This is a genomic window from Pseudomonas sp. PL-6, from assembly GCF_054110165.1.
Window position 1 is genome coordinate 3193656 of the sequence record NZ_CM134189.1, and the last position, 56179, is coordinate 3249834.

Sequence of the window (56179 nt, forward strand, 5' to 3'; positions counted from 1 at the left end):
GACTGAGGAAGGTGGTGGCGTTGCCCGGCCCGCCGCCGGTGAGCACGAAGGGCTCGGTGTAGATCATGAAGCTGTCCATGAAGCGCAGCATCACCGCGATCAGCAGCACGCTTTTCAGCTTGGGCAGCTGGATATGGCGGAACACCGCCCAGTTCGACGCGCGGTCGATGCGCGCCGCCTGGTAGTAGACGTCGGGAATGGCGCGCAGCCCCGAGTAGCACAGCAGCGCCACCAGCGAGGTCCAGTGCCAGACGTCCATGATCAGCACCGTCACCCAGGCGTCCATGGTGTTGGAGGCATAGTTGTAGCTGATGCCCAGCTTGTTCAACACCCAGCCCATCAGGCCGATGTCGGCGCGGCCGAAGATCTGCCAGATGGTGCCCACCACGTTCCACGGGATCAGCAACGGAATGGCCATCAGGATCAGACACAGCGAGGCCCAGCGCCCGCGCGTCGGCATGCACAGGGCGATGGCGATGCCCAAGGGAATCTGGATCAGCAGCACGCAGGCGGAGAAGATGAACTGGCGCAGCAGCGAGTCGTGCAGGCGCGGGTCCTGCAGCACCTGGCGATACCAGTCGACGCCGACGAAATAGCGGGTGGACGGATCGAAGATGTCCTGCACCGAGTAATTGACCACCGTCATCATCGGCACGATGGCGCTGAACGACACCAGCAGGAACACCGGCAGCACCAGCCACCAGGCCTTGTTGTTCTGCACCCTCATGGCGCCACCTCCACCAGGTAGTCGTCGGCGTAGAGCATCAGCCACTGCGCCGGGAAGCTCAGGTACACCTGCTCGCGCGGCACCGGCTGATCCTCCTGCAGGCGCGCCTTGAGCACCTGGCCGTCGAGGTCGAAGGTGAGGATCTTGTAGGTGCCGAGGTCCTCGACGTGCAGCACCCGGCCGCACAGCGCGTCTTCGTAGGCGCCATCCCATACGTGGACGAACTCGGGGCGGATGCCCACCTGCAGGCGCTTGCCCTCCAGTTCGGCCAGGCGTCGATTGAGCCCCTCGGTCAGCGGCAGCACGGTATTGGCGAAGCGCACCCCGCCCTCGCAGCGCTGCACCTCGATCAGGTTCATGCCCGGACTGCCGATGAAGTAGCCGACGAAGGTGTGCCCGGGGCGCTCGAACAACTCGCGCGGCGTGCCGAACTGAACGATCTGTCCGCCGTACATCACCGCGATCTTGTCGGCGAAGGTGGAGGCCTCCAGCTGATCGTGGGTGACGTAGACCATGGTGATATTGAACTGCTCGTGGATCTGCTTGAGCTTGCGCCGCAGCTTCCACTTCAGGTGCGGGTCGATCACCGTCAGGGGCTCGTCGAAGAGGATCGCCGACACGTCGTCGCGCACCAGGCCACGGCCCATGGAGACCTTCTGCTTCTCGTCGGCGGTGAGGTTGCGCGCCTTCCTGTGCAGCAGCGGATGCAGTTCCAGCACCTCGGCGATCTCGTGCACCTTGCTCATCACCCGCGCTTCGTCCAGGCCCTGGTTGCGCAGCGGGAAGGCCAGGTTGTCGAACACCGTCATGGTGTCGTAGACCACCGGGAACTGAAAAACCTGGGCGATGTTGCGCTGCTGCGGCGACAGCGCGTTGACCGCCTTGCCGTCGAACTGCACCTCGCCCTGAGACGGGCTGAGCAGGCCGGAGATGATATTGAGCAGGGTCGACTTGCCGCAGCCCGACGGCCCCAGCAATGCATAGGCGCCGCCCTGCTGCCAGACGTGGTTCATCTCGCGAATTGCATAGTCTTCAGGCGCTTTCGGCACGCCGCTGTAGCTGTGCGCGAGGTTGTGCAGACGAATCTCGGCCATCAGGCGGCCCTCCCCTGACGACGGCTGGGCGCCTGCACCAGTTGCCCGTCGGCGGCGAAGACGAACAGCTTGTGGGTGGGGATATAGATGAGGATCGGCGCATCCACCGCGTACTCGTGCACCCCGGGTAGGTGCAACACCAGCACGAACTGCTCATTGCGCACGTGGAGGAAGGTTTCCGAGCCGCTGATCTCGGCCAGCTCGACGGTCACGGCCAGTTCCAGATCATCGTCGTTGGACGGCACCAGGCCGATATGGCTGGGCCTGACGCCGAAGCGGTACTCGCCCTCGGCGATGCCGCGCAGATCGGGGTTGAGCGGAAAGTGCACGCAATCGGCGAAGCTCACCTCGGTGCCACTGATGCGCCCAGGCATCAGGTTGATCGCAGGTTCCGAGAACAGCTCGGCGGCCAGCACCTGCTGCGGGCGGTGGTAGACCTCGGCGGTCCTGCCACTCTGCACCACCCGTCCTTCGTGCAGGATGGTGGTGGTGCCACCCAGGGCCAGCGCCTCGTTGGGCTCGGTGGTGGCGTAGATGGCGATGGTGTGGCGCGCCTGGAACAGCTCGCGCATTTCCTGACGCAGCTCCTCGCGCAGCTTGTAGTCGAGGTTGACCAGGGGCTCGTCGAACAGGATCAGGGACGCGTCCTTGACCAGCGCCCGCGCCATGGCCGTGCGCTGCTGCTGGCCGCCGGACAGCTCCAGCGGGTAGCGCGCCAGCAGCTTGTCGATGCGCAGCATGCGCGCGGTGGCCTCGACCTTCTCGACGATCTGCTCCTTGGCCACCCCGGCCTGGCGCAGCGGCGAGGCGATGTTCTCGAACACCGTCAGGGTCGGGTAGTTGATGAACTGCTGATAGACCATCGACACGTTGCGCTGGCGCACCGGCACACCGGTGACATCGGCGCCGTTCATCAGCACGCGGCCGCTGCTGGGGCGGTCCAGCCCGGCCATCAGCCGCATCAGGCTGGTCTTGCCGGCCAGGGTGCGGCCGAGCAGGACGTTGAAGGAGCCGGGTTCGAAACTCAGGCAGGCATCGTCGATATGCACCTGGCCGTCGACGATACGGGTGACGTGTTCGAGCTTGAGCGACATGGCCTGTCCTTTTTCTTGTGCTGCCATTCGGTTTCGAACACCTACAGCGACAAGCGTGCCAGACCGCCAAAAATCAGGGTATCTATCTGTTCCAGAAGAGAAATAAGCGCAGGTTCAGGTTGCTGGGCGATGTTCGACTGAACACTTTTGAACAGTCGAATGTGAACAACTGAACAATTCGTTCGTTGACTTTGAACAGGCTTGAACGAAACTGGACCGATCGCGGCGCAGATCGCGAACCAACAAGAAGAGATCGCACCATGACAGAAGCTGCCCGCGCACCGGCGCATGACGCCATCATCCAGGAGTCCTGGTCGCGCTGCCGTGACTACGGTCTGACCCACCAGAGCACGCCGCGCTTCGACCCGCCGCCCCCCGGCGAACTCTCGGCCCTGCTGGAAAGCCGCCAGGCCTTGGTGCAGACCACCCACCAGGAGGTGCTGCCCTACTACGGCACCATCCTCGCCAACTCCAACTGCCTGATCATGCTGGCCGACGAGCAGGGCCGGCTGCTGCAGTCCTGGGGCGACCGGCGCTTCATCGAGCCGCGCCAGGCCGCCGGCTTCGTCGCCGGCGCCAGCTGGCTGGAGCGCTACACCGGCACCAATGCCATCGGCACCGCACTCGGTTGCGGCCAGGCCGTGCATATCCAGCACGACGAGCATTTCCTCAAGGCCAATCGCTTCATGACCGGTTCGGCCTCGCCGATCTTCGACGAACAGCGGCGCATGATCGCCGTGCTCGACGTCTCCAGCGACAGCTACCTGCCGCCGGCGCATACCCTCGGCATGGTCAAGATGATGAGTCAGTCGGTGGAGAACCGCCTGATCCTCAAGCTGTTCGCCGACCAGTACCACCTGCTCAGCTTCAACACCAGCCTGGACAACCTCGACAGCCCCTGGGCCGGCCTGGTGGTGTTCGACGAACAGGGCCATGTGGTCTCGGCCAACCGCCGCGCCGATAACCTGCTCGGCCAACCGCTGGCCTACGGCGCCATCGAGCAGCTGTTCGACGTGCCCCTGCAGCAACTGCTCAACCAGCCGGACGGCCAGCCATTCGGCCTGCGCACCAGCGGCCAGTTGCGTTTCCATGCGCGGATTCGACGCCCGGCGCAGCCGGCACCGATCCAGGCCCGCGATTTCCGCCCGCAGATCGCGCCGCGCCCCAGCGGCGAACCCGAGCTGCATGCGCTGAGCCTGGGCGATGCGCGGATGGACAAGGCCATTCGCCAGGCCGAACGCCTGCTGGAGAAGGACATCCCGATCCTGGTGCAGGGTGAAACCGGCGCCGGCAAGGAGGTCTTCGTCAAGGCCCTGCACCGTGCCAGCTCACGCGCCAGCCACCCCTTCATCGCGGTCAACTGCGCGGCCATTCCGGCGGAACTGGTGGAATCGGAGCTGTTCGGCTACGAAAAGGGTGCCTTCACCGGCGCCAGCCAGAAGGGCCATGTCGGCCTGATCCGCAAGGCGCACAAGGGCACCCTGTTTCTCGACGAGATCGGCGACATGCCGCTGCGGGTGCAGGCCCGTTTGCTGCGCGTGCTGCAGGAGCGCTGCGTGCAGCCGCTGGGCAGCAGCGAACAGCATCCGGTGGACGTGCAGCTGATTTCCGCGACCAACCGCCCGCTGCGCCAGGACGTCGACAGCGGTCAGTTCCGCGCCGATCTGTACTACCGTATCAGCGGGCTGAACCTGGAACTGCCGCCGCTGCGCGAACGCAGCGACAAGCAGGCGCTGTTCCAGCGGCTGTGGGAGCAGCACCGCGAACCCAAGCAATGGGCCGGACTCAGCCGCGAGGTGCTGGAACTGTTCCAGCGTCATCCCTGGCCGGGCAACCTGCGTCAGCTCAGCAGCGTGCTGCGCGTGGCGCTGGCCATGGCCGACGACCAGCCCATCCGTGCCGAGCACCTGCCGGACGACTTCTTCCTCGATCTGCCGGCGAGCGCACCCGGTGCGGCGCAGGCATCGTCGGTCGAGCCCAGCGATCTGGCCAGCCAGTACCGCGCCTGCGGCGGCAACGTCTCGGGCCTGGCGCGGCGCCTGGGCGTCAGCCGCAATACCCTGTACAAGCGCCTGCGCGAGCAAGGCGTGCGCGTCTAGCGCGGGAGGTTGCATGCCACACGAAGCCTTCTGTCGCGAGGCCGGCAACGGCCCGGCGGTGGTCTGCCTGCACGCCAACGCCAGCAGTTCCAGCCAGTGGCAAGCGCTGATGGAGCGCCTGGCGCCCGACTACCGAGTCCTCGCGCCCGACGCCTACGGCGCCGGCAAGAGTCCGGACTGGCCGTCGGATCGGCAGATCAGCCTGGGCGACGAAGTCGAGCTGATCGAACCGCTGCTGGCGAAGGCCGGCGCACCGCTGGCGCTGGTCGGTCACTCCTACGGCGCGGCGGTGGCCCTGCTCGCCGCCCTCAGGCACCCCGAGCGGATCGCCGCGTTGGTGCTTTACGAACCGACGTTGTTCGCCCTGATCGATGCCCGGCAACCGCCGCCCAATGCCGCCGACGGCATTCGCGCGACAGTGGCGCAATCGGCGGCCGCTCTGGATGCGGGCGATCCCGCGGCGGCCGCCGAACACTTTATCGACTACTGGATGGGGCCCGGCAGCTGGCGGCAGATGCCCGAGCGGCGTCAGGCCCCCATCACCGCCTCGGTGCGCAACGTGCGCCGCTGGGCTTATGCGCTGCTCAGCGAGCCCACAGCGCTGGCGGCCTTCACCACGCTGCGCGTGCCGGTGCTCTACCTGCTCGGCGAGCGCTCGACCGCCGCCGCGCACGCGGTGGCCGAGCTGTTGCTGGCCAGCCTGCCCCGGGTCGAGCGGCTTGAATTCGCCGGTCTCGGCCATATGGGCCCCGTCACGCACCCGCAGCCGGTCAACGAGGCGATTGCAGCCTTTCTCGCCCTGCATCACCCTGTACGCTGACCTCACTGGCTAGCATTGGCGACGCCGCCGCATCGCCAGCGTCGCGCTAGCGAGCGCGCACAACATGCCAATTCACCTCATATAAACTCAATAACTAACTGATTTTAATGAAATTAAAAATCCTAGAATCTACTTTAAGTCGCCTGCGTGCAGCGTTCCTGCTGGGCTTGCTGCTCGGCGCCGGCGACACTCTGGCCGGCAGCACGGCGAAGCAGCAGATCGAAACGGCGGTGAACGCCATCATTGAACCGCTGATGGCCGAGCACGCCATTGCCGGCATGGCGGTCGCCCTGAGCGTCGAGGGCCGGCGCTACACCTTCAACTACGGCCTGGCCTCGAGGGAAACGGGGCAAGCCGTCGACGACGCCACCCTGTTCGAGATCGGCTCGGTCAGCAAGTTGCTCAGCGCCACCCTGGGCGCCTACGCCGCGGCCAGCGGCAAACTCGACCTGCACGACAGCGCCAGCCAGCACCTGAGCGAGCTGCGCGGCGGCCCCTTCGAGCAGATCAGCCTGCTCGACCTGGCCACCTACAGCGCCGGCGGCCTGCCCCTGCAGTTTCCCGAACAGGTGCTGGATCGCGCGTCGATGCTGGCCTATTACCGCAGCTGGCAACCGAGCTATGCCGCCGGCACCCAGCGCCTCTACTCCAACCCGAGCATCGGCCTATTCGCCCACCTGGCCGCCGCCAGCCTGGGCGAGCCTTTTGCCGAATCGATGGAACGGCGGCTGTTTCCGGCCTTCGCCCTGACGCAAAGTTATATCCAGGTACCGCCCTCGCACCTGCCCGCCTACGCCCAGGGCTACGACAAGGCGGATCAGCCGGTGCGGGTCAACCCCGGCATGCTGGACGCCGAGGCCTATGGGGTAAAAGCCAGCGCGGCGGATCTGCTGCGTTTCGTCGAGGCCAACCTGCACCCCGAGGCGCTACCCGAGCCCTGGCCGCGCGCCGTGGCGATGACCCAGGCTGGGTATTACCGGGTCGGCGACATGAGCCAGGGCCTGGGCTGGGAGCGCTACGCCTACCCCATCGACCTGGCGCGCCTGCAGGCCGGCAACTCCGCGGACATGGCGCTGCAGCCACAGGCCATCGAGCGCTTCGACGCGCCCATACCCGCCACAGGCGACCTGCTGCTGAACAAGACCGGCTCGACCAACGGCTTCGGCGCCTATGTCCTGCTGCTGCCGGCACGGGACATCGGCCTGGTGCTGCTGGCCAACCGCAACTACCCCAACACCGAGCGGGTGCGGGTGGCCCTGCAGATACTCGACGCGCTACCGCGCTGAATGACACTGCAGCCCGGATGCAATCCGGGCAGGCGCCGACTGCAGGCTGGCGCGGTCACGGCGCTTGGCAAATGAAACCCGCCAGCGCCGGGCGCCGCAGCTGCCTCATCAGCCCGGACGCGGTCAGCGGCGAGCCCTCGCCGAGCGGCAGCCCGGCCGCCGCCAGCGCCTCGGCGACCCAGGTGTTGCAGGTATTGAGCAGCGAGTAGCGGCCGTTGGCCCGGTAGAAGCGACTGTGCCTGTACAGGCCGGGGCCGAGCGCTTGCGGCCGACCTTCGGCATCCAGGGCGAAGCCGGCCTGCAGGTAGTCCAGCAGGCGCTGGTAGCCCGCCTCGTCCAGCGCCAGGGTCATCTGCCCGCCAGTCGGCCGCGCGGCCAGCTGCACCAGGTGCAGCACGCTGTCGCCCGACCAGAACAGCGCCTGCACGCCCTGAGCGAAACCGGCATCCGGGTTGCGGTAGAAGCCCTCGTCGCCCCAACCCAGCTCGATAAAACCCGTGCCAGGGAAGTCCTCGGCCAGGCCCGGCAGGCGCTGCAGCAGGTCGGCTGCCGGCAGCAGCAGGCCGGCGTGCAGGCCGTGGTCGACCACCTGCACCGCCCTGCGCGGGGCGCAATCCGGCGGCGCCTGAGGAGGCTCGGGCGCGCTGGCGCAGCCGAGCAGCAGCACGACAAACAGCAACGGGATGCGCATAGGCGGTCGACTCGCAGCCGGGGTCAGGCTCAACCATAAGCCAGATCCCACCCATCCGTGCACGCGGGCCGCGCTAACCGAAGCGCGGCACCCGCTCATCCTCCTCCAGCTGCTGCAACAGCGCCGCACGGGTCGCATCGCGCAGGCGAATCGCCTCCAGCCAGCTGTTCTGCTGCGCCCTCAGCGGCGCACAGAACTCGACCCGCAGCGAACTCCGACGAGGCAGCCAGTGACCGTCGCGCAGCCACTCGCGCGTACCGCCGATGGCCAGCGGCAGCAGCTCGGCGCCGCTGCGTGCGGCCAGAACGAAGGCGCCCATGCGCAACGGCCGCAACCCCGGCTCGGGGCCGAAGGTGCCCTCGGGGAAGATCACCAGCGACTCGCCTGCCGCCAGCGCCGTCAGCAGTGCCTCGGCATCGGCGGCGCCACCGCGCGGGTCGACGCGCTCGACGAAGTGGGCGCCGAGCCGGCGCAGGAAACGCCCGGCGATGCGCTGCTCGGCCAGCTCGCGCTTGGCGACGAAGGCGAACTGCGGCGGCAGCACGGCGCAGAGCAGCAGACCGTCCAGGTAGCTGGCATGGTTGGCGGCCAGCACCTGTACCGAAGCGGTGGACAGCCGCTGCAGCCCGCCGACCGCCGGCGACACGCCGGACAGCGCGAGGTACAGGCGCGCCCCGGCCCGCGCCCACAGACGACACCAGCGCCGCCGCGGCAGCAGGGCCACGCCGAGCCAGGTCGGCGCCGCCAGCAACGCGAACAGCAGCCAGCAGTACAGGCCATAGAGCCACGCGCCGGCATCACGCCAGCTGCGCCGCAGCTGCCCGCGCAGGCCCTGGCCGACCAGCCGCAGCAGCTGCCGCCAGACCGCCAGGCGCGGCCGGCCTATGTCGCCACGCTCGAAGGCCTCGCGGCAGGCGGCGCGGCGGATCTTGCCGCTGGAGGTCTTCAGCACGCTGTGCGGCGGCGCCAGGACGATGTCGTCCGGCGGCACGCCGGCCAGCTCGAGCACCACGCGGCTGACCTCCTGCTGCAGTTGCCGACGCCGCCCGGCCTCCTGCTCCAGGGTTTCCGCCAGCACCACCAGGCGCTCCGTGCCACTGGCCGGATCCTGGCTGCCGAACACCGCGACGCAGCCCTTGCGCAGCCCCGCCAGGTTACCCACCGCGGTTTCCAGGTCGTAGGGGTAGATATTGCGCCCGGCGCGGATGATCAGGTCCTTGGCGCGCCCGGTCAGGTAGACCTCGCCGCCGGCCATGTAGGCCAGGTCGAGCGAGTCCATCCAGCCGTCGCGCAGGACCCGGCGGGTTTCCTCCGGGTTGCGCAAGTAACCGGCGCTGGTGGACGGGCCGCTGAACTGCAGGTGCCCTTCGCGGCGCTCGGGCAGCTCGACGCCGCGCTCGTCGACGATGCGGATGCGGTGCCCCGGCAACGGCCGGCCGCAGGCGACGAAATGCAGCACCGCGTCATCCTGCGCGCCCGCCGGTCGCGCCTCGCCGCGGCGCTGGAACGCCTCGCGCTGCACCCGGTCGACCAGCAGCCCGCGGCCCAGGGGCGGAAAGGCCACGCCCAGGGTCGCCTCGGCCAGGCCGTAGACCGGGGTCTGCGCGGCCGGGGCCAGGCCGTAGCGGGCAAAACGCTCGGCGAAGCGCCGCAGGGTGTCCGGGTTGACCGGCTCGGCGCCGTTGCAGGCCAGGCGCCAGCAGCTCAGGTCGAGGCCCTCCAGCTCCGCCTCGGGCAACTTGCTCAGGCACAGTTCGTAGGCGAAGTTGGGCGCCGCCGACAGCGTGCCGCGCAAGCGATGGATGGTCCACAGCCAGCGCGCCGGGCGGGCGAGGAAGGCCAGCGGCGACATCAGCGCCAGGCGCACGCCGTGGTACAGGCTGCCCAGCCAGGCGCCGATCAGGCCCATGTCGTGGTACATCGGCAGCCAGCTGACGAACACATCCTGCGGCCCCACCTGCAGGGCCTGACCCATGGCCCGCAGGTTGGCCAGCAGGTTGGCGTGGCTGACCATCACCCCCTTGGGCTGGCCGGTGCTGCCCGAGGTGTACTGCAAGAAGGCGAGGTCCTGCGCGCCCCTGGCCGGCGTGACGCAGCCGCCGCCCTCGCCGGCCAGTTCGGCGACGCTGGCGATACGCCGCAGGCTCGGCACCTGCGGGCGCAGCAGGCGGGCCAGCAGGCGCGCCTCGCTCACCGTGATCAGCAGCCGCGCCTCGGCGTTGGTGAGGATGCCGACCTGGCGGCGCAGGTGCTCCTCGATCTGCGACAGGCGCAGGGGCGGATAGATGGGCACGGGCACCCCGCCGGCCAGCAGGATGCCGAAGAAGGCGTAGAGAAAGTCGCGCCCGGTGGGCAGCATCAGCGCCACCGCCTGTCCCGGCCGCAGGCCGCCGAGCTGCAGGCCGGCGGCCACCGCCTGGGCGCCGCGGTGCAGAGCGCCGTAGCTGATGTCCTCTTGCTCGTCGCCCTCGCCAAGCAGGTGCACGTGGGTGCGTTGCGGGTGGCGGCGCGCGTGCCACTCCAGCACCTGCATCAGGGTCTGCGCCGTCGCCGGCACCTGGGCGGTGTCCGCCTCGGTGTCGGGCGCGACGACGGGCGACGCGGCGGCCGCCGGCGCAGTGCGCCCCTGCAGCGCCCGCAGCAGGTCGGCGGGGGTCTCGGCACTGGCGAACAGGCTATCCGGCAGGCGCACGCCGAATTCCTGCTCGATGCGCGCCCACAACTCGGCGCGGGCCAGGCTGTCCAGGCCCAGATCGCGATCCAGCACGCTGTCCAGGCCCGGTTGCAGCGCAGTCGCGGCCTGCGGGCGCAATTCGCTGACGGTGCGCCGCACGATCTCCAGCAGGCGCTCCACATCCCTGTCGCAACCCGGCGCGGCCTTGGTTGACGGTGGCGGACGAGACATCGGCGACCCTCACAGGTTGTGTAGGTCAGTGGCCATTATGCGCCCAATAGACAAGATGGGCGTTCCGCCTGACGAGACGCCCACCCCCGGCTAGGCTTGCAGCTACCAACGCGATGAAAGAGAGAGCCGCATGCCAAGCAGTCTCGCCCCCGGCGTACGCCGCCGAGAAGTCTGGGCCTGGGCGATGTTCGACTTCGCCAACTCCGGCTACACCACGGTGGTGATCACCGCGGTGTTCAACGCCTACTTCGTCGCCGTGGTAGCCGGCGGCCAGGCCTGGGGCACCCTGGCCTGGACCAGCGCGATCGCCCTGTCCTATGCCCTGATCATCCTCAGCGCGCCGCTGCTCGGCGCCTATGCCGACGCCCTCGCCTGCAAGAAGCGCCTGCTGCTGGTCAGCGCCCTCGGCTGCATCCTGTTTACCGCGGGGCTGGCACTGGCCGGGCCGGACACGCTGGTCGTGGCGCTGATCTTTATCGTGCTGTCGAACTTCTGCTTCGGCACCGGCGAGAACCTGATCGCCGCCTTCCTCCCCGAACTGGCCCGACGCGAGGCGCTGGGCCGGGTCTCTGGCTGGGGCTGGGGCTTCGGCTATATCGGCGGACTGGTCAGCCTGGGCGCCTGCCTGGCCTACGTGACCTGGGCCCAGGCACAGGGCCAAAGTGCCGAGCAGTTCGTGCCGGCCTGCATGCTGATCACCGCGGCGTTGTTCGCCATCGCCTGCACGCCCACCTTTCTCTTCCTGCGCGAGCGCAGCCGGCCGCAGCTGGGCGCCGCCACCGCCGCACGGGCGGCCTGGGCACGCCTCGCCCAGACCCTGGGTGAGGCCGGGCGCTACCGCGACCTGCTGCGTTTTTTGCTGTGCACCGTGTGCTATCAGGCCGGCATCTCGGCGGTGATCACCCTGGCCGCCATCTATGCCGACCAGGTCATGGGCTTCAGCACCCAGGACACCCTGCTGCTGATCTTCGCGGTGAACGTCACCGCCGCCATCGGCGCCGTGTTGTTCGGCTGGCTGCAGGACCGCATCGGCCACCGCGCCACCCTGAGCCTTACCCTGCTGGGCTGGATCGCCATGGTCGGTCTGGTCTGGGCGGCCCAGGGGCCGGGGCTGTTCTGGCTGGCCGCCAACCTCGCTGGCCTGTGCATGGGCGCCAGCCAGTCGGCCGGGCGCGCCATAGTCGGCCTGCTGGCACCGGCCACGCGCCTGGCGGAGTTCTTTGGCCTGTGGGGCCAGGCGGTCAAGCTGGCGTCCATCCTCGGCCCCATGACCTACGGCCTGACCAGCTGGCTGAGCGGCGGCGACCATCGCCTGGCGATGCTGATCACCGGCAGCTACTTCGTGATCGGCCTGCTGATCCTGGCCAGCGTCGACCTGGAGCGCGGCCGCCGCGCAGCCCTCGCATAAACGACAAGGGCCGCTCGAAAGCGGCCCTTGTCGCGTTACCTGCGCAATCTGTTACTCGGCCAGGCGCCAGCTGGTGCCGCCCTTGCCGTCTTCCAGCACCACGCCCATGGCGGTGAGCTGGTCGCGGATGCGGTCGCTCTCGGCCCAGTTCTTCTCGGCGCGGGCCGCAAGGCGCGCGGCGATCAGCGCTTCGACCTCGGCGGCGTCGACCTTGCCGGCGGCGCCGGCCTGCAGGAAGGCGTCGGGCTCCAGCTGCAGCACACCGAGCACGTAGGCCAGCTGCTTGAGCTGGGCGGCCAGGCCGGCGGCAGCCTGGACGTCGGTCTCGCGCAGGCGGTTGACCTCGCGGATCATCTCGAACAGCACAGCGCAGGCTTCCGGCGAGTTGAAGTCGTCATCCATCGCCGCACCGAAACGCTCGACGAATTCCTCGCCGCCGGCAGGTGCCACTTCCGGCAGCCCCTTCAGGCCGTTGTAGAAGCGCTCCAGGGCGCCCTTGGCTTCCTTGAGGCTGTCTTCGGAATAGTTGATCGGGCTGCGGTAGTGGCTGGACACCAGCAGGTAGCGCACCACCTCGGGGTGGTACTTCTCCAGCACCTCGCGGATGGTGAAGAAGTTGCCCAGGCTCTTGGACATCTTCTCGCCGTCCACGCGCACCGCGCCGGCGTGCATCCAGGCCTTGGCGTAGAGCTTGCCGGTGGCCGCCTCGCTCTGCGCGATCTCGTTCTCGTGGTGCGGGAACACCAGGTCCGGGCCGCCGCCGTGGATGTCGAAGGTCTCGCCCAGGCAGCAGGTGGACATCACCGAGCACTCGATGTGCCAGCCCGGACGGCCCTTGCCCCAGGGCGAATCCCAGCTCGGCTCGCCGGGCTTGGCGCCCTTCCACAGCACGAAGTCCAGTGGGTCCTGCTTGATCTCGTCCACTTCGATACGCGCGCCAATCTTCAGCTCGTCGATCTTGCGGCGCGACAGCTTGCCGTAGCCTTCGAACTTGCCGACGCGGTAGTACACGTCGCCATTGCCCGGGGCGTAGGCGTAGCCCTTGTCGATCAGGGTCTGGATCATCTGGTGCATGCCGGCGATATGGCCGGTGGCGCGCGGCTCGATGTCCGGGCGCAGCACGTTCAGGCGCGCCTCATCCTCGTGCATGGCTTTGATCATGCGCTCGACCAGGGCCTCGAACGGCTCGCCGTTCTCCTGCGCGCGCTTGATGATCTTGTCGTCGATATCGGTGATGTTGCGCACGTAGGTCACGTCATAGCCGCGCTGGCGCAGCCAGCGGGTGACCACGTCGAAGGCCACCATGACCCGGGCGTGGCCGATATGGCAGAAGTCGTAGACGGTCATGCCGCACACGTACATACGCACGCTGTTGCCTTCCAGCGGCTGGAAGGCGTCCTTGGTCTTGCTCAGGGTGTTGTAAATGCTCAGCATCTTTTCAGATTCCTCAAGAACGGCTTTCAAAGCAGCGAGCGAAGATCAGGCAAGGCGAAGCGGGATGAGGAAGCGGAATGTACTGCAGTACACGAGCATTCCGAACCTCGCTTCAACACAGCATGATCGAGCGCAGCAATTTGACAGCCGTTATTGCCCCCAGGAGTCGCGCAGGGTGACGGTACGATTGAACACCGGCTTGCCCGGCTGCGAGTCCTTCAGGTCGGCGACGAAGTAGCCTTCGCGCTCGAATTGGAAACGCTCTTCCGGCGCGGCCTGGGCCAGCGACGGCTCGGCGCGGCAGCCCTTGAGCACCACCAGCGAATCCGGATTGATGTTGTCGAGGAAGGTCTGGCCCTCCTCGGCCTTCTCCGGGTTGGCCGAACGGAACAGGCGATCGTACAGACGCACTTCGCACTCGACGCTTTCGGCGGCCGGCACCCAGTGGATCACACCCTTGACCTTGCGGCCTTCCGGGTTCTTGCCCAGGGTGTTCTCGTCATAGCTGCAGCGCAGCTCGATCACGTTGCCGGCGGCGTCTTTCACGGCCTCGTCGGCGCGGATCACATAGCTGCCACGCAGGCGCACCTCGCCGCCCGGGATCAGGCGCTTGAAGCCGTCCGGCGGGGTTTCCTCGAAGTCGCTGGCGTCGATATAGAGCTCGCGGCTGAACGGCAGCACGCGCACGCCCATGTCCTGCTTGGGATGGCGCGGCAGTTCGAGGTTCTCGACCTGGCCCTCCGGGTAGTTGGTGATGACGACCTTGAGCGGCTTGAGCACGCACATGGCACGGGCGGCGTTGGCGTCCAGGTCCTCGCGGATGGCGAACTCCAGCATGCCGATATCGACCACGCCGCCGGCGCGGTTGACGCCGATCATGTCGCAGAAGGCGCGGATCGAGGCCGGGGTGTAGCCGCGGCGGCGGTAGCCGGACAGGGTGGACATGCGCGGATCGTCCCAGCCCTGCACATGGCCTTCATCGACCAGCTGCTTGAGCTTGCGCTTGCTGGTGATGGTGTAGTTCAGGTTGAGCCGGGCGAATTCGTACTGACGCGGCTGCGCCGGCACCGACAGGTTGGCCAGGAACCACTCGTAGAGCGGGCGATGGTCCTCGAACTCCAGGGTGCAGATGGAGTGGGTGATACCCTCGATGGCGTCCGACTGACCGTGGGTGAAGTCGTAGCTGGGGTAGATGCACCACTTGTCGCCGGTCTGATGGTGATGGGCGTGACGGATGCGGTAGAGGATCGGATCGCGCAGGTTGATGTTCGGCGAGGCCATGTCGATCTTGGCGCGCAGCGAGCGGGCGCCGTCGGCGAACTCGCCGGCCTTCATGCGGGCGAACAGGTCGAGGTTCTCCTCCACCGAACGCTCGCGGAACGGGCTGTTCTTGCCCGGCTCGGTCAGGCTGCCGCGGTAGGCGCGCATCTCGTCGGCGTTGAGGTCGCAGACGAAGGCCTTGCCGGCCTTGATCAGCTCGATGGCCCAGGCATGCAGCTGGTCGAAGTAGTCGGAGGCGTAGCGCTCGCTACCGGCCCACGAAAAGCCCAGCCACTCGACGTCGGCCTTGATCGCATCGATGTATTCCTGGTCTTCCTTGGCCGGGTTGGTGTCGTCGAAGCGCAGGTTGCACTCGCCGCCGAACTCCTGGGCCAGGCCGAAGTTCAGGCAGATGCTCTTGGCATGACCGATATGCAGGTAGCCATTGGGCTCCGGCGGGAAGCGGGTGACGATCTTGGCGTGCTTGCCGCTGTCCAGATCGGCCTGGACGATGGGGCGCAGGAAGTTGGCGGCTTTTTCGACGGTGGGCTTGCTCATGGGGTCCTTAAGATCATGCTGGCGCGGCGCAGGGGGGAACCTCTAAAAACGTAGGCGAGGCAGCCAGAGCAAGGCGCAACGACCAACGGGAGTAACAGCCAAAGGCTGGCCCGAAGGGTGAGCGCCAGCGAGTCAAACAGGCGAGGAAGCGCAGTTTACGAGTTGTAAATGAGCATTCCGAGCCTGTTTTTAACGCAGCAATGGCAACGCAGGTAGTTTTTAGAGATTCCCCCTGGGTAGGCCGACTGGAACAAAGCCCGTATCATACCCAACCCGTCAACCCCCTGACAGCTGCAATGCAGTGGCCGCTCCGGCGCCCGCCCGAGCTCGGTGCCCTGCCCCATTCGAGAGTGAGTCCCCCCATGATCAAACTGCACACCAACCACGGCGTCATCACCCTGAAGCTGTTCGCCGACAAGGCCCCGGAAACCGTGGCCAACTTCGAACAGTACGTGAAGGAAGGCCACTACGACGGCACCATCTTCCACCGCGTGATCGGCAACTTCATGATCCAAGGCGGCGGTTTCGAGCCGGGCATGAAGCAGAAGCCGACCCGCGCGCCGATCAAGAACGAAGCCAACAACGGCGTCGCCAACAAGGTCGGCACCATCGCCATGGCCCGCACCATGGAGCCGCATTCGGCCAGCGCGCAGTTCTTCATCAACGTCGCCGACAACAGCTTCCTCAACCACAGCGCACCGACCGTTCAAGGCTGGGGCTACGCGGTGTTCGGTGAAGTGGTCGAAGGCATGGACGTGGTCGAGAAGATCAAGGCCGTGGCTACCACCATGAAGGCCGGCCACCAGGACGTACCGGTGGACGACGTGATCATCGAGAAGGCCGAAGTCGTCGCCGAGTAAGTCGATGATCCTGCTGATCTCCGATCTGCATCTCGAAGAGCAACGCCCGGACATCACCCGGGCGTTTCTGCATTTTCTCGCCACTCGCACGCGCCAGGCCGAGGCGCTGTACATCCTCGGCGACTTCTTCGAAGTCTGGATCGGCGACGATGGCATGACGCCCTTCCAGCATGAAATCGCCCGCGCGCTGCGCGAACTGAGCGACGCCGGCACGCGCATCTACCTGATGCACGGCAACCGCGACTTCCTCATCGGCCAGCGCTTCTGCCGCGAGGCCGGCTGTACCCTGCTGAAGGATCCCAGCCTGGTCGAAATGGCCGGAGAGCGCGTGCTGCTGATGCACGGCGACAGCCTGTGCACCCTGGATGTCGGCTATATGAAGCTGCGTCGCTGGCTGCGCAACCCGCTGTCCTTGCTGATCCTGCGCAACCTGCCACTGGGCACCCGACAGAAGCTGGCGCGCAAGCTGCGCAACGAAAGCCGCGCGCAGACGCGGATGAAAGCCAGCGAAATCGTCGATGTCACGCCCGAGGAAGTGGTCAGGGTGATGGGCGAGTACGGTGTGCGTACGCTAATCCATGGGCATACCCATCGGCCGGCGCTGCATGAGCTGGAAGTCAACGGCCAAGCGGCGCGGCGCATCGTGCTGGGTGACTGGGATCGCCAGGGGTGGGCGCTGCAGGTCGATGACGAGGGGTTCAACCAGGCGCCGTTCGAGCTTGCTCCCGCAGGAGCCTCCAAACCGTAGCTCATACAAATTTGTAGGAGCGGCTTCAGCCGCGAAAGGCCGTTATCGCCGTGTTCGCGGCTGAAGCCGCTCCTACATGTTTTGTGCGCGTTTTCCCGCCCGCTTTTAGGCCGGCACACCGCTATGGAAACGGAACTGCTCGTCCGCCGAGGTGATCAGCTCCTGCTCCACCGCGCGCACCACTTCGATACGCGCATCCACGTCGGCTGAGTCGCCATAGAGGTAGGCGAGCTTGAGATAGCCCCGATAGTGGCGCCCTTCACTCTCCAGCAGCCCGGCGTAGAACTTGGCCAGTTCGGCATCCAGGCGCGGCACCAGGGCGGCGAAGCGCTCGCAGGAACGCGCCTCGATAAAGGCGCCGATCACCAGCACATCCACCAGCCGCTCCACTTCCCCGCCCCGCAGCAGCGCGCGCAGGCCGGCGGCGTAGCGCGAAGCGGAAACGTGGCGAACCTCGATGCCGCGGCCGCGGATGATCTTGCTCACCTGCTCGAAGTGCACCAGCTCCTCACGGGCCAAACGCGACATTCTCGCGGTCAATTCGGTCTTGGTCAGGTAGCGCCCCATCAGGCTCAGGGCCGTCTGCGCCGCCTTGTATTCCAGATTGCGGTGGTCGAGCAGGAGGATTTCCTGCTGGCGCAGGGCCTCGTCCAGCCAGGCCGCCGGGGTGGCGACGCCGCCGAGAAAATCGAGAATTTCCTGCAGGATCGACGCGCTTTCCTCGCCTTTACTCGGAATATGCTGGGCAATTGACATCATCAGGGGGCGCTCTCGAACGCTGGCGGGGTTGGCAATGACGGGCCATTATACGAGTGAGCGCCAAGACGGCCAGCGCGCCGTTGATGCAGGTCAACAAGCCCGTCAACCGCGCACCGCTATAGTTGAACAAGTGCCACTCATTCTCAGGGAGACGACCATGCAAGCGATCCGCAGCATCCTGGTGGTAATGGAGCCGCAGCACCCGGAGGGCCTCGCGCTCAAGCGCGCGAAACTGATAGCCGGAGTCACCCAATCGCGCCTGCACCTGCTGGTGTGCGACAAGAAGGGCGAGCACAGCGCCTGGCTCAACGACCTCAGCAGCAGCCTGAGCGAGGAAGGTTTCGCCGTCTCCGCCCAGCAGGCCTGGCACGACAGCCCGCACCAGACCATCATCGCCGTGCAACAGGCCGAAGGCTGCGGCCTGGTAGTCAAGCAGCACCTGCCGGACAACCCACTGAAGAAAGCCATCCTCACCCCCGACGACTGGAAGCTGTTGCGCTACTGCCCAGGCCCGGTGCTGATGGTCAAGACCGACAAGCCCTGGACCGGCGGCACCATCCTCGCCGCGGTGGACGTGGGCAATGCCGACGGCGAGCACCGCACCCTGCACGCCGGCATCATCAGCCACGGCTACGACATCGCCGGCCTGGCCAAGGGCGAACTGCACGTGATCACCGCCCACCCGACGCCGATGCTGTCGGCGGCCGACCCGACCTTCCAGCTCAAGGAAACCATCGAGGCACGCTACCGCGAGCAGTGCAGGAGCTTCCAGGCCGAATACGAGATCGGCGACGATCGCCTGCACATAGTCGAAGGCCCGGCCGACGTGCTGATCCCGCAGATCGCCCACCAGCTCAGCGCCGTGGTCACTGTGATCGGCACCGTGGCACGCACCGGGCTGTCCGGCGCCCTGATCGGCAATACCGCCGAAGTGATTCTCGACTCGCTGGAAAGCGACGTGCTGGTGCTCAAGCCGGACGAGATCATCGCCCACCTCGAAGAGCTGGTGGCGCAACGCTGAAATGAACGCCAGCCAGACAAAAATGCCGCTCGCAAATGCGAGCGGCATTTTTTGTGCGCCGGACAAAAGCCAGGGAGTGGATCGCCGTGCGCGAGCTGGCGGATTGCATCCGGGCTACCCACCCGGTCTCACACGCGCAGTTCCAGGCCTTCGCGGAGGAATTTCGGCGCGATATAGCGCTCGTAGTGCGCCTCGGAGAGCAGGAAGAACTCGCGGTCGATGGCGTCACGCAGCTCCGGCAAGGCCCAGCCACGGAACTCGGGCAGCAGCGCCATGCCGTAGGCATCGAGCTGGTTGATCACCCGCGCGCCGCGTGCGATCAGCTGGTAGGCCCAGCAATAGGGCGACTGCTGCGGCACGAAACGGATTTGCCGCTGCTCCAGCTGGGTGCGCAGGCGCTGCTCGTCGAACACCTCGACCTTGGCCGTCATCACCTGCACCAGCAACACTTCCAGGCGCAGCCAGACGGCGCGCTTTTCCTCGTCGCCGTAGCTGTTCCAGTTGATCACCTCGTGGTGAAAACGCTTGCAACCGCGGCATACCACATCGCCGTAAACGGTCGAGCACAGACCCACGCAAGGCGTCTTGATGCGTTGATTGGACATGGAGAAGCAATATAGACAGCAGGACGGCCGAGCATGTTAGCCCTTTGTCTAAGCAAGATCACCCCCGCCAAGCCCAGGGCTTTGGCTTAACTTTATCTGCGCTTTCCATTAGAATCGGCCCGCCTTTTACGGCGCCAATGTCCGTTGGAAGCTGTTTTCAAAGCGTCACGAGCACAGTCGATCCTGCAGGTACGATGGCGACGCAGCCACTTGGAGTCCCCCCGAGCGTCTGCGTCAGCCCTCATCAGAAACCGTCCTGCCGGCGTAAAACTTTGAAAGCAGCTTCTACAAGAGACTCATGAAACCTCGGCTGATCGGCTCATAAAGTCGAAAAGCGCCTGGTCATGAGTATCTGGATCGCGTCCCGGACAACCCTTTGGGACCACTGATGAGGGTAATAACTGTGCTTGAAGCCTATCGCAAACACGTAGCAGAGCGTGCCGCTCAGGGTATCGTGCCCCAGCCGCTGAACGCCGAACAAACCGCAGGCCTGGTCGAGCTGCTGAAAAACCCGCCGGCTGGCGAAGAAGAATTCCTCGTAGACCTGATCACCAACCGCGTACCGCCAGGCGTGGACGAAGCGGCCTACGTCAAGGCCGGCTTCCTCTCTGCCATCGCCAAGGGCGAAGCCACCTCTCCGCTGATCAGCAAGCAACGCGCTGTCGAGCTGCTGGGTACCATGCAGGGCGGCTACAACATCGCCACCATGGTCGAGCTGCTGGACGATGCCGCCCTGGGCACCGTTGCCGCCGAACAACTCAAGCACACCCTGCTGATGTTCGACGCCTTCCACGACGTCGCCGAAAAAGCCAAGGCTGGCAACGCCAACGCCAAGGCCGTGCTGCAGTCCTGGGCCGATGGCGAGTGGTTCACCAACAAGCCGGCCATCGCCGAGAAATACAGCCTGGCCGTGTTCAAGGTGCCTGGCGAAACCAACACCGACGATCTGTCCCCTGCCCCGGACGCCTGGTCGCGCCCTGACATCCCGCTGCACGCCCTGGCCATGCTGAAAATGGCTCGCGACGGCATCGTGCCGGAGCAGCAAGGCGCCATCGGCCCGCTGAAGCAGATCGAAGAGATCAAGGCCAAAGGTTTCCCGGTTGCCTACGTCGGTGACGTGGTCGGTACCGGATCGTCCCGTAAGTCCGCCACCAACTCGGTGCTGTGGTTCTTCGGTGACGACATTCCGTACGTTCCGAACAAGCGCGCTGGCGGCTTCTGCTTCGGCACCAAGATCGCCCCGATCTTCTACAACACCATGGAAGATGCCGGCGCCCTGCCGATCGAGTTCGACGTATCGAACATCAACATGGGCGATGTGATCGATGTCTACCCGTACGCCGGCAAAGTCTGCAAGCACGGCACCGACGACGTCATCACCACCTTCGAACTGAAAACCCCGGTGCTGCTAGACGAAGTCCGCGCTGGCGGCCGTATCCCGCTGATCGTCGGCCGTGGCCTGACCGAGAAGGCGCGTGCCGAACTGGGCCTGGGCGCTTCCGACCTGTTCAAGAAGCCGGACCAGCCTGCTGCCAGCACCAAGGGTTTCACCCTGGCGCAAAAAATGGTCGGCAAGGCCTGCGGCGTCGAAGGCGTGCGTCCGGGCACCTACTGCGAACCGAAGATGACCACCGTCGGCTCCCAGGACACCACTGGCCCGATGACCCGCGACGAGCTGAAAGACCTGGCTTGCCTGGGCTTCTCGGCTGACCTGGTGATGCAGTCCTTCTGCCACACCGCGGCCTATCCGAAGCCGATCGACGTCACCACCCACCACACCCTGCCGGATTTCATCCGCACCCGTGGCGGCGTATCCCTGCGTCCTGGCGACGGCATCATCCACAGCTGGCTGAACCGCATGCTGCTGCCGGACACCGTCGGCACCGGTGGCGACTCGCACACCCGCTTCCCGATCGGCATCAGCTTCCCGGCCGGTTCCGGCCTGGTCGCCTTCGCTGCCGCCACCGGCGTCATGCCGCTGGACATGCCGGAATCCGTTCTGGTGCGCTTCAAGGGCAAGATGCAACCGGGTATCACCCTGCGTGACCTGGTCCATGCCATCCCTTACTACGCCATCCAGAAGGGCCTGCTGACCGTCGAGAAGAAGGGCAAGAAGAACATCTTCTCCGGCCGCATCCTCGAGATCGAAGGCCTGGACAACCTGACCGTCGAGCAGGCGTTCGAGCTGTCCGACGCCTCCGCCGAGCGTTCGGCTGCCGGCTGCACCATCAAGCTGCCGGAAGCCGCCATCGCCGAATACCTGCAGTCCAACATCACCCTGCTGCGCTGGATGATCAGCGAAGGCTACGGTGATGCCCGTACCCTGGAGCGTCGTGCTCAGGCGATGGAAGCCTGGCTGGCCAACCCGGTACTGATGGAAGCCGACAAGGACGCCGAGTACGCCGAAGTCATCGAAATCGACCTGAGCCAGCTCAACGAGCCGGTACTGTGCGCCCCGAACGACCCGGACGACGCCCGCCTGCTGTCCACCGTGGCTGGCGACAAGATCGACGAAGTGTTCATCGGTTCGTGCATGACCAACATCGGTCACTTCCGCGCTGCCGGTAAGCTGCTGGACAAGGTCAAGGGCGGTATCCCGACCCGTCTGTGGCTGTCGCCGCCGACCAAGATGGATGCTCACCAGCTGACCGAAGAAGGCTACTACGGCATCTACGGCAAGGCCGGTGCACGTATGGAGATGCCGGGCTGCTCGCTGTGCATGGGTAACCAGGCACGTGTGGCTGCCAACTCCACCGTGGTATCGACCTCCACCCGTAACTTCCCGAACCGTCTGGGCGATGGCGCCAACGTGTACCTGGCCTCTGCCGAACTGGCAGCGGTCGCTTCGATTCTCGGCAAGCTGCCGACCGTCGAGGAGTACATGGTCTACGCCAAGGATATCGACAGCATGGCTGGCGATATCTACCGCTACCTGAGCTTCGACCAGATCGCCGACTTCCGCGAAGCGGCGGCCAACGCCAAGATCCCGGTCGTTCAGGCCTGATCCCAGCGCTGTAGAACAAGCCCCGCCCCGTGCGGGGCTTGTTGTTTATGGCTGGCGCAAAACGTCGCGGCGCCTTGCGGCGGCAACGGCAGCGTCTACCTTCTGAATTGGGAACACCCCATACGACCATTCAGGAGCACATCATGAAGCCATGGATCATCGCCGCCCTGTGCCTGTTCGGCCTGGCCGGCTGCAGCAGCGAGTACATCATCACCACCACCGATGGACAGATGCTCACCAGCGACGGCAAGCCGGAACTGGATCGGGACACCGGCATGCTCGAGTTCACCGACAGCGAAGGCCGCAAGCAGCAGATCCCGCAGAGCAACGTCAAGCAGATGCTGGAGCGCTAGCTAGCGCCTCCCCCTCAAAGATCGGCAAACGCCAGCACGCCGCCCGTGATGGCATATGCATTGCTTCAGTCCCGATAACAGAGCGCTTCCAACGGCGGAAGCCGCTCACGACAATGGCGTCGTTCCCCTGCTGCCCCAGTGGCGGACGTGGGTGCGGCGCCTTTTTGCGTGGAGAAGGGACAAGCAACATGAGCGAACGACAAGCAGTCCTCAGCGATGCGCCGGGTGGAGCCGGGATCGGCGATGCGCCGGAGAAGCGTACGCTGAACATCGGTTTCATGGCCCTGACCGATGCCGCCTCGGTGATAGTGGCCGCCACTCAGGGCTTCGCCGAGAAACACGGACTGACCCTCAATCTGCAGCGCCAGAGTTCCTGGGCCGGGCTGCGCGACAAGCTGCTGAGCGGCGAACTGGACGCCGCGCACAGCCTCTACGGCCTGATCTATGGTGTCCAGTTCGGCTTGGGCGGCGCTCCGGCTACCGACATGGCGGTCCTGATGGGCCTGAACCAGAACGGTCAGAGCATCAACCTGTCGCAGCCGCTGCTGGCCGCAGGCGTGAGCAGTGGCGAAGCACTGCTGCATCGCGCGCACCAACAAGGTGCACGCCTGACCTTCGCCCAGACCTTCCCCACCGGCACCCACGCCATGTGGCTCTATTACTGGCTGGCCAGCCAGGGCATTCACCCATTGCACGACGTCGACAGCGTGGTGGTGCCGCCGCCGCAGATGATCGCGCACCTCAAGGCGCGCCGCATCGACGGTCTCTGCGTCGGCGAACCGTGGAGCGCGCAGGCGGTGGACGAGGGCCTTGGCTGTACCGTCGCCACCAGTCAGTCGATCTGGGCCGATCACCCCGAGAAGGTGCTCGGCTGCACCCGCGAATTCGCCCTGCAGTATCCCAATACCGCCCGCGCGCTGATCATGGCGGTGCTGGAAGCCAGTCGCTTCATCGACGAGAGCGAGGAGAACAAGCGCAGCACGGCACAACTGCTCAGCGGCCGCGACTACGTCGACGCACCGCTGTCGGCCATTCAGCCCCGTTTTCTCGGCCAGTACCAGGACGGCCTCGGTCACGCCTGGCAGGACGCCCATCCGCTGCGCTTTCATGGCGAGGGCGCGGTGAACCTGCCCTACCTGTCCGACGCCATGTGGTTCATGACCCAGTTCCGCCGCTGGGGCCTGCTGCGCAGCGACCCCGACTACCTCGGCGTCGCCCGCCAGGTGCAGCAACTGGAGCTTTACCGCGAGGCGGCGCAGGCGCTGAATATCCCCATACCCGCGGACATGCGCAGCGCCACGCTGCAGGATGGCACCCGCTGGGACGGCAGCGACCCGGCCGGCTACGCCCGCAGCTTCCGTCTCCACGCCCTGGCCGACAGCCCGGCTGTCGCCCTGTAATCGCCCGGAGAGTCCACGATGCTGCGTATCCTGCTGATCAACGACACCCCGAAGAAGGTCGGCCGCCTCAAGTGCGCGCTGATCGAGGCCGGCTTCGAGGTGATCGACGAGTCCGGGCTGACCATCGACCTGCCCGAGCGGGTCGAGGCCGTGCGCCCCGACGTGATCCTGATCGACACCGAGTCCCCCAGCCGCGACGTGATGGAACAGGTGGTGCTGGTCAGCCGCGACCAGCCGCGACCGATCGTCATGTTCACCGACGAGCACGACCCCGGCGTGATGCGCCAGGCGATCCAGAGCGGGGTCAGCGCCTACATCGTCGAGGGTATCCACGCCCAGCGCCTGCAGCCGATTCTAGACGTGGCCATGGCCCGCTTCGAGAGCGACCAGGCCCTGCGCGCCCAGTTGCAGGCGCGCGACGCCCAGCTGGCCGAACGCAAACGCATCGAGCTGGCCAAGGGCCTGCTGATGAAGATGAAGAGCTGCAACGAGGAAGAGGCCTACACCCTGATGCGCCGCCAGGCCATGAGCCGCCAGCAGAAGCTGATCCAGGTCGCCGAGCAGATCATCGCCATGCACGACATGCTCGGCGGCTGAGCGCCGCTGCAGTAGCCCAGGCGCACTGCACCGGCAATTTTTCCCGCCACTGCGCTGGACAGCAGAGCTGCCGGCGCCTTATCGTCGCCTCCGGCCAGCGCAGTGGCCAACGTCGCTCGGACGGTTCCGGGCGCTTACGTACTTCGAGGAAATCATGGCCGACAACGCCAAGCGCCGCTTTGCGCGCATCGATCGTCTCCCCCCCTATGTGTTCAACATCACCGCCGAGTTGAAGATGGCCGCCCGCCGCCGTGGCGAGGACATCATCGACTTCAGCATGGGCAACCCCGATGGCGCCACGCCGCCGCACATAGTCGAGAAGCTGGTGCAGGTCGCCCAGCGCGAAGACACCCACGGCTACTCCACCTCGCGCGGCATCCCGCGCCTGCGCCGCGCCATCTCGCGCTGGTACCAGGAGCGCTACGCGGTGGACATCGACCCGGAAAGCGAAGCCATAGTCACCATCGGCTCCAAGGAAGGCCTGGCGCACCTGATGCTGGCCACCCTGGACCATGGCGACACCGTGCTGGTGCCCAACCCCAGCTACCCCATTCATATCTACGGCGCGGTGATCGCCGGCGCCCAGGTGCGTTCGGTGCCGCTGGTGCCGGGGGTGGACTTCTTCGCCGAGCTGGAACGGGCGATTCGCGAATCCATCCCCAAGCCGAAGATGATGATCTTGGGGTTTCCCTCCAACCCCACCGCGCAGTGCGTGGAGCTGGACTTCTTCGAGCGCGTGGTGGCCCTGGCCAAGCAGTACGACGTGCTGGTGGTGCACGACCTGGCCTACGCCGACATCGTCTACGACGGCTGGCAGGCCCCCTCGATCATGCAGGTGCCGGGGGCCAAGGACATCGCGGTGGAGTTCTTCACCCTGTCCAAGAGCTACAACATGGCCGGCTGGCGCATCGGCTTTATGGTCGGCANGCTGGTTGCTCATGGCACCTCCTGATGGGCCTCATTATGAGGCTTGAAGGTGTCTACGAAACTAGGGTCGATTCAGACTACTCTCAGCTGCCACCACCACCTGCTCCCGAGATACCGCAACTGGGCCCACCGCTGCCCGGCGACCTGGGCGGACCGATCCTCAGGGCCGAGCAGCAGGCGCAGGGCTATGGCCATGGTCCGGACGCTGCTGAAGCCGAGCGTCTTGCCCGGCTCAAGGAGGCCGAGGAAGCGGCGCTGTCCTCGGTGTTTTTCCAGACCAACAGCGCGCGGAAATCGAACGTCGCATCCACTGAGGGCGCCCAACCCGATCCCATGATCCTGGGTATGGCCTCGTCAGGCGTGGTAGCCGCAACTGCAGGAACGCCGACCCAGCAGGAACGGAACGAGACGTTTCTCAGTAAATCCGTAAATGCACAAATCCGTAATTCCGGATTACTGCAGATGTCTGACTCGCCCTACCAGGTGATGGCCGGCACCGTGATCGCGGCGGCGCTGGTCACCGGTATCAAGTCGGATCTACCCGGCGACGTGATCGCCACGGTGACCGAACCGGTCTACGACAGCGCCACCGGCCAGCACGTGCTGATCCCCCAAGGCGCGCGCCTGCTGGGCCGCTACAACAGCCAGGTGAGCTACGGGCAAAGCCGCGTGCAGGTGGTATGGCAGCGGGTGATCTTGCCGGACACCTCGTCCTTCCAGCTCGACAATCTGGTCGGTACCGATGCCGCCGGCTATGCCGGCCTTGAGGATGGCGTCGACTGGCATTGGGATCGCATCGTCGCCGGCGCGGCCATGACCAGCCTGCTGGGCATCGGTGCCGAGCTGGCGGCACCGACCAGTCGCACCGACGGCGACCGCATCATCATCGCCGGTCGCGACAGCCTGCAGGACACGGTGAATCAGGTCGGCCAGGAGGTCACCCGCCGCAACCTCGATATCCAACCCACGCTGACCCAGCGTCCCGGCCTGCCCCTGCGCGTGATCGTCAACCGCGACCTGGTGCTGCGCCCCTATCAGCCCTTCTCCGCTCAACAGAGGAACCTGCCATGAGTACGACCAAGCTGCGCCTCGGCCCGCTGCCGAAAACAGAGAACCTGAAGCTGACCTTCACCTGCCCCGCTAACCTGAAAGCCGACCTCGAGCGCTACGCGACGCTGCACTCACAAACCTATGGTGAAGAAGTCGATGCCCTGACGCTCATCCCTCACATGCTGGAGGCCTTCATGGCGAGGGATCGGGTGTTCAGGAGACTTAGTACAACGAGCTGAAAACCGAGTCCTTTTGCCCTGGCTGCCTGTAAAGCCCTTGCCTCCGAAGAGGCTGGTAACAAATGTGATCACGAGCCTTCGCCCCAAAGGCACTCGGACGAAATTGACCTGAATGAATTAAGAAAAAATCAGCTGAACCGCCAAAACTTAAGATTTTCCTGTCTCAATCAAGAAAATCTGGGGACCAGAGCCAAGCTAAAGGAATTCTTGACATGCACCATGTGGAAACTGTGGCTCTCGATATTACGAAGCAAAATCGGCATTAAGTTGCCGATTTTGTGCATTTATGGAGCAATAAAGGCACTTTAATGCCACTTATCCAGATTTACGGAATTTAAAGTGCCGGCGCCGACTGCCAAGCCTGGGTAGCCTGCAGACACTATCAACGTTTGAACATCTCGAAGGCCGCTTGCAACTGAGAATGGTCGGAAGCCCGCTTCGCAGCTGATCGTGAAGCAAGATTCTGCAGTTTCCGTTTTATCGCAGGTAGCTCTGCTGCCTGTGGCAACTCGATCAAGTCAAAATCTGGATTCTCCATCTCGACTGATTCCAGAAATGCTCTCGACTGCGGGGTAAGCCACTCTGAAATTTGTCGAAGAAGCCTGGCGCGGTGTTCCAGCAGTATCTCTGAGCTGACAGGGGCAGCAGTCATACCACGGAAGTGGGTCTCGTATATCGCCTCGAAATCCTTGGGCTCATTGGGAACCAGCATCTCCCAGGCAGGCTTCGGACTGCAGGTCATGTATATCAGGAAGGTTCGCCAAAGGCGCTCATCTGTGCGCGGATCCTCTAGAAGCAAGCCGATATCAAACAGGTCGCGCGGATGCTGTCTCGACAATGCTGCTGCCATTTTCCCCGCATATAGATCCGCAAAGTCGAGCACCTGGATCGAGGCAAAGCCAAAGGCCTCCTGGACCTGCGGCTGGACAACCATTGTTCGTACTGGATGCACAGAGCCGCGCATAACCGGGGTCGTTTCTATTTGCACCCGGGCTCGTCCACGACTCACTATCAGCCTGTTTATGAAGCCACCTCTTTCGGGCGCTGATGTTTGTACCTGTAGCCTTAATGGCGCAGAGCCAAGTGCCCTTCCCAGACCTTCTAATGCATCGGAGATCTGACTAGCATCCTGCGCATAGTCCTGCATCGGCAACCAGGTCAGATCGATATCCACAGACAACCTGGGCAAGTCATGCTCGAACAGGTTGATCGCCGTACCCCCTTTGAGGGCAAATCGTGTTTCTTTCGCCAAGGTCGGCAGAATTTCCACCAATAACTGGACTCGGTCGGTGTAGCGCTTATCCCAGGTGCTCATCAAGATCCGCCGGCAAGGTTATTTGGTAGGTTGGGTTCAAGCGACCACCGGGAACCAGGCAACGCTTTCCCTTCCCTAGATAGACGCCGTCCAACGAGACATGATCCAACCAGGCGTGCCGATGACGCTCTGCGAGCGCCAGGAACAAGCGCTTGGCTTTTATGCTGGTGCAATGCCGCAGCAGCATGCTTACCCTTTGGGGACGAAGGGTGTCCGCACCCTGCATCAGCGCATCCACTTCATAAACGAGCGATGCGTCTGACACGCCATCACACAGCTCGAGGATTGCGCGTTCAGGTGTCGCGACGACGATGCGGCCGCGGTCGCCATCAACATCCACCCATTCGAGCGCTAGATTTCTTAGGACTTCGGCATCCATATCGGCCTTGAATGACAATGCCGACAGATTGAATGGACTTTTGCCGCACAGCATCACCTCAGCCTTCAAGGGAAGCTTTTCCACCCAGGCCGGGAGGCTTCCAGGGCCATATAGAGTGACCCTCTCACGCTCGCCCAACCGCAGGTAGTGCTCGTGCCCATGCCAAGCCAAGGCAAAACGCCCGCCAACATGCAGCGGCAATCGCTCTCCTTCCTGCAGCGCACGCACTACAGCAGCCCAGGTGAGACGTCCGCCTCGTCGCTGATAGATTCCACGCGCAGGCGATTCCAGCCAGCCGCTCGCGATATATCGCGCTACGAGGTTGCTGCTGTAGCCATGAGCCTTCAACCAGCTACTGGACACCAGATCGCTGTCGCCGAGCCCTGCAAGCAAGGAGTTTAGTTTTTCAGATTTTTGCACACTCATAGTGAGCAAAATAGAGCTTTTCTAAACCTTCAGCAAGAAGAGGTTTATAGAAACCCAAAAATACTCACCATTAGTGAGCAAAATTTAGTTCTTATAAACCCACACAAGGAACTCTTGGCCATTGCTATAGGCGCTCCCTAGGCCCCTTCCATTCCAGCAATGCCTGTAGCGGATCCAGCTCGCCAACAAGCTCACGCGCTTGGGCGAGCTTGTCCATAGCAATGCATCGCGCAGCTTCGGGCAGATTCGATACGGAGCTCTCCGCATCACTGAAAAAGGCCTGGATCCGCTTTATGTCATCCCACTGCTTGATGGCGCTCAGCAAATCAGTCCTCGCCTGCGCCCTTGCCTCGCTCTGCCTCTGAATCCGCTCTCTCTCCTCGCGCCGGCGAATCTGTTCCATCCCCTCCTGCTGCCGAATTCTGGCCTGCTCCTCGGCCTCCTCTACCAATCGGGCAACTACAGGCGCGGCGTCTATGAGCTGCTGGACGATCTCATCCAGCTGGCCACGTAGCGAGCCTTGCTTAGCCTCCTTCCAACTCTGAGACCAATCAGTCCACGGATATGGCGAGAACGCCCTTATACATAGGCGGCCGGTCGCAAAGTCCATGCGAGTCGACCAGTTCCAAGTTGAGCTTAAGCGACGCATCTGCTGCGACGGAATCTTGGAGGTGGGGATGTACTTGCCATCGATGTAGCGGGCCTCAAGCTCCTCAGTCATCTCAAACACCGTCAGCCCGATGGCAACCGTCCCGACGAAAACCACTGTGGGCTTGGATGGTGACCACAACGCCGGATGACGATGCCTTGGTTTCTTGGGAGGGTGCTCATGCTCATCAAACGAGTCCCGGGCATAGGTGCGGTCACTCGGAGCAAACATCACGCGATGACCGGCAGCCTCCAGCTTGAGAAACAGCTGATTCGCCAGCTTGAGGGCAGACTCAAGTTGCGGCTTGGTCACCACAACGTCCACCAGGCGCTGCCTCCCGGGCTTGAGGAACCCTTGGTCGATGACGCGCCCCTGCTCAAAGACCTCATACGCTCCCACGACAACAGGATGCTGCCTTGATCGCGATATGCGGAGCTGTTCGGGTTTGATTTTGCGCGGTGCAGGTGCCTTCGGTACCGGTCGAGAAACAGCACCAAGAGTATCTCCCCTGCGCCATACCTGTAGGTCACCAGGCCCAGCCTCAGGCAGGGGTGGCTGAGGACTCGGTATTCCATTCTCCAGCTTTACCCAGTGCCCACGCGGCGGCCGCGGGACATTCATGCGGGTACACACGCGCGCCAAGAAGCTGGAGGAAACACGGTGATGATCCGCGATCTTGGTCATCGGAAGCCGCCACACCTCGGCGTACATCTCCTCACGACTGACTGGGCCACCAGAGCTGGAACCAGGTTGCTGAGATACCTCTTCGGAAGACACGCTTCAATCCTTAAGCCTGATATCACCGTACCAACCAACGACTGGCCACACTCCACGATCCATCAGGTCAAACCAAGCCAAAACAGCTGTTGTACCAAACCCTCCGCAGCCCCCTCCACCACGTTGTCCACCCAACGAGCAGCGGACAGCATCTGCAGCACGGATCAGGGCCAACAAGGAGGCGACATTCATGCCCGCATCATCTGAACAGACAGCCGCACGCTTGATCACCTGCCCACCCCGAATCTTGCGAGCCAGTGCGGCCCCCGCCTACCTCGGCATGTGCCGCACAGAATTCAACAAAACCGTCCGGCCTCACGTGCGGGAATTCCGCATTGGGGTGCAAGGCATCGGCTTTGATCGCGAAGAACTGGATGCCTGGGCAGACACCTACATCGACCAGGCCATCATTGAAAAGGAAGGTGCCAAGGGACATGATCACTCCCGCAGCGAGCGCCAAGGAGAAAAACCATGGCGCGAAAAACCATTAGCGGCCTCTACAAAAGGAACGGGACCTGGCACATCGACAAGGTCTTCAGAGGTCAGCGAATTCAGGAAAGCACTGGATCAAGCGATAGGAAGGAGGCAGAGCAGTACCTGATACACAAGCTGGAAAAGCTCCGGGAACAGAAGATCTACGGCGTCCGCAAGATCAGAACGTGGCGGGAGGCTGCTACGCGTTACCTGACCGAGTACAAGAATCAGCCGTCGATAGGCCTCACGGCCATCTATCTGGAGCAGTTGGACCGGTATATTGGCGACCAGCCTCTGACTCATGTCGACGACGAGACCCTGGCTCCCTACATAAGGGATCGACTCAAGAGTCGTAGAACCAGCGATGGGAAGTTGAAGCCAGGAGTTTCACACCGCACGGTGAACATCGCCCTGGAACGCGTCATACGTATCCTGAATCTTTGCGCCCGAAAATGGCGTGATGAGCAGAAGCGTCCCTGGCTCGACGTGGTACCGATGATCACCAAGCTGGAAGAGAAGAAAACCAGACGCATGCCCTACCCGATGTCCTGGGAAGAGCAGTCGATTCTCTTCGCCGAACTGCCGGATCATTTGCGCCGCATGGCCCTGTACAAGGTCAACAGCGGCTCACGCGAGCAGGAGGTCGTGAAGCTTCGCTGGGATTGGGAGATACCGATTCCTGAGCTCAACACCAGCGTATTTCTCATACCGGCGGATTTTGGTGGCCGACATGAGAGCTCCGGGGTCAAGAACGGCGACGAGCGCCTCGTTGTGCTCAACAACGTAGCCAAGTCGGTCATCGAGGGACAGCGTGGGCTTGATCCAGTTTGGGTATTTCCTTACGGACAACCCGATCGAAACGGCAAGGCCACTCCGGTTCACCGGATGAACGATTCGGCATGGAAGAAAGCCAGGGTCAGAGCAGCGAAGAAGTTCCAGGAGCGTTTTCTGCGCCCTGCCCCAGCTGGATTTGCTTCGATCCGCGTTCACGATCTGAAGCACACCTTCGGCCGAAGACTTCGGGCTGCTGGGGTAACGGAGGAAGACAGGAAGGCTCTGCTGGGCCACAGGAACGGCAGCATCACCAGTCACTACTCGGCCGCCGAGCTGGGCAAACTGATCGATGAAGCCAACAGGATTTCGGCCACCGACTCGCGCGGGCCGGCCCTGACAATTTTGAGGAGAATGGCAGGATGAAAAAAGTCCCGCAAAAGTCCCTGCGCTTCGAGCGTGTGAAGCGCCCATAAAAAAATCCAGTCACCGCTAAGTGACTGGATTTTCTAGGGATTTTTTGGTCGGGACGGAGTGATTCGAACACTCGACCCCTTGCACCCCATGCAAGTGCGCTACCGGGCTGCGCTACGCCCCGACGATGCTTACGTGTTACCGAAAGCGGGAAGAACTATACATTAAGCTTTTGAATTAAGGCAACTTTTTCTTTTGCCCTATTTCCGCAGGACGTGCAACACGTCCTCGAGCTCGACGATCATCTGCTTGATCAGCTGACGATACTGGGTGGTGTCGTCCTTGGCCTCGTCGCCGGAGAGGCGCTGACGCGCCCCGCCGATGGTGAAGCCCTGATCGTAGAGCAACGCGCGAATCTGCCGGATCATCAGCACGTCCTGGCGCTGGTAGTAACGGCGGTTACCCCGCCGCTTGACCGGATTGAGTTGTGGAAACTCCTGTTCCCAATAACGCAGGACATGGGGCTTGACCGCGCAGAGCTCGCTGACTTCGCCGATGGTGAAGTAGCGCTTGCCGGGTATCGCCGGTAGCTCGTCGTTATGACTTGGTTCCAGCATATGCCTCGACCCTGGCCTTCAGTTTTTGCCCTGGACGAAAGGTGACCACACGGCGAGCCGTGATCGGGATCTCCTCTCCTGTTTTCGGGTTGCGGCCGGGTCGCTGGCGCTTGTCGCGCAAGTCGAAGTTACCGAACCCGGAAAGCTTGACCTGTTCGTTCAGCTCCAGAGCCTGGCGGATCTCTTCAAAAAACAGCTCCACCAGCTCCTTGGCTTCCCGTTTGTTCAGGCCGAGCTCTTCGTACAGACGTTCCGCCATTTCAGCTTTCGTCAGAGCCCCCATACGCTACTTCCTTAACGTGGCGTTGAACCTTTGTTCGAGGCAGGTGAGGATATTTTGCGTAGTAGTACTCACCTCATCGTCATTAAGAGTGCGCGATGGATGCTGCCAGGTCAAGCCGACTGCCAGGCTTTTTCTAAGCGGATCAATGCCTTTACCGTGATAGACGTCAAATAGCTTGAGGTCTGTCAGCCACTCGCCCGCCGCCTCGCGAATGGCGGCGAGCACGGCCTCGGCCGGCTGTTCGCGATCGACCAGCAGTGCCAGGTCGCGGCGTACTTCGGGGAAGCGCGACAGCTCGCTGAACACCGGCATGCGCCCGACTGCCACTTCGGCCAGCAGCAGCTCGAAGAGGAACACCGGCTGATCCAGACCGAGGGTCTTGGCCAGCTCCGGATGCAGGGCACCGATGAAACCAACCAGACGCCCCTCCCGCTCGATACGCGCGGTCTGACCCGGGTGCAGTGCCGGATGCTCGCCCGGCACGAAGGCGAAGGCATCGGCAGCGCCGGCACAGCCCAGCAGCGCCTCGACATCGGCCTTCAGATCGTAGAAGTCCACACTCTCGCGGCTATTGGCCCAGCCTTCCGGCAGACGGCTGCCGCTGATCACGCCGCCCAGCATGGTTTCCTGCTTGAGGCCTTCGAGCTGGCCGACGAAACGCAGGCCGCTCTCGAACAGACGCACGCGCGACTGCTGGCGATTGAGGTTGTGCTCCAGCGCCTTGACCAGGCCCGGCCACAGCGAGGAGCGCATGGCGGCCATGTCGGCGGAGATCGGGTTGGCCAGTTGCAGCGGGACGACGCCTGGGTTGAACAGCTCGAACAGCTTGGGATCGATGAAGCTGTAGGTGATGGCTTCCTGGTAACCGCGTGCCACCAGCAGGCGACGCAGGGCCGGCAGCTCGGCACGGGCTTCGGCCTTGGCCTGCGGGGCCAGGCGCGCCTGCGGGTAACGCACCGGCAGGCGATTGTAGCCGTACAGACGACCCAGCTCTTCAATCAGGTCCACTTCCAGGCTGATATCGAAGCGGTGGCTCGGCACGCTGACCTGCCACTGGCCGGCACCCTCGGCGGTCACGCCCAGGCCCAGCGCGCTGAGCAGGCGCTCGACTTCGGCGCCATCCATGTCCAGGCCAAGCATCTGGCTGATGCGCTCGGCGCGCAGAGTGATCGGCGCGACGGTTGGCAGGTCGGCCGCACTGGCCACTTCGATGATCGGGCCGGCGTCCCCGCCGACGATCTCCAGCAGCAGCGCAGTGGCGCGCTCCATGGCGCTGCGCGCCAGCTGCGAGTCGACGCCGCGCTCGAAGCGATGCGAGGAATCGGTGTGCAGGCCATAGGAGCGCGCCTTGCCGGCCACGGCGATGTTGTCGAAGAAGGCGCTCTCGAGGAACAGGTCGCGAGTCTTGCCGCTCACGCCGCTGTGCTCGCCCCCCATCACGCCGGCAATGGCCAGGGCGCGCTCGTGGTCGGCGATCACCAGGGTGTCGGCGCGCAGGCCGACTTCCTGGCCATCCAGCAGGACCAGCTTCTCGCCCTCTTCCGCCATGCGCACGCGGATGCCGCCGTTGATTTCGGCCAGATCGAAGGCGTGCATCGGCTGACCAAGTTCGAGCATCACGTAGTTGGTGATGTCGACGGCGGCGTCGATGCTACGGATATCGGAGCGACGCAGGCGCTCGACCATCCATAGCGGGGTCGGCTTGGACAGGTCGACGTTGCGAATGACGCGGCCCAGGTAGCGCGGGCAGGCCTTGGGCGCCAGCACCTCGACCGGACGCACTTCGTCATGGACAGCCGCGACCGGGGCGACGGAAACCGCCGAGACCGAGACGCCGTAGATGGCGCCGACTTCGCGGGCCAGACCGGCCAGCGACAGGCAGTCGCCGCGGTTCGGGGTCAGGCCGATTTCGATGCTGGCATCGTCCAGGCCCAGGTAGGCGCGAATGTCCTGGCCGACCGGAGCATCCGCCGCCAGCTCCATCAGGCCGCTGTTGTCGTCGCTGATCTGCAGTTCGGAGGCCGAGCAGAGCATGCCCTGGGACTCCACGCCGCGCAGCTTGGCTTGCTTGATCTTGAAGTCGCCCGGCAGTTCGGCGCCGATCATGGCGAAGGGAATCTTGATGCCGGCACGGGCATTGGGTGCACCGCAAACCACCTGGAAGTTGGCGCTGCCGTTGCTGACCTGGCACACACGCAGCTTGTCGGCGTCCGGGTGCTGCTCGGCGCTGAGGATCTCGCCCACCACCACGCCGCTGAACTGGCCGGCGACCGGGATCACCGCGTCCACTTCCAGGCCGACCATGGACAGGCGGGCCACCAGCTCGTCGCGCGAGACGTCCGGGTTCACCCAGCTGCGCAGCCACTGTTCACTGAATTTCATACTGTCTGTTCTCCTTAAACGAATTCGATGACGAAGGCGGTACTAGCGAAATTGCGCCAGAAACCGCAGGTCGTTATCGAAGAACAGGCGCAAGTCATTGACGCCATAACGCAGCATGGCCAGGCGCTCGACGCCCATGCCGAAGGCGAAGCCGGAGTACTTCTCCGGGTCGATGCCGCTCATGCGCAGCACGTCCGGATGCACCATGCCGCAGCCCATCACTTCCAGCCAGCCGGTCTGCTTGCACACGCGACAGCCCTTGCCCGAGCACATCACGCACTGCATGTCGACTTCGGCCGAGGGCTCGGTGAAGGGGAAGAAGGACGGGCGGAAACGCACGCCCAGCGGCTTCTCGAAGAACACCCGGAGGAACTCCTCGATAGTGCCCTTGAGGTCGGCGAAGCTGATGCCCTCGTCGACCAGCAGGCCTTCGACCTGGTGGAACATCGGCGAGTGGGTGATATCGGAGTCGCAGCGATAGACGCGGCCGGGGCAGACGATGCGGATCGGCGGCTGCTGCGACTCCATGGTGCGCACCTGCACCGGTGAGGTGTGGGTGCGCAGCAGCATGTTGGCGTTGAAATAGAAGGTGTCGTGCATCGCCCGCGCCGGATGGTGGCCGGGAATGTTTAGGGCTTCGAAGTTGTGGTAGTCGTCTTCGACTTCCGGGCCCTCGGCGACGTTGTAGCCGATATGGGTGAAGAACTGCTCGACGCGCTCGAGGGTACGGGTGACCGGGTGCAGGCCGCCGGAAGCCTGGCCGCGGCCCGGCAGGGTCACGTCGATGCGCTCGGACGCCAGCTTCTCGGCGAGCAGGGCCTGCTCAAGCACGGATTTGCGGGCGTTCAGGGCGTCCTGAACCTGGTTCTTGGCGGCGTTGATCAGGGCGCCAGCCTGCGGACGCTCCTCGGCCGACAGCTTGCCCAGGGTCTGCATCAGGGCGGTCAGCTCGCCCTTCTTGCCGAGATACTGAACCCGGAGTTGTTCCAGGGCGTTGACGTCTGCGGTGTTTTGCACGGCCTCTAGCGCTTGCGAGACCAATGCATCCAGGTTTTCCATGTACGGACTCCAGATACGAAATAGGGGAAGAGCTTGAAGGCTCTTCCCCTATCTTTGACGTTGCCACCGGGCAAGCCCGGTGATTGTCGGGGGACTTAAGCCAGAACGGCCTTAGCTTTCTCGACAATCGCAGCAAACGCCGCTTTTTCGTTCACTGCCAGATCGGCCAGGACCTTACGGTCGATTTCGATCGACGCCTTTTTCAGGCCAGCGATCAGACGGCTGTAGGACAGACCGTTGACGCGAGCACCGGCGTTGATACGGGCGATCCACAGAGCACGGAACTGACGCTTGCGCTGACGACGGTCGCGGTAGGCGTATTGGCCTGCCTTGATCACCGCCTGCTTGGCGACGCGGAACACGCGCGAACGCGCACCGTAGTAGCCCTTGGCGAGCTTCAGGATTTTTTTGTGACGAGCACGAGCGATAACGCCACGCTTAACACGAGCCATGAGTAATTACCTCTAAATATCTTGACCGATTAACGAACGCGCAGCATGCGCTCGACTTTAGCTTTGTCCGACGGGCCGATCAGCGAGCTGCCGCGCAGCTGACGCTTACGTTTGGTGGACATCTTGGTCAGGATGTGGCTCTTGAAAGCGTGCTTGTGCTTGAAGCCCGAAGCAGTCTTCAGGAAGCGCTTTGCAGCGCCGCTCTTAGTTTTCATCTTTGGCATGTTTGGTACTCCGCATTCATTAACAACTGATAACCATCAGGCCTGCCAGTGCCCGGGAGGTTATTTACGCTTCTTGGGAGCGATGACCATCATCAGCTGGCGTCCTTCCAGCTTAGGATGCTGTTCAACGGTGCCGAGTTCGGCGAGGTCGGCTTCGACCCGCTTCAACAGCTCCATGCCCAGTTCCTGGTGGGCCATCTCACGGCCGCGGAATCGTAGCGATACCTTGGCCTTGTCCCCATCTTCAAGGAAACGTACCAGGTTGCGTAGTTTTACCTGGTAATCCCCTTCTTCCGTCCCTGGACGAAACTTGATCTCTTTGATCTGCTGCTGGTGCTGATTCTTCTTCGCAATAGCAGCCTGCTTTTTCTTTTCGAACAGGTGCTTGCCGTAGTCCATGATGCGGCAAACCGGCGGGACTGCGTCAGCGGAGATCTCTACCAGATCCAGCTTGGCTTCTTCAGCCACGCGCAATGCCTCATCAATCGAAACAATACCAACCTGCTCGCCGTCCGCACCAATCAGGCGAACCTCACGTGCGGTGATGTTCTCGTTGATCGGCGCCTTGGGAGCGGCCCGCTTATCCTGTCTCATTTCACGCTTAATAGTTATTACTCCGAATCTTGGCGACCACGCCGGGAAACCGCTTGCTGCAATTGCGCGGCGAACTGCTCGAGGGGCATGGAGCCCAGATCGACGCCTTCACGGGTGCGCACAGCAACGGATCGTGTCTCAACCTCCCGATCTCCAATAACCAAGAGATAGGGAACCTTGAGCAAGGTATGCTCGCGGATTTTAAAGCCGATCTTTTCGTTTCTCAAGTCAGCCTTGGCACGAAAACCGCTTTGGTTGAGAGTTTTCTCTGCTTCGCGGGCAAAATCGGCCTGCTTGTCGGTGATATTCATGATCACCGCCTGGGTCGGCGCCAGCCAAGCCGGGAACGCCCCTTCGTAGTGCTCGATGAGGATGCCGATGAAGCGTTCGAAGGAACCGAGGATCGCCCGGTGCAGCATGACCGGATGCTTGCGGTTGTTGTCCTCGGAAACGTACTCCGCGCCCAGGCGCACCGGCAGATTGAAGTCCAGCTGCAGAGTACCGCACTGCCACACACGCCCCAGGCAATCCTTCAGCGAGAACTCGATCTTCGGCCCGTAGAAGGCGCCCTCGCCCGGCTGCAGGTCATAGGCCAGCCCGGCACTGTCGAGCGCCGCCGCCAGGGCCGCCTCGGCGCGATCCCACAGCTCGTCGGAACCCACGCGCTTTTCCGGACGAGTGGACAGCTTGAGCTGGATGTCGGTGAAACCGAAGTCGGCGTAGACCGCCTGGGTCAGCTTGATGAAGTCGGCGGATTCGGCCTGCATCTGCTCTTCGGTGCAGAAGATGTGCGCGTCATCCTGAGTGAAGCCGCGCACGCGCATGATGCCGTGCAGCGCCCCGGACGGCTCGTTGCGGTGGCAGGCACCGAACTCGGCCAGGCGCATCGGCAGCTCGCGATAGCTCTTCAGCCCCTGATTGAATACCTGCACGTGGCACGGGCAGTTCATCGGCTTGATCGCGTAATCGCGGCTTTCCGATTCGGTGGTGAACATGTTCTCGGCGTAGTTGGCCCAGTGCCCGGACTTCTCCCACAGGCTGCGATCGACTACCTGCGGCGTCTTGATCTCCAGGTAACCATGCTCGCGCTGCACCTGACGCATGTACTGTTCGAGCACTTGGTACAGGGTCCAGCCATTGGGATGCCAGAACACCATGCCCGGCGCCTCTTCCTGGGTATGGAACAGGTCCAGGCGCTTGCCGATCTTGCGGTGATCGCGCTTCTCGGCTTCTTCGATGCGCTGGATATAGGCCGCCAGCTGCTTCTTGTCCGCCCAGGCGGTGCCATAGATGCGCTGCAGCTGCTCATTCTTCGAATCACCGCGCCAGTAGGCACCGGAAATACGGGTCAGCTTGAACGCCTTGAGGAAACGGGTGTTGGGGACGTGCGGACCGCGGCACATGTCGACGTACTCCTCATGGAAGTACAGCCCCATGGCCTGCTCGTCCGGCATATCGTCGATCAGGCGCAGCTTGTATTCCTCGCCGCGCGCCCTGAACAGCTCGACGACCTCGGCACGCGGCGTCATCTTCTTGATGACGTCGTAGTCCTTGTCGATCAGCTCGGCCATACGCTTTTCGATGGCCGCCATGTCTTCCGGGGTGAAGGGACGGTCGATGGCAATGTCGTAATAGAAGCCTTCATCGATGACCGGACCGATCACCATCTTGGCGTTCGGATAGAGCTGCTTGACCGCATGCCCAACCAGGTGAGCGCAGGAGTGGCGGATGATCTCCAGCCCCTCTTCGTCCTTCGGCGTGATGATCTGCAGGGTCGCGTCAGCCTCGATCAGGTCGCAAGCATCGACCTGGCGACCATTGACCTTACCGGCCAGGGTGGCCTTGGCCAGGCCCGCACCAATGGACTGGGCGACCTCCAGCACGGAAACCGGATGATCGAACGAACGCTGACTGCCGTCGGGAAGAGTAATGATGGGCATGGCGCCTCCTCTCCTAGTGGTGACCCCTACCAAAGGTCACGTGGGTTGGGATGAGCCAGGAAGCGATCCGGCGGTATACCTGCCGAACGATGGCAGGAGCCCCAAGGGCCAACCAGAACCGAACCAGAGTCACTGGAAGTAAAGAGTGCGGATGCTTTCAGAAAGCCTGAACCCTGACAAGCAACCACAGACAATATCCGAGCGGAATTCCCGGAAGTTTTTGCCGCCACGAATGACGAGCAACAAAAAAGGGGTCGTATCAACGACCCCTTTTTATCGATTTGGTAGGCACAATTGGACTCGAACCAACGACCCCCACCATGTCAAGGTGGTGCTCTAACCAACTGAGCTATGTGCCTTCGATGGGTGCGCATTCTACGCAGAAGTTTTTGGCCGTCAACAGGTTTTTTCGCTAACTCACTGAAATAGGCCAAATTTTTTATTTCAGCCAGGCTCGTTGAATATTTTGCACAGGCACTAGCCGGGCATTTTCAACTCAGGTAGGATCGGCTCATTCGTAAAAAATAAAGAACAGAGGTTCAAAATGGCGCACACGGCATACCCACAATCCTACTACGCCGCTTCTGCCAACCCCGTTCCCCAGCGCCCTGCCCTGCAAGGTGAAGTGGAAACGGACGTCTGCATCGTCGGCGCCGGCTATACCGGCCTGTCCACCGCGCTGTTCCTGCTGGAGAACGGCTTCAAGGTGAGCATCGTCGAGGCGGCCAAGGTCGGCTTCGGTGCCTCCGGGCGCAACGGCGGGCAGATCGTCAACAGCTACAGCCGCGACATCGACGTGATCGAGCGCAGCGTCGGCCCCAAGCAGGCGCAACTGCTCGGGCAGATGGCCTTCGAGGGCGGGCGCATCATCCGTGAGCGCATCGCCAAGTACGACATCCAGTGCGACCTCAAGGACGGCGGCGTGTTCGCCGCGCTAACCGACAAGCAGATGGGCCACCTGGAAGCGCAGAAGAAGCTGTGGGAGCGCTACGGCCATACCCAGCTGGAACTGATGGACGCCAAGCGCATCCGTGAGGTGGTGGCCACCGACAACTATGTCGGCGGCATGCTCGACATGAGCGGCGGCCATATCCATCCGCTGAACCTGGCCCTGGGCGAGGCCGCCGCGGTGGAGTCGCTCGGCGGGGTGATCTACGAGCAATCCCCGGCCACCCGCATCGACCGCGGCGCCAACCCGGTGGTGCACACCCCCGAAGGGCGGATCAAGGCCAAGTTCGTGGTGGTGGCGGGCAACGCCTACCTCGGCAACCTGATGCCGGAGCTGTCGGCCAAGTCGATGCCCTGCGGCACCCAGGTGATCACCACCGAGCCGCTGTCCGACGAACTGGCCGCCAGCCTGCTGCCGCAGGATTACTGCGTCGAGGACTGCAACTACCTGCTCGACTACTATCGCCTGTCCGGCGACAAGCGCCTGATCTTCGGCGGCGGCGTGGTCTACGGCGCGCGCGACCCGGCCAATATCGAGGCGATCATCCGCCCGAAGATGCTCAAGACCTTCCCCCAGCTGAAGAACGTGAAGATCGACTTCGCCTGGACCGGCAACTTCCTGCTGACCCTGTCGCGCCTGCCCCAGGTCGGCCGCCTCGGCGACAACATCTACTATTCGCAGGGTTGCAGCGGCCATGGCGTGACCTACACCCACCTGGCCGGCAAGGTGCTGGCTGAGGCGCTGCGCGGCCAGGCCGAGCGTTTCGACGCCTTCGCCAACCTGCCGCACTACCCCTTCCCCGGCGGGCGGATGTTCCAGGTACCGTTCAGCGCCCTCGGCGCCTGGTACTACACCCTGCGCGACAAGCTGGGCGTGTAACGAGCGCAGAAACAAAAAACGGCGCCCTCGGGCGCCGTTTTCGTTTGCCTTATGGACAGGCCGGCAAGGCCTGACATTGACCCGTTGCGACGCTCGCCTTCAGCGGCGCGGCAAAGCGCGCATCCTCCGGGGCCAGGCGCCGCGCGCAGGCCTGGGCCTGCTGCGCACGTTCACCGCAGCCTTGCTCGCCGAGCAACTGGGCCAGATTGAACCAGCCGGCGGCGAAATCCGGCTCGCGTTGCAGGCTGGCGCGCAGCGCCTGCTCGGCGCCTTGGCGATCACCTTCGGCATAGCAGCTGTTGGCCAGAGCGAACCAGCTCAGCGCCTGCTCCGGCCAGGCCTGGGTGGCGCGTCGATAGGCACGCTGCGCCGCCATCTTGCGCCCGGTCTGCTCCAGATCGCTGGCGGCCTTGAGCCAGGCGCGCATGTCGGCCTGCGCCGGCAATTGCTCCGGCGGCAAGGCCAGCACCGCCCAGCGCCCGCCGCGCGCCCAGCTCTGGTCGAAGCTGGCGAAATCATCCACCAGGCGCCGCGTGGTGCCGGAGCGCAGGATCAGCGTGCGCTCGCGACGGTCGTAGCCGACCACCACGGCGAAGTGCCATTGCGGGTAGAAGTCGAACGCCAGGTTCTGCAGCACCAGCACCGGATTGCCGGCGGCCACCTCGGCCAACAGCGCCTCCAGACGCGGCTGCAGCGGATACACCAGCATGTCGTGGCTGCGTGCGGCGGCAACCATCTCCACCTGCAGACTGCCTTCGCGACCGGGCAGGTAGACCTTGTCCTTGAGCACGCCAGGGGTGGTCAGCACGCCGCGCTGGTTGAGCATGGTGGCCAACGCCGCCGGTCCGCACTGGTAGGCGTCCTGCGGGAAGAACGGCACATCGCTCAGCTCGACCCGCTCAGGCAAACGCTCGGCCTCCGGCGATAACAGCGGAGACCGAGCGCAGGCTGTGAGTAGAACGACTGAAGCGATACAGGCGAGGCGAATCAGCGATTGATGCATTTGACGAAATTGAAGATGTTGGTGGCGCACAGCATATCAGTGATGATGAAGATCACCAGGAACAGCACGATGATGCCGACCACGCCGGCACCGGCGGGCGCCTGATCCAGCTGCTGGTTGAACTGCGCCAGCTCGGCCGGGGTTAGGCTGGCGATACGCGACTCCACCTGCTCGCGCTCGACGCCCATGGCCACCAGTTTGTCCTTGACCTGCTCGTCGTCGAGCATGGCCATCAATTGCGCCTGATCCACCTGGTGCTGCTGTTCGGCGAGCACCTCGTGGGTGCCGATCATGGCCGCATTGGCGACGGGTATCTGCACCACCAGCAGCAGGTGCAGCAATGCGGTGAAGAACGCCAGACGGCGCAGAACGGGGTGCATGGACATTGTCATTGTGGTTGTCTCCTGAGACGGCTAGGTAGCCAATAGACAGTATGGCAGGCGTCCGGGTTCACCCCGAAAATCAGCACCCGCTCACACTTCCTGCAGCAACTGGCTGAGCACCGCTCGCAACTTGCCCGGCTTGACCGGCTTGTTCAGCAGCGGCGCACCCAGCGCCTGCAGCTCGCGGCGGCAGGCGTCGCTGCGGTCGGCGCTGATGATCAGCGCCGGAATCGGCCGGGCGAACGCCTCGCGCAGCTGCTGGATCACCTGGCAGCCGAGCACGCCGTGATCGAGGTGGAAATCCGCCAGTATCACCTCCGGCGCCCTGCCCTGCAGGCGCTGCAGCGCTTCGGGCAGATCCAGTGCGGTGACCACCTCGCAGCCCCACTGGCCGAGCAGCGCGGCCATGCTGTGCAGGATCGCCTCTTCGTTGTCGATCACCAGCAGGCGCCGCCCCGGCAGCGGGTCGCCGAGCAGCGGCTGCGGCATGGGCTGCGCCGGCCGTTGCGGGCGCTCGGCGGCCAACGGCACGCGGATGCTGAACAGCGAGCCGCGCCCCGGCTGCGAACTCACCCGTACCGGATAACCGAGCATGCGCGCGATACGCTCGACTATGGCCAGGCCGAGGCCGACGCCCTTGCGCTCGGTAGCGCGGCCGACGTCCAGCTGGTTGAACTCGAGGAAGATCTTGTCCAGTTGGTCGGCAGGAATGCCGCGGCCGCTGTCCCAGACCTGCAGCTCGAGAAACTGGCCGCGCCGCCGCGCGCCGAGCAGCACGCCGCCGCGTTCGGTGTAACGACAGGCGTTGCTGAGGAAGTTGCGCAGGATGCGCGTGAGCAGGCGGAAATCGGTGTGCACCGCGCAGTCGGCGATGCGCACGCGCAGGCGTAGGCCGCGGGCCACGGCGACGCCGTCGAACTCCGAGGCCAGCGGCGCCAGCAGCTCCTCCAGGCGATAGACGTCGAGGTCCGGCTTGATCGCCGCCTGGTCCAGCTTGGAGATGTCCAGCAGATCGGCGAGCAGATCCTCGGCGCCTTCCAGTGCCAGGTGGCTGCGTTCCACCAGGCTGAGCTCGGCGCTCGGCAGTTCGCGCTCACGCAGGGTGGAGATCAGCAGCCGCGCCGCGTTGAGCGGCTGCAGCAGGTCGTGGCTGGCGGCGGCCAGGTACTTGTCCTTGCTGCGGTTGGCCGCCTCGGCGGCGTCGCGCGCCTCGCGCAGGGCCTGCTCGATGCGCTCGCGCTCTTCGATCTGCCGTTGCAGGTTGCGGTTGGATTCGAGCAGCTCGTAGGTACGTGCAGCGACCCGGCGCTCCAGTTCGTCGTTGAGCTGTTGCAGGCGCTGCTGGGCCTGCTTGCGCTCGGTGATGTCGGCGACGAAACCCTCGAACAGGCCCTCACCTTCGGGCTTGAGCAGCAGGTTCATCAACACGTCGATGACGCTGCCGTCGCGCCGGCGCAACTGGGTTTCGTAGCCGACCAGGGCGGCGCCGCGGCCCAGCTGCTCGCGAATCCGCGCCAGCTCATCGAAACCGCCGACGAACAGGTGGCGCGCCAGGTCGTTCAGCGACCACAGCACCTGCTGCGGATCGTCGTAACCAAGCATGCGCGCCATGGCCGGGTTGGCCGCCAGCACGCCCTGCTGCAGGCTGGCCTGGAAGATGCCGTGCACGGCGTGCTCGAACAGCCATTTGTAGCGGTTGCGCTCGGTTTCCAGCTCCTCCAGGCGCGCCAGCAGCTCGGGGTAGTGGCTCTTGCGCGCCGACTGGCTGCTGAGCCCCAGCAGCCCGGCTAGCGCCTCGTCAGAGCGCCTCGCCATAGACCACCTCGACGTCGCGCTGGGTCGACTCGCGCGGGTTGGTAAGGATGCACGGATCGTCCATGGCATGGCTGGAAAGGAACGGAATGTCCGAGCTGCCGACGCCATGCAAGCCGAGGGTTTCGCGGAAGCCCACGGCATGCTTGAAGGCGATCAGGTGCTCGACCAGGCGCTGGCGAATCTGCGCGTGGTTCAGCCCGCGACAGTCGATGCCGAGGGTTTCGGCGATGACCTTGAAACGCTCCGGCGCCGCGCTGTAGTTGAAGGCCACCACGTGCTCGACCAGCACCGCGTTGCACAGGCCATGCGGCAGGTCGAGGAAGCCGCCGAGGCTGTGGCTCATCGCATGCACCGCCCCGAGGATGGCGTTGGAGAAGGCCAGCCCGGCCTGCATGCTGCCGAGCATGATCTTCTCGCGCAGGGCGATGTCCGCCGGGTTGGCGATCATCTGCACCAGGTTGCCGTTGATCAGGCGCATGGCCTCCAGCGCATGCGGGTCGGTGAGCGGGCCGTGGCCCGTGGAGACGAAGGCCTCGATGGCGTGCACCAGGGCGTCGATGCCGGTACAGGCGCTAAGGAAGGGATCCATGCTCAGGGTGGTTTCCGGGTCGATCAACGACACGTCCGGCACCACCGCCTTGCTGACGATGGAGAACTTCATCCGTTCCTGCTGGTTGGAGATGATCACGAACTGCGAGACATCGGCCGAGGTGCCAGCGGTGGTCGGAATCAGGATCAGCGGCGGGCTGGGCACGCGGATGGTATCCACGCCCTCGAACTCGAGGATGCTGCGACCGTGAGCGACGACGATGCCGATGCCCTTGGCGCAGTCCATCGGGCTGCCGCCGCCGACTGCGACTATGACGTTGCAGCCCTCGCTGCGATACAGCTCGGCGCCGGCCATCACCTCCTCCACCCGCGGGTTAGGCGAGACCTGGGTGTACAGGCAATAGGCGATGCCCTGGGCCTGCAGGCTGGCCTCGATATCGCCGGCCCAGCCGGCCGCGACTACACCGGGGTCGGACACCACCAGCACCTTGCGTGCGCCGAAGGTCTTGGCGTAGTTGCCGACGTTGTGCCGGGAGCCGGCGCCGAAGATGATCTCCGGGGAAACGAATTTACGCAGTTGGCTCAAATCGTGGCTCATGCAACGGCCTGATCTTGTTGTTATGGAATGGCTTCCAGCCTACTGCATTGCTCGGCCAATGCAATGCGACCTACGCCTAGCGCAGGGCCTGGTAGAAGGCATGCTCGGCGCGCAGCGCCGCGGCCAGATTGGCGGCCTGGCGAAAGCCGTGGCGTTCTTCGGCGAACTGGTGATACTCGACCGGCAAACCGCGCCGGCGCAGCGTCGCCACCATGGCCTCGGTCTGGCTCGGCACCACCACCGCGTCCAGCCCGCCTTGAAAGAAGATCAGCGGCGCAGCGATGCGCTCGGCCTGCAGCAGCGGTGTACGCGCCCGGTAGCGCTCGGCATCCCGTTCGGGATCGCCGATCAGCCAGTCCAGATAATCCGCCTCGAACTTGTGGGTGACCCGACGCAGCGCCAGCGGGTCGCTGACGCCGTAGAGACTGGCGCCGCCGCGCAGCCCGGGTAGCTCGGCCAGCGCCCGCAGCGCGCTGTAGCCGCCGGCGCTGGCACCGCGAACGAACACCTGCGCCGGATCGATAGCGCCGTCACTGGCCAACTGGTCGATGGCGGCGCGGATATCCTCGACCTCCAGCGCCCCCCACTGCCCCGCCAGACGCAGCCGGTAGGCGCGACCGTAGCCGCTGCTACCGCGGTAGTTGAGGTCGAGCACGGCGTAGCCGCGCAGCGTCCAGAAGGCGATGCGCGGATCGAGTACCGGATAGCAGGCCGAGGTGGGGCCGCCGTGCAGGAAGATCAGCAGCGGTGGGCGTGATTCGGCGGCAACGGGCGCATAGAAAAAACCATGGCTGCGCTCGCCCTCGCCCACCGCACAGCTGAATGGCTGAGGCCGTGACAGCTGTGCTTCACCTAGCGGCTGCTCACCGCCCGCCAGTATCTGCAACGCGCCATCGCTGCGGCAAATGGCAAGCACCGCCGGCAGGCGATCCGGGGCGGCAGCGATGCAGTAGAAATATTCGCTATCGGCAGCCAGGCTGCGGAAACGTGTAAACCCTTCGGCCAACCGCCGCTCTGCGTAGGGTGCGCTGTGCGCACCGATTGGTTTGCCGCTGAGATCGCTGGTGCGCACAACCTGGGCGGCCCCGCGCCCCTCTACCAGAATGCCTACACCCTGCTCGAAACGGGTCAGCAGCAGCTCACCATGCTCCAGCGGCAGATAGGTGCGGCCACCCAGTTGCCAGAGCGCCGGCGCATGATCGTAGGGTGCGGCTTGCAGCTCTAGGCCGTGGTCGATGCACCCGGGCTGCCACCAGCCCGCCTTGTCGCTCAACACCCACAAGCGGTGCTGCGCATCGAAGCGTGGCTGCTGCAGAGAACGATCACCCGCCTGCCCGGCCAGCACCCGAGTAGGCTGGCCCGACTCGCGCTGGCACAGGCGCGTGGCGACCCAGGGCTGGTGCGGGCGATCCCACTCGATCCAGGCCAGGCGTTGGCCAGTGGAGTCCGCCACCGGCGCTGCGTAGAAATCGGCGCCCTCGACCAGCACCTCGCGCTGGCCATCGAGGCCGATACGCACCAGGCGATGCAGCACCGCGCCGCGCTCATGACTCTCCTCCACCGCCAGCAGCGCCTGCCAGGCGGGCACGAAGGCCAGGTCGCCATAACGGCAGTGAGAGCGAGCAGTCAGCGCCTGAGGCTCAAGGCCCGTAGGAGCGGCTTTAGCCGCGAAGCCCTTTGGCTCACCGCGGTTCGCGGCTAATGCCGCTCCTACGGAAATACCTGCCATCGGCAGATGGTAGATCTGCTGATCACGCTCGTTGACGAAGGCCACGCCCTGCTCCGTGGCACAGCAGGCGCCGCCGCCGTATTCGTAGACGCGGCTGCGTACGGAAAACCCCGGCGGGGTCAGCTCGCAAACTGCGCCATCGCACCAGAAGAACAACCCGCAACGGGCCTGCAGCGGATCGAAGGCCACCCACAGCAGGCCGTCATGGGCGGCGTGCAGTTCGGCGAAGTCGGCGCTGGCGGCTGCGGCCTGTTCGGCGCTCCAGATCGACTCGGGATCGGTCACGCCTTGCATATGATTCGCGAGGCCTTTTCGTTGCGGTACTGCAGGCTCTCCAGCCCCAGCGGCGCTTCGTCGGCCTGCTGGCGGGCGGCGAGGATCACGCCGTGATGGGGCGACTTGCTGCACACCGGGTCGGCATTGCTGGCGTCGCCGGTGAGCAGGAAGGCCTGGCAGCGGCAGCCGCCAAAATCCTTGTGCTTCTCGTCGCAGCTGCGGCAGGGCTCGGCCATCCAGTCGTCACCGCGAAAGCGGTTGAAACCGAAGGAATGCCGCCAGATGTGCTCGATGCTGTGCTCGCGCACATTGGGAAACTGCACCGGCAGCTGCCGCGCGCTGTGGCAAGGCAGCGCCGTGCCGTCCGGGGTGATGTCGAGGAACAGGTTGCCCCAGCCGTTCATGCAGGCCTTGGGCCGCTCCTCGTAGTAATCGGGGGTGACGAAGATCAGCTTGCACGAGTGATTCTCGGCCGCCAGTTTGTCGCGCCACTGGTGGGTGATGCGCTCGGCGCGTTCGAGCTGCGCGCGGGTCGGCAGCAAGCCGACGCGGTTGAGCTCGGCCCAGCCGTAGAACTGGCAGGTGGCGAGCTCGACGAAATCCGCCTCCAGCTCCAGGCACAGCTCGATGATGCGCTCGATATTGTCGATGTTGTGCCGGTGGGTGACGAAGTTGAGCACCATCGGGTAGCCATGGGCCTTGACCGCACGGGCCATGGCCAGCTTCTGCGCGAAGGCCTTCTTGGAGCCAGCTAGGAGGTTGTTCACCTCCTCGTCAGCAGCCTGGAAGCTGATCTGGATATGGTCCAGCCCAGCCTCGGCGAACTCGGCAATACGCGCTTCGGTCAGGCCGATGCCGGAAGTGATCAGGTTGGTGTAGTAGCCCAGGCCGCGCGCCGCCTGGATCAGCTCGACCAGATCCTGACGCACCAGCGGCTCGCCACCGGAAAAGCCCAGCTGCGCCGCGCCCAGTTCACGGGCCTGGCGGAATACCTCGATCCACTCGGCGGTGCTGAGCTCGGCACCCTGCTGGGCGAAATCCAGCGGGTTGGAGCAGTACGGGCACTGCAGTGGGCAGCGATAGGTCAGCTCGGCCAGCAGCCAGAGCGGCGGCCCTGGTTCATGACCTGCTTTAGCGAAGCTCGATCCAGAACTGAGCATGGGCCACCTCCATAAAGGCGAGGATGTCTTCGTCGATGCCGGGCACATCGGGGAAGCGCTGGTGCAGGCTGTCGATGATCTCGGCCACCGAACGCTTGCCATCGACCTGCTGGAGGATCTCGCCGGCGCTGTCGTTGAGCTTGATCATGCCTTCCGGGTAGAGCAGCACATGGCAGCCTTGGGCCGGCTCGAACTGCAGGCGGAAGCCGCGGCGGATGGCGGGGATATTGGGCAGGATGGCAGCAGTCATTGTTCGGGCTCCTGACTGGTGCGCACGGCGCACCCTACAAAAGACTCAACCGCAGGGTACGTCATGCGCACCGACACATCGGGTTTCATAGCGCGATCCCCCGATGCCAGACGCGCTCGGTGGTCACCGTGTGGTACGGCGGGCGCTGCAGCTCGTAGGCCATGCTCATGGCGTCGAGCATGCTCCACAGCACGTCGAGCTTGAACTGCAGGATATTTAGCATGCGCTCCTGCGCCTCACGGGTGCGGTAGTGCTCCAGGGTGATGCGCAGGCCATGCTCGACGTCGCGCCGCGCCTGGCTCAGGCGCTTGCGGAAGTAGTCGTAGCCGGCCGCGTCGATCCACGGGTAGTGCTGCGGCCAGGCGTCCAGGCGCGACTGGTGGATGGTCGGCGCGAACAGCTCGGTCAGCGAGCTGCTGGCCGCCTCCTGCCAGCTGGCGCGGCGGGCGAAGTTGACGTAGGCGTCGACGGCGAAGCGCACCCCGGGCAGCACCAGCTCCTGCGACAGCACCTGCTCGCGGTCGAGACCGACCGCCTCGGCCAGGCGCAGCCAGGCCTCGATACCGCCCTCCTCACCTGGTGCACCGTCATGGTCGAGGATGCGCTGAATCCACTCGCGGCGGGTCTCGCGATCCGGGCAGTTGGCCATGATCGCGGCATCCTTGAGCGGGATATTGACCTGGTAGTAAAAACGGTTGGCCACCCAGCCCTGAATCTGCTCGCGGGTGGCCCGGCCTTCGTACATGGCCCGGTGGTAGGGATGGTGAATGTGGTACAGCGCGCCCTTGGCGCGCAGCGCCTGCTCGAATTCGGCAGGGCTCATGGCAGGCTGGCTCATCGGCTCTCCGGATTTTTGTTATCGGCCCGTTACAGGTGGATGCTCATCCCATCGAACGCGACCTCGATGCCGCGGGCGTCCAGTTCGGCGCGCTCGGGCGAATCCAGGTCGAGAATCGGGTTGGTGTTGTTGATATGGATCAGGATCTTGCGTGCCGCCGGCAGGCCATCGAGCACCTCGAGCATGCCGCCCGGGCCGCTCTGCGGCAGATGGCCCATCTCGCTGCCGAGCTTGTCGCCCACCTCGCACCGGCGCATCTCGTCGTCGCGCCACAGCGTGCCGTCCACCAGCAGGCAATCGGCGCGGCGCATCCAGCCCAGCAGCGGCTCGTCCACCTGACCCAGGCCGGGGGCGTAGAACAAGGTCCCACCCGTGCGCAGGTCCTCGATAAACAGGCCGATGTTGTCGCCCGGATGCGGATTGCCGCGGTGCGGCGAATACGGCGGCGCGCTGCTGCGCAGGGCGATGGCGGTAATGCTCAGCCCCGGACAGGCGGGAATGCTGAAGGGTTCGGCGTCCAGCTCGATCAGCCGGTGCTGCAGGCCGCCGTTCCAGTGGCTGAGCATGTTGAACAGCGGAAAGCCGCTGGTCAGGTCCTGATGGACCATCTCGGTGCACCAGACCTGGTGCGGGCAGCCCTCGCGCAGGGTCAACAGGCCCGTGCAATGGTCGATCTGGCTGTCGAGCAGGACGATGCCGGCGATCGCCGTGTCACGCAGCTGGCGTGCCGGCTGCAGGGCGGGAAAGGCCTCGAGCTGGGCGCGAATATCCGGCGAGGCGTTGCACAGGATCCACTCGCCGCCGTCATCGGAAAGGGCGATGGACGACTGGGTACGCGGCTGCGCGCGCAGGGTGCCGGCGCGCACGCCGCGGCAGTTGCGGCAGTTGCAGTTCCACTGGGGAAAACCGCCGCCGGCGGCGGAACCGAGAACCTGGATATGCATGGGGCGTTACCGATTGGGATGCCCCGGACGAACCGGGGCCAAGGTCGATCAACGGTTGGCGAAGTACATGGTCACTTCGAAGCCAATACGCAGGTCGGTGTAGGCGGGTTTAGTCCACATGGTGCGGTCCTCTTGTTATTGAGCCGGGGCATTCCGGCAACCCCATTAAGCCCCCGGGCAGCGAGCGGCCAAATGGTACTTTGGGAGGAGATTCGGCTGGCATTGGTAGGTAAGCGCACCCTATGGACAGCTGTGCATCGGCAATAAAAAACGCGGCCGAAGCCGCGTCGCGATAAGGAATCTGCTGCCGTTCAGGCCATGGCTGCCCGCAGATCCACCCGGGTAGGGTTCGTCGCCGTGCAAGAGGCGGCGCGCCGGAGCGAGCGCGCCGCGTTATGGGATTGGCGAGCCTTAGAAGAAGCCCAGCGGATTGATGTCGTAGCTGACCAGCAGATTCTTGGTCTGCTGGTAGTGGTCGAGCATCATCTTGTGGGTTTCGCGGCCGACGCCGGACTTCTTGTAGCCACCGAAGGCGGCGTGCGCCGGGTACAGGTGGTAGCAGTTGGTCCATACGCGGCCGGCCTTGATCGCCCGGCCCATGCGGTAGGCGACGTTCATGTCGCGGCTCCACACCCCGGCGCCCAGGCCGAACTCGGTGTCGTTGGCAATCGCCAGCGCCTCGGCCTCGTCCTTGAAGGTGGTCACGCCGATCACCGGGCCGAAGATTTCCTCCTGGAACACGCGCATCTGGTTGGTGCCCTTGAGCAGGGTCGGCTGGATGTAGTAACCGCTGGCCAGGTCGCCGTCCAGGCGCTCGGCCGCACCGCCGGTGAGCACCTGGGCGCCTTCCTGCTGGGCGATTTCCAGGTAGGAGAGGATCTTGTCGAACTGCTGCTGCGAGGCCTGGGCGCCGACCATGGTCTCGGTGTCCAGCGGGTTGCCGCGCTTGATCTGTTTGACCTTCTTCATCACCTCGGCCATGAACGGCTCGTAGATCGACTCCTGCACCAGCGCGCGCGACGGGCAGGTGCACACTTCGCCCTGATTGAAGAAGCCCAGCACCAGGCCTTCGGCGGCCTTCTCGATAAAGGCCGGCTCGGCGTTCATGATGTCGGCGAAGAAGATATTCGGCGATTTGCCGCCCAGCTCGACGGTGCTCGGGATGATGTTCTCGGCGGCGCATTTGAGGATATGCGAGCCGACCGGGGTGGAGCCGGTGAAGGCGATCTTGGCGATGCGTTTGCTGGTGGCCAGGGCTTCACCGGCCTCGCGGCCGAAGCCCTGGACGATGTTGAGCACGCCGGGCGGCAGCAGGTCGCCGATGATCTCGGCCAGCAGGGTGATCGACAGCGGGGTCTGCTCGGCCGGCTTGAGCACCACACAGTTGCCGGCGGCCAGGGCCGGAGCCAGTTTCCAGGCGGCCATCAGCAGCGGGAAGTTCCACGGGATGATCTGTCCGACCACGCCCAGCGGCTCATGGAAGTGGTAGGCCACGGTGCCGTCATTGATCTCGGCGGTGCTGCCTTCCTGCGCGCGGATGCAGCCGGCGAAGTAGCGGAAGTGGTCGGCTGCCAGCGGCACGTCGGCGTTAAGGGTTTCACGCACGGCCTTGCCGTTGTCCCAGGTTTCGGCCACGGCCAGCAGCTCGAGGTTGGCTTCGATGCGGTCGGCGATCTTCAGCAGGATGTGCGAGCGCTCCTGCACGCTGGTGCGGCCCCAGGCGTCGGCGGCGGCATGGGCGGCGTCCAGCGCCCTGTCGATGTCGGCGGCATTGGAACGGGGGAATTCGGCGATCACCGAGGCGTCGACCGGGCTGGTATTGCTGAAGTACTGGCCACTGAGCGGGGCGACGAATTCGCCGCCGATGTAGTTGCCGTAGCGCGGCTTGAGGCTGACGACGGCGCCTGGGGTACCCGGTTTCGCGTAAATCATGATGCTGACCTCTCTTGTTGTCGGAGCCCGCTGCCAATCGGGGAAGCGAGTCATGGTTCGATCTTAGGAAGCCCCCGGAAACCTCGGTATGCGCCCATGGCACAGATCGCCTAGTCATTTGGTAGTAGAGCGGCGAGCGGTCTGGCACGGGCCTTCGGCAGCGAGATAAGGAGCTATGGACGCTAAAGGCTAGACCCGCCTGCCTGGTCTTGCGTTCCGCCTGGCGGAAAATCTCCCGATGCAGCGGCAAGCCCCAGAAACGACGATGGCCGGACAGAGTCCGGCCATCGTCTGACGCATCAGCCGATCAGCGCTTGGCCACCAGTTCCTTCGGCAGCTTGAAGGTCCACAGCATGCCGCCCTGGTTCAGGTGCTTGACGCGCTTGGCCACCTCGCCGCCCCACAGCGGTACCGCACCGCCCCAGCCGGACAGCACCGAGACGTACTGCTCGCCGTCCATTTCCCAGGTCACCGGCGAGCCGATCACGCCCGAGCCGGTCTGGAATTCCCAGACCTTCTCGCCGGTCTTGGCGTTGAACGCCTGCAGGTAGCCTTCCGGGTTGCCGGTGAACACCAGGTTGCCCTTGGTGGTCAGCACCCCGCCCCACAACGGCGCATAGTTCTCGTGGCGCCAAACTTCCTTGCCGGTCTTCGGATCGATGGCGCGCAGCACGCCGATGTAGTCCTCGTTGAGCGGCTTGATGGTGAAACCGGCGCCCAGGTAGGCCGCGCCCTTCTTGTAGGCGATGTCCTCGTTCCAGATATCCATGCCCCACTCGTTGGACGGCACGTAGAACAGGCCGGTGTCCTGGCTGTAGGCCATGGGCATCCAGTTCTTCGCGCCGAGGAAGGCCGGCGCGGCGAACACGCTCTTGCCCTTCTCCGCCGCGCTCGGCGAACCCGGACGGTTGCTGTCGTCGTAGATCGGCCGGCCGTTCTTGTCCAGGCCCTTGGCCCAGGTGATCTTGTCGACGAAGGGGAAGCCGCGGATGAACTTGCCGTTGGTGCGATCGAGTACGTAGAAGAAGCCGTTGCGGTCGGCGGTGGCCGCGGCCTTCACGGTCTTGCCGCCTTCCTGGTAGTCGAAGGAGATCAGCTCGTTGACGCCGTCGAAGTCCCAGCCGTCGTGCGGGGTGGTCTGGAAATGCCACTGGATGCTGCCATCGTCGGGGTTCAGCGCCAGGCGCGAGGACGAGTAGAGGTTATCGCCGGGCCGCAGGTGCGAGTTCCACGGCGCCGGGTTGCCGGTGCCGAAGAACAGCAGGTTGGTGTCGGTATCGTAGTAGCCGCCCAGCCAGGGCGCGGCGCCGCCGGTCTTCCACAGGTCGCCCGGCCAGGTCTTGCCGGCCTCACCGCCGCTGATGCCGTTCTCGACCGCCTTGCCGTCCTTGTAGACGTAACCCATATGGCCTTCGACGGTCGGGCGGCTCCACAGCAGCTCGCCGTTCTTCGGGTCGTAGGCCTCGATCTTGCCGACCACGCCGAACTCGCCGCCGGAGACGCCGGTGATCAGCTTGCCATTGACCACCAGCGGCGCGGCGGTGATCGAGTAGCCCGCCTTGTGATCGGCGACGTTCTTGCGCCAGACCACCTTGCCGGTGTCCTTGTTCAGCGCCACCAGCTTGGCGTCGAGGGTGCCGAAGATCACCAGGTCGTCGTACAGGGCGACGCCGCGGTTGATCACGTCGCAGCAGGGACGGATATCGTCCGGCAGGCGCGCCTCGTACTGCCACAGTTCGCGGCCGGTGCGTGCATCGACGGCGAACACCCGCGAATAGGAGGCGGTGACGTACATCACGCCGTCCTTGATCAGCGGCTGCGCCTGCTGGCCGCGCTGCTTCTCGCCGCCGAAGGACATGGTCCACACCGGGCGCAGCTCCTTGACGTTCTGCTCGTTGAGGATGCTCAGCGGGCTGTAGCGCTGGCCCTGCAGGCCGAGGCCGTTGGTGACGATCTCGTCGGTGGTGCTGGCGTCCTTGAGAATCTCGGCGTCGGTGACCGCCAGCGCGGCGGCGGACGGCAACAGCATCGCCGCGCACAGCGCGGTGAGGATCAAGGGCTGGCGAAGACCGGTGTGTTTCATTGCGGCTACCTCTGCGGGTTCATTGTTATTGCCGGGAAATTTTCCCGGTCTGCCGCAAATTCTTCGCCCGCCCCGGCCACCCAACAATTGCACCCCCAGCCGATTTTCCTCCTTCCTTGGTAGCAATACCTGCCCCACAGGCTGCAATCATGAGGATTGCGGCGGCCAGGGCTTTGCCCGACACTGGGCCGCCCGCACCTATTGATCGGAGACGCCCGTGCCCCACCCTCGCCAGGAAATCCTCAACCATCCCGATGCCCTGGACTGCACTGTCTATCGCCCCGACGAGCAGGACCCGGACGGCGAGGAGCTGGATCTGGGCGACGCCAAGGTGATCTTCACCGGCGCCTTCGAGCCGCCCGTCGACTGGGATGCGCGCCAGCGCGAGGACTATTTCGGCGAGGAAGATCCCACGCACTTCGTCACCGCCCATATCGAGTGCCTGGCCAAACCGGCCACCAAGGCATTCTTCATGGCCGAGAGCGGCGACTACCTGGCCGTGCAGGCCAACCTGGGCGAAGTGGTGATGTATTACGTCTACGACCACGAAGAAACCGAGCAGGGTCGCCGCTACGTGCTGATTCGCGACGACGAAGAGCTCTAAACCCTGACAGCCGCTGCGCGCGACGCCCCCTACCGATCCACCCGCCCCATGGCGTTGCGCTCGTAACGCGGGTAGAGGTGGCTGACGCTGCGGATCAGCTCGTAGCGACTCAGGCTGACCTGGGCGAAGCGCTCCGGGATGGGCGCGCGGATCAGCTCGTTCATCTCCGCGCCCTGCTCCGCCCCGTCGCGCAGCAGCCCATCGAGCCAGCCCAGGTAGTCGCGCATCTGGGCGAAGGGCGCCGCGTCCGTGGCGACGGGGCCATGGCCGGGCACGATCTGCTGCCAGGGCAGCGCTTCGAGGCGATCCAGATCGGCCAGCCAGACGTCCAGCCCGGGGCTGTTCGGCGTGGTCAATGCGCGCTGGTAGAACAGCAGATCGCCGGCGAACAGCACGCCCGTGCGCTCGTCGAGAATCGCCAGGTCGGCGCCGGTATGGCCGCGCAGCGCCAGCAGCTGCAGGCGCCGGCCGCCGATTTCCAGCGCGCCTTCG

The 56179-nt window shown here is 64.5% G+C and carries 49 protein-coding genes, 2 tRNA genes and 2 pseudogenes (2 of these 53 only partly in view); 17 read left to right on the forward strand and 36 right to left on the reverse strand.

Going from position 1 to position 56179, the window contains the following annotated elements; all coding sequences use genetic code 11:
- The 3 genes in view from ACW9UL_RS13505 to ACW9UL_RS13515 are tightly spaced (each overlapping or abutting the next) and all read right to left on the reverse strand, a layout consistent with a single transcriptional unit that may run on beyond the window.
- Positions 1–727, reverse strand: the 5' portion of a protein-coding gene (locus ACW9UL_RS13505; RefSeq protein ID WP_457787324.1) for a carbohydrate ABC transporter permease. The gene continues 137 nt to the left of window position 1, outside the view; the window shows 727 of its 864 coding nt (coding positions 1–727); its start codon is at positions 725–727; its stop codon lies off the left edge, out of view.
- Complete coding sequence (locus ACW9UL_RS13510; RefSeq protein WP_457787325.1) at positions 724–1821, reverse strand: ABC transporter ATP-binding protein; 1098 nt, start codon at positions 1819–1821, stop codon at positions 724–726. Before ACW9UL_RS13510 ends, ACW9UL_RS13505 begins: the two co-directional genes overlap by 4 nt.
- Positions 1821–2915, reverse strand: coding sequence for an ABC transporter ATP-binding protein (locus tag ACW9UL_RS13515; protein ID WP_021445163.1), 1095 nt, complete (start codon positions 2913–2915; stop codon positions 1821–1823). The genes ACW9UL_RS13510 and ACW9UL_RS13515 overlap by 1 nt, the downstream gene beginning before the upstream one ends.
- Positions 2916–3175: 260 nt before the next feature.
- Between ACW9UL_RS13515 and ACW9UL_RS13520 the strand changes: the two genes are divergently transcribed.
- From ACW9UL_RS13520 to ampC, 3 genes are all read left to right on the forward strand, one after another.
- A complete protein-coding gene (locus tag ACW9UL_RS13520; protein WP_457787326.1) occupies positions 3176–5014 on the forward strand; it encodes a sigma-54-dependent Fis family transcriptional regulator in 1839 nt (612 codons plus the stop codon).
- A gap of 13 nt (positions 5015–5027) precedes the next feature.
- Complete coding sequence (locus tag ACW9UL_RS13525) at positions 5028–5834, forward strand: alpha/beta fold hydrolase (protein ID WP_457787327.1); 807 nt, start codon at positions 5028–5030, stop codon at positions 5832–5834.
- Between the two features lie 107 nt (positions 5835–5941).
- Positions 5942–7120: a class C beta-lactamase gene (gene ampC / locus ACW9UL_RS13530; RefSeq protein WP_457787328.1), complete on the forward strand. Its 1179-nt coding sequence runs from the start codon at positions 5942–5944 to the stop codon at positions 7118–7120.
- Between the two features lie 55 nt (positions 7121–7175).
- Here the strand turns inward: ampC and ACW9UL_RS13535 are convergent, their stop codons facing one another.
- Positions 7176–7811, reverse strand: coding sequence for a DUF2459 domain-containing protein (locus tag ACW9UL_RS13535; RefSeq protein ID WP_457787329.1), 636 nt, complete (start codon positions 7809–7811; stop codon positions 7176–7178).
- 73 nt (positions 7812–7884) lie between these two features.
- On the reverse strand, positions 7885–10716 hold the full coding sequence (locus ACW9UL_RS13540) for an AMP-binding protein (protein ID WP_457787330.1): 2832 nt from the start codon (positions 10714–10716) through the stop codon (positions 7885–7887).
- A 130-nt stretch (positions 10717–10846) separates the two neighbouring features.
- Here ACW9UL_RS13540 and ACW9UL_RS13545 point away from each other — a divergent pair, with 130 nt between their 5' ends.
- Positions 10847–12124 carry an MFS transporter gene (locus ACW9UL_RS13545; protein ID WP_457787331.1) on the forward strand — a complete coding sequence of 426 codons (1278 nt, stop codon included), beginning with the start codon at positions 10847–10849 and terminating at the stop codon, positions 12122–12124.
- A gap of 51 nt (positions 12125–12175) precedes the next feature.
- On the opposite strand, the gene cysS is transcribed toward ACW9UL_RS13545, so the two are convergent.
- Together cysS and ACW9UL_RS13555 are read right to left on the reverse strand one after the other, a co-directional pair.
- Complete coding sequence (cysS, locus tag ACW9UL_RS13550; RefSeq protein WP_457787332.1) at positions 12176–13558, reverse strand: cysteine--tRNA ligase; 1383 nt, start codon at positions 13556–13558, stop codon at positions 12176–12178.
- A 150-nt stretch (positions 13559–13708) separates the two neighbouring features.
- Complete coding sequence (locus tag ACW9UL_RS13555) at positions 13709–15376, reverse strand: glutamine--tRNA ligase/YqeY domain fusion protein (RefSeq protein WP_397498462.1); 1668 nt, start codon at positions 15374–15376, stop codon at positions 13709–13711.
- Between the two features lie 362 nt (positions 15377–15738).
- On the opposite strand from ACW9UL_RS13555, the gene ACW9UL_RS13560 reads away from it, so the two are divergent.
- Positions 15739–16236 (forward strand): peptidylprolyl isomerase, encoded by a 498-nt coding sequence (locus tag ACW9UL_RS13560; protein ID WP_021445885.1) that lies wholly within the window; start codon positions 15739–15741, stop codon positions 16234–16236.
- 4 nt (positions 16237–16240) lie between these two features.
- Positions 16241–16984 (forward strand): UDP-2,3-diacylglucosamine diphosphatase, encoded by a 744-nt coding sequence (lpxH, locus tag ACW9UL_RS13565; protein ID WP_457787333.1) that lies wholly within the window; start codon positions 16241–16243, stop codon positions 16982–16984.
- 105 nt (positions 16985–17089) lie between these two features.
- On the opposite strand, the gene ACW9UL_RS13570 is transcribed toward lpxH, so the two are convergent.
- Entirely contained in the window at positions 17090–17743 is a 654-nt protein-coding gene (locus ACW9UL_RS13570; RefSeq protein WP_457787334.1) for a MiaE family protein, read from the reverse strand.
- Between the two features lie 157 nt (positions 17744–17900).
- On the opposite strand from ACW9UL_RS13570, the gene uspL reads away from it, so the two are divergent.
- The gene (gene uspL, locus ACW9UL_RS13575) at positions 17901–18764 is read left to right on the forward strand and encodes a universal stress protein UspL (protein WP_122107997.1); all 864 of its coding nucleotides are present in this window, start codon (positions 17901–17903) and stop codon (positions 18762–18764) included.
- Positions 18765–18892: 128 nt separating this feature from the next.
- Here uspL and ACW9UL_RS13580 read toward each other — a convergent pair whose 3' ends face one another.
- Positions 18893–19369, reverse strand: coding sequence for a DUF1289 domain-containing protein (locus tag ACW9UL_RS13580; protein ID WP_031303887.1), 477 nt, complete (start codon positions 19367–19369; stop codon positions 18893–18895).
- A gap of 403 nt (positions 19370–19772) precedes the next feature.
- On the opposite strand from ACW9UL_RS13580, the gene acnB reads away from it, so the two are divergent.
- From acnB to ACW9UL_RS13615, 7 genes and pseudogenes are all read left to right on the forward strand, one after another.
- The gene (gene acnB / locus ACW9UL_RS13585; RefSeq protein ID WP_017677178.1) at positions 19773–22373 is read left to right on the forward strand and encodes a bifunctional aconitate hydratase 2/2-methylisocitrate dehydratase; all 2601 of its coding nucleotides are present in this window, start codon (positions 19773–19775) and stop codon (positions 22371–22373) included.
- A 143-nt stretch (positions 22374–22516) separates the two neighbouring features.
- Complete coding sequence (locus ACW9UL_RS13590) at positions 22517–22726, forward strand: YgdI/YgdR family lipoprotein (protein WP_122109788.1); 210 nt, start codon at positions 22517–22519, stop codon at positions 22724–22726.
- Positions 22727–22914: 188 nt separating this feature from the next.
- Positions 22915–24126: a CmpA/NrtA family ABC transporter substrate-binding protein gene (locus ACW9UL_RS13595; protein WP_397498464.1), complete on the forward strand. Its 1212-nt coding sequence runs from the start codon at positions 22915–22917 to the stop codon at positions 24124–24126.
- A gap of 18 nt (positions 24127–24144) precedes the next feature.
- A complete protein-coding gene (locus ACW9UL_RS13600) occupies positions 24145–24723 on the forward strand; it encodes an ANTAR domain-containing response regulator (RefSeq protein WP_122109786.1) in 579 nt (192 codons plus the stop codon).
- 154 nt (positions 24724–24877) lie between these two features.
- Positions 24878–25648: pseudogene (locus ACW9UL_RS13605) on the forward strand (aminotransferase class I/II-fold pyridoxal phosphate-dependent enzyme); the annotation flags it as partial.
- A gap of 74 nt (positions 25649–25722) precedes the next feature.
- Positions 25723–26721: pseudogene (locus ACW9UL_RS13610) on the forward strand (TraB/TrbI/VirB10 family type IV secretion system protein); the annotation flags it as partial.
- Entirely contained in the window at positions 26718–26939 is a 222-nt protein-coding gene (locus ACW9UL_RS13615) for a DUF2274 domain-containing protein (protein WP_397496721.1), read from the forward strand. The pseudogene ACW9UL_RS13610 and the gene ACW9UL_RS13615, both read left to right, overlap by 4 nt.
- A gap of 382 nt (positions 26940–27321) precedes the next feature.
- Here ACW9UL_RS13615 and ACW9UL_RS13620 read toward each other — a convergent pair whose 3' ends face one another.
- The 4 genes from ACW9UL_RS13620 to ACW9UL_RS13635 all read right to left on the reverse strand — a co-directional run bounded on the left by ACW9UL_RS13620 (position 27322) and on the right by ACW9UL_RS13635 (position 30921).
- Positions 27322–28254, reverse strand: a complete 933-nt coding sequence (locus ACW9UL_RS13620; protein WP_397496722.1) for a nucleotidyl transferase AbiEii/AbiGii toxin family protein — start codon at positions 28252–28254, stop codon at positions 27322–27324.
- Positions 28238–29059, reverse strand: coding sequence for a type IV toxin-antitoxin system AbiEi family antitoxin domain-containing protein (locus tag ACW9UL_RS13625; RefSeq protein WP_397496723.1), 822 nt, complete (start codon positions 29057–29059; stop codon positions 28238–28240). Before ACW9UL_RS13625 ends, ACW9UL_RS13620 begins: the two co-directional genes overlap by 17 nt.
- Before the next feature lie 124 nt (positions 29060–29183).
- Positions 29184–30020 carry a hypothetical protein gene (locus ACW9UL_RS13630; RefSeq protein ID WP_397496724.1) on the reverse strand — a complete coding sequence of 279 codons (837 nt, stop codon included), beginning with the start codon at positions 30018–30020 and terminating at the stop codon, positions 29184–29186.
- 664 nt (positions 30021–30684) lie between these two features.
- Entirely contained in the window at positions 30685–30921 is a 237-nt protein-coding gene (locus ACW9UL_RS13635) for a hypothetical protein (RefSeq protein WP_397496725.1), read from the reverse strand.
- Between the two features lie 35 nt (positions 30922–30956).
- Between ACW9UL_RS13635 and ACW9UL_RS13640 the strand changes: the two genes are divergently transcribed.
- On the forward strand, positions 30957–32156 hold the full coding sequence (locus ACW9UL_RS13640; RefSeq protein ID WP_397496726.1) for a tyrosine-type recombinase/integrase: 1200 nt from the start codon (positions 30957–30959) through the stop codon (positions 32154–32156).
- Positions 32157–32251: 95 nt separating this feature from the next.
- On the opposite strand, the gene ACW9UL_RS13645 is transcribed toward ACW9UL_RS13640, so the two are convergent.
- The 10 genes from ACW9UL_RS13645 to ACW9UL_RS13690 all read right to left on the reverse strand — a co-directional run bounded on the left by ACW9UL_RS13645 (position 32252) and on the right by ACW9UL_RS13690 (position 40054).
- Positions 32252–32328 (reverse strand) — tRNA-Pro (locus ACW9UL_RS13645).
- Positions 32329–32404: 76 nt separating this feature from the next.
- Positions 32405–32761 carry a MerR family transcriptional regulator gene (locus ACW9UL_RS13650; RefSeq protein ID WP_021441988.1) on the reverse strand — a complete coding sequence of 119 codons (357 nt, stop codon included), beginning with the start codon at positions 32759–32761 and terminating at the stop codon, positions 32405–32407.
- Positions 32742–33044, reverse strand: coding sequence for an integration host factor subunit alpha (ihfA, locus tag ACW9UL_RS13655; RefSeq protein ID WP_003243414.1), 303 nt, complete (start codon positions 33042–33044; stop codon positions 32742–32744). Before ihfA ends, ACW9UL_RS13650 begins: the two co-directional genes overlap by 20 nt.
- A 3-nt stretch (positions 33045–33047) precedes the next feature.
- The gene (gene pheT / locus ACW9UL_RS13660) at positions 33048–35426 is read right to left on the reverse strand and encodes a phenylalanine--tRNA ligase subunit beta (RefSeq protein ID WP_457787335.1); all 2379 of its coding nucleotides are present in this window, start codon (positions 35424–35426) and stop codon (positions 33048–33050) included.
- Between the two features lie 42 nt (positions 35427–35468).
- A complete protein-coding gene (pheS, locus tag ACW9UL_RS13665) occupies positions 35469–36485 on the reverse strand; it encodes a phenylalanine--tRNA ligase subunit alpha (RefSeq protein ID WP_122107038.1) in 1017 nt (338 codons plus the stop codon).
- A 95-nt stretch (positions 36486–36580) separates the two neighbouring features.
- On the reverse strand, positions 36581–36937 hold the full coding sequence (gene rplT / locus ACW9UL_RS13670) for a 50S ribosomal protein L20 (protein WP_003243409.1): 357 nt from the start codon (positions 36935–36937) through the stop codon (positions 36581–36583).
- Between the two features lie 29 nt (positions 36938–36966).
- The gene (gene rpmI, locus ACW9UL_RS13675; protein ID WP_031302581.1) at positions 36967–37161 is read right to left on the reverse strand and encodes a 50S ribosomal protein L35; all 195 of its coding nucleotides are present in this window, start codon (positions 37159–37161) and stop codon (positions 36967–36969) included.
- A gap of 60 nt (positions 37162–37221) precedes the next feature.
- Positions 37222–37773 (reverse strand): translation initiation factor IF-3, encoded by a 552-nt coding sequence (infC, locus tag ACW9UL_RS13680; RefSeq protein WP_177342863.1) that lies wholly within the window; start codon positions 37771–37773, stop codon positions 37222–37224.
- Complete coding sequence (thrS, locus tag ACW9UL_RS13685; protein WP_021441983.1) at positions 37773–39695, reverse strand: threonine--tRNA ligase; 1923 nt, start codon at positions 39693–39695, stop codon at positions 37773–37775. The genes infC and thrS overlap by 1 nt, the downstream gene beginning before the upstream one ends.
- 282 nt (positions 39696–39977) lie before the next feature.
- Positions 39978–40054 (reverse strand) — tRNA-Val (locus tag ACW9UL_RS13690).
- Between the two features lie 185 nt (positions 40055–40239).
- Here ACW9UL_RS13690 and ACW9UL_RS13695 point away from each other — a divergent pair.
- Positions 40240–41523 (forward strand): NAD(P)/FAD-dependent oxidoreductase, encoded by a 1284-nt coding sequence (locus tag ACW9UL_RS13695; RefSeq protein WP_457787336.1) that lies wholly within the window; start codon positions 40240–40242, stop codon positions 41521–41523.
- Positions 41524–41572: 49 nt separating this feature from the next.
- Here ACW9UL_RS13695 and ACW9UL_RS13700 read toward each other — a convergent pair whose 3' ends face one another.
- From ACW9UL_RS13700 to ACW9UL_RS13755, 12 genes are all read right to left on the reverse strand, one after another.
- On the reverse strand, positions 41573–42526 hold the full coding sequence (locus ACW9UL_RS13700; protein ID WP_457787337.1) for a PA2778 family cysteine peptidase: 954 nt from the start codon (positions 42524–42526) through the stop codon (positions 41573–41575).
- A complete protein-coding gene (locus ACW9UL_RS13705; RefSeq protein WP_021441980.1) occupies positions 42511–42912 on the reverse strand; it encodes a PA2779 family protein in 402 nt (133 codons plus the stop codon). Before ACW9UL_RS13705 ends, ACW9UL_RS13700 begins: the two co-directional genes overlap by 16 nt.
- 87 nt (positions 42913–42999) lie before the next feature.
- Positions 43000–44724: a hybrid sensor histidine kinase/response regulator gene (locus tag ACW9UL_RS13710; protein WP_457787338.1), complete on the reverse strand. Its 1725-nt coding sequence runs from the start codon at positions 44722–44724 to the stop codon at positions 43000–43002.
- Positions 44708–45871 (reverse strand): alcohol dehydrogenase-like regulatory protein ErcA, encoded by a 1164-nt coding sequence (gene ercA, locus ACW9UL_RS13715; protein WP_021446377.1) that lies wholly within the window; start codon positions 45869–45871, stop codon positions 44708–44710. Before ercA ends, ACW9UL_RS13710 begins: the two co-directional genes overlap by 17 nt.
- A 76-nt stretch (positions 45872–45947) precedes the next feature.
- The gene (locus ACW9UL_RS13720; RefSeq protein WP_457787339.1) at positions 45948–47894 is read right to left on the reverse strand and encodes an alpha/beta hydrolase family protein; all 1947 of its coding nucleotides are present in this window, start codon (positions 47892–47894) and stop codon (positions 45948–45950) included.
- Positions 47882–49036 carry a pyrroloquinoline quinone biosynthesis protein PqqE gene (gene pqqE / locus ACW9UL_RS13725; protein WP_457787340.1) on the reverse strand — a complete coding sequence of 385 codons (1155 nt, stop codon included), beginning with the start codon at positions 49034–49036 and terminating at the stop codon, positions 47882–47884. Before pqqE ends, ACW9UL_RS13720 begins: the two co-directional genes overlap by 13 nt.
- Positions 49008–49286, reverse strand: coding sequence for a pyrroloquinoline quinone biosynthesis peptide chaperone PqqD (pqqD, locus tag ACW9UL_RS13730; protein WP_021446380.1), 279 nt, complete (start codon positions 49284–49286; stop codon positions 49008–49010). The genes pqqE and pqqD overlap by 29 nt, the downstream gene beginning before the upstream one ends.
- An 85-nt stretch (positions 49287–49371) precedes the next feature.
- Positions 49372–50124, reverse strand: coding sequence for a pyrroloquinoline-quinone synthase PqqC (pqqC, locus tag ACW9UL_RS13735; protein WP_457787341.1), 753 nt, complete (start codon positions 50122–50124; stop codon positions 49372–49374).
- A gap of 29 nt (positions 50125–50153) precedes the next feature.
- Entirely contained in the window at positions 50154–51068 is a 915-nt protein-coding gene (gene pqqB, locus ACW9UL_RS13740; protein WP_457787342.1) for a pyrroloquinoline quinone biosynthesis protein PqqB, read from the reverse strand.
- Between the two features lie 48 nt (positions 51069–51116).
- Positions 51117–51188, reverse strand: a complete 72-nt coding sequence (gene pqqA, locus ACW9UL_RS13745; RefSeq protein ID WP_003243383.1) for a pyrroloquinoline quinone precursor peptide PqqA — start codon at positions 51186–51188, stop codon at positions 51117–51119.
- 291 nt (positions 51189–51479) lie between these two features.
- A complete protein-coding gene (exaC, locus tag ACW9UL_RS13750; RefSeq protein WP_457787343.1) occupies positions 51480–53000 on the reverse strand; it encodes an acetaldehyde dehydrogenase ExaC in 1521 nt (506 codons plus the stop codon).
- A 307-nt stretch (positions 53001–53307) separates the two neighbouring features.
- Complete coding sequence (locus tag ACW9UL_RS13755) at positions 53308–55083, reverse strand: methanol/ethanol family PQQ-dependent dehydrogenase (protein ID WP_457787344.1); 1776 nt, start codon at positions 55081–55083, stop codon at positions 53308–53310.
- 217 nt (positions 55084–55300) lie between these two features.
- Between ACW9UL_RS13755 and ACW9UL_RS13760 the strand changes: the two genes are divergently transcribed.
- Positions 55301–55687, forward strand: coding sequence for a hypothetical protein (locus ACW9UL_RS13760; RefSeq protein ID WP_457787345.1), 387 nt, complete (start codon positions 55301–55303; stop codon positions 55685–55687).
- Positions 55688–55716: 29 nt separating this feature from the next.
- On the opposite strand, the gene ACW9UL_RS13765 is transcribed toward ACW9UL_RS13760, so the two are convergent.
- Positions 55717–56179, reverse strand: the 3' end of a protein-coding gene (locus tag ACW9UL_RS13765; protein WP_457787346.1) for a quinoprotein relay system zinc metallohydrolase 1. Its footprint extends 464 nt past the window's final position; 463 of the gene's 927 nt are visible here — the last part of the coding sequence; its start codon lies off the right edge, out of view; its stop codon occupies positions 55717–55719.

What these genes read in the sequence shown, in the direction of transcription:
- ACW9UL_RS13580 (WP_031303887.1), bottom strand. Translation starts at nt 19,369, where the DNA reads ATGTCCAATCAACGCATCAAGACGCCTTGCGTGGGTCTGTGCTCGACC.
- ACW9UL_RS13555 (WP_397498462.1), bottom strand. Translation starts at nt 15,376, where the DNA reads ATGAGCAAGCCCACCGTCGAAAAAGCCGCCAACTTCCTGCGCCCCATC.
- ercA (WP_021446377.1), bottom strand. Translation starts at nt 45,871, where the DNA reads ATGAGCCACGATTTGAGCCAACTGCGTAAATTCGTTTCCCCGGAGATC.
- pqqD (WP_021446380.1), bottom strand. Translation starts at nt 49,286, where the DNA reads ATGACTGCTGCCATCCTGCCCAATATCCCCGCCATCCGCCGCGGCTTC.
- ACW9UL_RS13755 (WP_457787344.1), bottom strand. Translation starts at nt 55,083, where the DNA reads ATGAAACACACCGGTCTTCGCCAGCCCTTGATCCTCACCGCGCTGTGC.
- rpmI (WP_031302581.1), bottom strand. Translation starts at nt 37,161, where the DNA reads ATGCCAAAGATGAAAACTAAGAGCGGCGCTGCAAAGCGCTTCCTGAAG.
- ACW9UL_RS13545 (WP_457787331.1), top strand. Translation starts at nt 10,847, where the DNA reads ATGCCAAGCAGTCTCGCCCCCGGCGTACGCCGCCGAGAAGTCTGGGCC.
- ACW9UL_RS13595 (WP_397498464.1), top strand. Translation starts at nt 22,915, where the DNA reads ATGAGCGAACGACAAGCAGTCCTCAGCGATGCGCCGGGTGGAGCCGGG.
- ACW9UL_RS13700 (WP_457787337.1), bottom strand. Translation starts at nt 42,526, where the DNA reads ATGCATCAATCGCTGATTCGCCTCGCCTGTATCGCTTCAGTCGTTCTA.
- ACW9UL_RS13520 (WP_457787326.1), top strand. Translation starts at nt 3,176, where the DNA reads ATGACAGAAGCTGCCCGCGCACCGGCGCATGACGCCATCATCCAGGAG.
- ACW9UL_RS13640 (WP_397496726.1), top strand. Translation starts at nt 30,957, where the DNA reads ATGGCGCGAAAAACCATTAGCGGCCTCTACAAAAGGAACGGGACCTGG.
- rplT (WP_003243409.1), bottom strand. Translation starts at nt 36,937, where the DNA reads ATGGCTCGTGTTAAGCGTGGCGTTATCGCTCGTGCTCGTCACAAAAAA.
- ACW9UL_RS13635 (WP_397496725.1), bottom strand. Translation starts at nt 30,921, where the DNA reads ATGTCCCTTGGCACCTTCCTTTTCAATGATGGCCTGGTCGATGTAGGT.
- ACW9UL_RS13560 (WP_021445885.1), top strand. Translation starts at nt 15,739, where the DNA reads ATGATCAAACTGCACACCAACCACGGCGTCATCACCCTGAAGCTGTTC.
- cysS (WP_457787332.1), bottom strand. Translation starts at nt 13,558, where the DNA reads ATGCTGAGCATTTACAACACCCTGAGCAAGACCAAGGACGCCTTCCAG.
- pheS (WP_122107038.1), bottom strand. Translation starts at nt 36,485, where the DNA reads ATGGAAAACCTGGATGCATTGGTCTCGCAAGCGCTAGAGGCCGTGCAA.
- ampC (WP_457787328.1), top strand. Translation starts at nt 5,942, where the DNA reads ATGAAATTAAAAATCCTAGAATCTACTTTAAGTCGCCTGCGTGCAGCG.
- pheT (WP_457787335.1), bottom strand. Translation starts at nt 35,426, where the DNA reads ATGAAATTCAGTGAACAGTGGCTGCGCAGCTGGGTGAACCCGGACGTC.
- uspL (WP_122107997.1), top strand. Translation starts at nt 17,901, where the DNA reads ATGCAAGCGATCCGCAGCATCCTGGTGGTAATGGAGCCGCAGCACCCG.
- ACW9UL_RS13570 (WP_457787334.1), bottom strand. Translation starts at nt 17,743, where the DNA reads ATGATGTCAATTGCCCAGCATATTCCGAGTAAAGGCGAGGAAAGCGCG.
- ACW9UL_RS13590 (WP_122109788.1), top strand. Translation starts at nt 22,517, where the DNA reads ATGAAGCCATGGATCATCGCCGCCCTGTGCCTGTTCGGCCTGGCCGGC.
- ACW9UL_RS13515 (WP_021445163.1), bottom strand. Translation starts at nt 2,915, where the DNA reads ATGTCGCTCAAGCTCGAACACGTCACCCGTATCGTCGACGGCCAGGTG.
- ACW9UL_RS13510 (WP_457787325.1), bottom strand. Translation starts at nt 1,821, where the DNA reads ATGGCCGAGATTCGTCTGCACAACCTCGCGCACAGCTACAGCGGCGTG.
- ACW9UL_RS13600 (WP_122109786.1), top strand. Translation starts at nt 24,145, where the DNA reads ATGCTGCGTATCCTGCTGATCAACGACACCCCGAAGAAGGTCGGCCGC.
- exaC (WP_457787343.1), bottom strand. Translation starts at nt 53,000, where the DNA reads ATGATTTACGCGAAACCGGGTACCCCAGGCGCCGTCGTCAGCCTCAAG.
- ACW9UL_RS13720 (WP_457787339.1), bottom strand. Translation starts at nt 47,894, where the DNA reads ATGCAAGGCGTGACCGATCCCGAGTCGATCTGGAGCGCCGAACAGGCC.
- ACW9UL_RS13650 (WP_021441988.1), bottom strand. Translation starts at nt 32,761, where the DNA reads ATGCTGGAACCAAGTCATAACGACGAGCTACCGGCGATACCCGGCAAG.
- ACW9UL_RS13695 (WP_457787336.1), top strand. Translation starts at nt 40,240, where the DNA reads ATGGCGCACACGGCATACCCACAATCCTACTACGCCGCTTCTGCCAAC.
- ACW9UL_RS13625 (WP_397496723.1), bottom strand. Translation starts at nt 29,059, where the DNA reads ATGAGTGTGCAAAAATCTGAAAAACTAAACTCCTTGCTTGCAGGGCTC.
- ACW9UL_RS13535 (WP_457787329.1), bottom strand. Translation starts at nt 7,811, where the DNA reads ATGCGCATCCCGTTGCTGTTTGTCGTGCTGCTGCTCGGCTGCGCCAGC.
- ACW9UL_RS13620 (WP_397496722.1), bottom strand. Translation starts at nt 28,254, where the DNA reads ATGAGCACCTGGGATAAGCGCTACACCGACCGAGTCCAGTTATTGGTG.
- ACW9UL_RS13615 (WP_397496721.1), top strand. Translation starts at nt 26,718, where the DNA reads ATGAGTACGACCAAGCTGCGCCTCGGCCCGCTGCCGAAAACAGAGAAC.
- ihfA (WP_003243414.1), bottom strand. Translation starts at nt 33,044, where the DNA reads ATGGGGGCTCTGACGAAAGCTGAAATGGCGGAACGTCTGTACGAAGAG.
- lpxH (WP_457787333.1), top strand. Translation starts at nt 16,241, where the DNA reads ATGATCCTGCTGATCTCCGATCTGCATCTCGAAGAGCAACGCCCGGAC.
- pqqE (WP_457787340.1), bottom strand. Translation starts at nt 49,036, where the DNA reads ATGCTCAGTTCTGGATCGAGCTTCGCTAAAGCAGGTCATGAACCAGGG.
- pqqC (WP_457787341.1), bottom strand. Translation starts at nt 50,124, where the DNA reads ATGAGCCAGCCTGCCATGAGCCCTGCCGAATTCGAGCAGGCGCTGCGC.
- pqqB (WP_457787342.1), bottom strand. Translation starts at nt 51,068, where the DNA reads ATGCATATCCAGGTTCTCGGTTCCGCCGCCGGCGGCGGTTTTCCCCAG.
- thrS (WP_021441983.1), bottom strand. Translation starts at nt 39,695, where the DNA reads ATGCCCATCATTACTCTTCCCGACGGCAGTCAGCGTTCGTTCGATCAT.
- ACW9UL_RS13710 (WP_457787338.1), bottom strand. Translation starts at nt 44,724, where the DNA reads ATGGCGAGGCGCTCTGACGAGGCGCTAGCCGGGCTGCTGGGGCTCAGC.
- ACW9UL_RS13525 (WP_457787327.1), top strand. Translation starts at nt 5,028, where the DNA reads ATGCCACACGAAGCCTTCTGTCGCGAGGCCGGCAACGGCCCGGCGGTG.
- ACW9UL_RS13540 (WP_457787330.1), bottom strand. Translation starts at nt 10,716, where the DNA reads ATGTCTCGTCCGCCACCGTCAACCAAGGCCGCGCCGGGTTGCGACAGG.
- ACW9UL_RS13705 (WP_021441980.1), bottom strand. Translation starts at nt 42,912, where the DNA reads ATGTCCATGCACCCCGTTCTGCGCCGTCTGGCGTTCTTCACCGCATTG.